Source organism: Williamsia sp. 1138 (genome assembly GCF_002095435.2).
Classification (GTDB): Bacteria; Actinomycetota; Actinomycetes; order Mycobacteriales; family Mycobacteriaceae; genus Williamsia.
In genome coordinates, this window is sequence record NZ_MJEJ02000052.1 from 115,344 (window position 1) to 172,683 (window position 57,340).

A 57,340-nucleotide genomic window follows, 5' to 3' on the forward strand; every position below is an offset into this window, starting at 1 on the left:
TCGATCGCGTCGAGGCCGCAATCGTGGCGGCTTCATCGAACCAAAACGACGGTCGTCCGGCGCCGATGACGCTGACCACGAACGCCACGACACCGATGATCGCGGGGTCGGTGCCGCGCGGCAGGGTGCGACGTCGGGCGGTGGCCTCCGGCGCGATCGTCGTCGTCAGTGGATCGTCCTTGGTTCGGTCGAATGGCTGTAGAGAACCTATCGGACCACAACTTGCTCCAGTTGTATGAAAATGCTCCGCCTCCAGTGCGCTGGAAGCGGAGCATGTCACTGCAGGTGGAGCAGATTCAAAAGTTGCCCTTGGCGGCCCAGCCGCCGTCGACCGGGTAGATCTCACCGGTGAGGAAGTCGCCTTCCCGCATCAGGTAGGCCACCATCGATGCGATCTCGGACGGCAGCCCGAGACGCTTGACGATGTGCGCGTTGGCGTTGGCCTGCCGCATCTCCTCGGTGATGTCGGCGAGGATCGGGGTGTCGATGGTGCCGGGCGCGATCGCGTTGATCAGGACGTTGTGCGGTCCGTACTCGTAGGCGGCCTGTTTGGTGAGTCCGACGACCCCGCCCTTGGCTGCCGAGTACGACGCGAGGTTGGGTAGTCCGCGCAACGCGGCCATCGACGAGATGTTGACGATGCGGCCGCCACCATCTTCGATCATCCCGGGAATGACGGCCTGCATGCCGAGCCAGACGCCTTTGAGGTCGGTGTTGATCACCACGTCCCAAGCGTCCTCGGTGAGCCCGACGACGGAGTCCTCGCTGATCATGTTGACCACACCGGCGACGTTGGCGAGTCGCTGGACAGGCTTGCCGTGTTCGGCTTTGAGGTCGGCGACCACGGCCGCCCAGTTCTCGGCCTCGCGGACGTCGAGGTGCACCGCCTGGATCGAGCCACCGGCACCGGAGACCTCTTTGACTGTGACGTCGCAGTCCTGAATATCGGCGGCGACGACGTGGGCGCCATCGGAGGCGAGTTTTTTCGCGGTGGCCTGGCCGATGCCCTGTGCGGCCCCGGTGACGATGGCGAGTGTTCCGTCGAGCGACATGATTGAACTCCTTTGTTCGAAACGTGTTGTCGGATGGATCAGGCGATCTCGGCGAGCAGATCGGCGAACTTTTCGTGGGCTGCGGCGCGGCGGGTGGGGATGTGCTGGCTCGGTACGTTGCCGGCGGGCGGTGAGTAGGCCTTCAGGTAGGCCTTGGCGACGCTGTCGCGGTGCACTTCGTCAGGTCCGTCGTAGAGTCGTGCAGCCCGGGCAGCCCGGTACATCGACTCCAACGGGAGATCGGAGCTGAAGCCGAGAGACCCGTGGATCTGGATGGCACGATCGATGACGTCGTGCAACACCTTGCCGCCATAGAACTTGATCAGCGCGATGTCTTTGCGAGCCTTGGCGGTTCCTTCTTCGTCGATGACCCACGCCGCATGCAGGGTCATGAGTTTGAGTGCCTGGATCTCGGCGGCGGAGTCTGCGATCCAGTTGCGAATGGTCTGCTTCTCACCCAGCACCGAGCCCTGCGCGTACCGGTAGGTCGCCCGCTCGCAGAGCATGTCGAAGGCGCGTTGTGACTGGCCGATCCATCGCATGCAGTGGTGAATACGGCCGGGACCCAAGCGCTTTTGTGCGATGAGAAATCCGTCGCCGATGTTGCCCAGGAGAGCGTCGGCGTCTACACGGACGTTCTCGAGCGTGACCTCGCAATGCGATCCGTAGGTGTTGGGCCTCGGTGCGGTGTTCTCCATGGACGCGATGTCGCGGACCACCACGAGGCCCGGGGCGTCGATGGGCACGATGAATTGCGAGGTCCGGCGGTGCCGCTCGGCATCGGGGTCGGTGACGGCGACGACGATGATGAAGTCAGACGTCGAGGCATTGCTGATGAACCACTTGTGGCCGTTGAGGATCCAGCCGTCGCCGTCGGCCACTGCACTGGTCGCGAGGTTGGTCGGATCGGCGCCGGCATTGTCGAGTTCGGTCAGCGCGAATGCCGAGTAGAACTCGCCCGACAGCAGCGGTTCGAGCCACTTCTTCTTCTGGACGTCGGTACCTACCGCGGCGAGGATCTCGCAATTGCCGGAATCGGGCGCCTGGCACCCGAATACCAGCGGACCCAGCGTCGACGACCCGAGAATCTCGTGCATCAGTCCCAATTTGACCTGGCCATAGCCCTGGCCGCCGAGCTCTGGATCGAGATGTGCGGCCCACAGATCCTGATCTTTGACCTCCTGCTGCAGCGGCGCGATGGCCTTGCGCAGTTGATCCCAGTCGAGGCCCAGTGTTTCGAGTGGCCAGATCTCTTCGCGGACGAACTCGCCCATCCAGTCGAGTTTCTTCTGGAACTCCGGCTCAGTTGAAAAATCCCATGACATAGGGTTGTTCACTCCATTCGGTGATCGAGGGTCGTGGTGATCACGCCCGGGCGATGAACGCTCCGGCGCGATCGAACAGCTTGATGGCATAGCCGTGCAGGCGATCACCTACATCGTGTGGTGCTTTGCCTGCGCAGGCCCGGGCGTAAGTGCCTTCGAGGATGAGGCCGAGTTTGAAGCAGGCGATCACCGAGTACCAGGTGATCGCAGAGAGATCGCGGGACGACGTCTGCGCGTAGCGGGCGATCAGCTCCTCTCGTGAGGGCAACCCGCCCGCGGCACCTAGGGCACTGTCGAGGAGGTCCGGCTCGCCGGGCCCATCGGTCCACACCGCCAGCAATGCGCCGAGGTCGAGGAGAGGGTCGCCGATGGTGGCCATCTCCCAGTCGACGATGGCCGCGATGCGCGGTGCATCCGGCGCGTACATGACGTTGGCGATGTGGTAATCACCGTGCAGGACACCGGGTGTGAAGTCGGCGGGGCAGTGGCGTTGCAGCCAGCCGGCGACGGTGTCAAGGTTGGTGAACGGTGGCCCGGGGTAGCCGGGGGTGCTCGCGTAGCGCTCCAGTTCTCCGAGCCACCGAGGTACCTGGCGTTCGAGGAAGCCGTCCGGGCGCCCGAAGTCGGACAGGCCTGCGGCCTGGTGGTCGACCTCGCCGAGCGTTGCAAGTGCGTCGACGAGCGCCAGTCCCATCGCATGTCTGCCGGCGGGCTCCGCTGTATAGGCCGCCGGCAGCGACACTGCGGCGTTGTATCCGTCGACCGGCTCCATCAGGTAGAAGACCGCGCCGAGGACATCGGTGTCGGTGCATCCTGCCACCAGACGCGGGTGGGGAACAGCAGTCGACGAGAGCGCGCCGAGGAGTTCGATCTCGCGGGTGATGACTTTGTTCGACTGTGGGCGCAGATGCTGCGGGCCTCGCCGAAGCACGTACGAGCGGTCGCCGCGGCTGAAGGCGATCATGATGTTCTGAGTGCCGCCGCCCAACGCCTGCGCATCCAGGATGTCGCCGCCGGGAAGGCCGTGGGTATCCATCCAGTCGCTGACGGCGCCGAGGTCCACGGCCATATCGGTGGTCGGCGTCGACGGTGTACCCATGTGTGCCACGTTATTGCGGGTCGTTGCCGGTCAACAGGCCTCCGCCGCGAGCCATTGTGGTTTTCCCCAAAGCGCCCCTGCGATCGTCCGGTTCAGGGGTGGCCGAGGGCAATATGCCCTTGGGCCCACCTCAGACGGACGATCTCAGGGGCGATAGAGCTGACGGGAGCTACTCACCGGCCAGATCCAGCACCTGAAAGGCCATCCGTGCCGACAGCAGACTGTCCAGACTCGTCGGATCCTTCTGGGTGATCTCTTTGATCTTCCCGAGCCGGTATCGGATGGTGTTCTCGTGGACGCCCAGCGCAACGGCCGTGGCTTGCGCTTTGCCCTCCGCGGCGACGAAGGCCCGCCACGTCTCGAGCAGGGCGCCGTCGTCGTGGTCCCGGACCGCACGGACGAAGGTGTGCGCGAAGTGGACCGCCTCCTTCACGTGACCGCTGCTGATGACCACTCGGAACAGTCCTAGTTCGTCGAGAGTCAGGATGCGGCCATGCCAATCGAACGACCGCGCAATGGAACCGATCTCGCGTAGTTCGCGGTGCGCGTGCGGATAGTCGACGGACGTGTGGCAGGCGCTGGAGATGATGGTGGCGCCCAGGGCGAGCTGTCCACTCAACCGGTCGCGGACGGCGGTGACCTGTTGGCGGAGCGCCTCGATCTCGGCGTTGTCCCCAGTGGCCAGGGGAATGAGGACGATGACGGCGCCGGGAAGGCGTACCGCAGGCGGCGCGGGGATCTCCAGCACCTCCCGGAACGTACGGGTCACCAGGTTCTGAGTGGCCGACGCGGACAGCGTCCCGGGTGCGTCGTCGACCGAGAAGCGAACCAGCACGTGGGGGATGGACAGGTCGATGCCGAATTGGGGTCCGCGCCGGACCAGGTGTTCCTTGTCGCGGCTGTTGCGCAGCAGGTCGGAGAGGTAGTCGTCGCGGGCCTGCCCCTCCGTTTCGATCTGCCGCCGTTCCGAGAGCATCTGCAGCGCCAGCACCATGGCGCCGCGCTCGGCGATGTTCGCGTCGATGGGTTCGAGACTGCGTCCCACCTCGACGATCCCGAGGAATCCGCTGGGTTTTCCTTCGATCACCATGCGGCACAGCAGATGCCGACGACCCAAGCCCACGGCCAGACTTGCCGGGACCACCGCTGATGGCGTCGACACGCTCAACTCGCTCAAGGTCTGGCGCACGGACGCCATTGACCGCACCTTCTCCGTCAGCACCGGGGGCGCGTCGAACGCCAGGGCCGGCGGTGCGGCCCAGGTCAAGACTTCGAAGCTGTTGTTGTACAACACGACCGGCTTCGCCGACAGCTCGCTGAGGAGCCGGACGACGGTGGTGATGTCGGCGCCTTCGAGCACGGCGCTCGTCAGTTTGTGGTGGACGTCGCCGAGGTAGGCCAGCGTCGCATTGTTGCGGGCGATCTCGGCGGCCTGACCGCGGAGCCGCGCGTTGAGCATCGCCTGGCTGATGAACAGTGCACTCAACTTCGCGAAGAGTCGTGCGACCTCGATATCCTCGTCGGTGTAGCGATGTTCGCGTCCGCGGGTGTCGACGAAGATCAGGCCGATGACCTCGTCGTCGAAGATCAGCGGGACCCCGAGCATCGCGCGGACGTCCCAGTGGGCCATCGTCCGGTGATGGGGTCGGGGATCGTTCAGCGCGTCGTGGATCACGACGGGTTGCTTGGTGGAGATGACTTCCTGGCTGAAGAGGTCGTCGGCGAAACCCGATTCCTGCCGTTTGACGGCCTCACTGATGTTGCCGGTCTCTTCGCAGTACCCGGCAGCGCCGCGGTACTTGCCGCCGGCGTGGCGCAGGTACAGCGAGCACCGGGTCACGCCCATCAGCTGGCACAACTTTTGGCCGACCAGGCAGAGCAGATCCTCGAGTTTGGCGTCGGTGATGGCCTCGGTGGTGATCTCGCTGAACGCCGCGATGACCTCGCGCTCCCGCGTCGACGTCGAGTCGGCAAGCGTCGCCGCGGCCTGTGGAGACAGGCCGTCGCGACGGTCCTCGTCGTCGAGGGTCGCCGTACTCGCGGTTCGCTCTACGGTCATCTCCGCCATTCGCATCGGCCGGCTATGCTCCAGATCACACTACCGGCTATCTGTTGAGGCTCTCAAGTTTCCCGGGTTCGGCTTCCGGTGTTTCGATACCGAATAACTCATGGCCCATCCGGTCGCGCTTGGTGCGCAGGTAGCGGAGGTTCTGCTCGGTGGGCTGCGCGGGGAGACCGACGCGATCGACGATCTCCAACGGGTACCCATCGAGGCCGCCGTACTTGGCCGGATTGTTGGTGATCAGGCGCAGGCGCCGGATGCCGAGGTCGGCGAGGATGTGAGCGCCGACGCCGTAGTTGCGGGAGTCGACCGGCAGGCCCTGCGCGAGGTTCGCCTCGATGGTGTCCAGACCATCTTCTTGCAGCGCGTACGCCCGGATCTTGTGGGCGAGTCCGATGCCGCGGCCCTCGTGTCCACGCAGGTAGACCACGGCTCCGACGCCTTCGGCGGCGATGGCGGCCATGGCCTGCTCGAACTGTTCGCCGCAGTCGCAGCGCAGCGACCCGATGATGTCGCCGGTGAGACATTCGCTGTGCACCCGGACCAGCGCACCGGCCTCGGTCGCGCCCGCCTCGGCGACGTCGCCCATGACGAGGGCGAGGTGTTCTGTCCCGTCCACCACCGAGCGATACGCCACCGCTCGGAACTCTCCGAACAGTGTCGGCATGGCGGAGGTGGCGATGCGCTCGACCATCGATTCGGTGGCGTTGCGATGGCGGACGAGGTCGGCGATCTCGAGCACCGGAAGATCATGCTCGGCGGCGAAACGCATCAGCGCCTCGCCGCGCATCATGCTGCCGTCGTCGGCGACCAGTTCGCTGATCACCCCCACATCACCGGCACCGGCCAGACTGACCAGGTCGACTGCGGCCTCGGTGTGGCCGGCGCGGGTCAACACTCCGCCGGCACGAGCTTGCAAGGGAAAGAGGTGTCCCGGTCTGCGCAGCTCCTCGGGGGAGGTCGCGTCGTCGGCGAGAGCCCGGACCGTGCGGGTCCGGTCGTGAGCCGAGACGCCGGTGCTGACACCCATGTGGTCGACGCTGACAGTGAACGCGGTGCCGTGGGAATCGGTGTTGTGCTGCACCATCTGGGGCAGCTGCAACCGCGCGGCGCGCTCGGCGGACATCGGCACGCAGACGATGCCGGTGGTGTGGCGCACCATGAACGCCATCTGCTCGGCGGTGATCGTTGAGGCGCAAGCGATCAGGTCGCCTTCGTTCTCACGGTCGGCGTCGTCGATGACGACGATCATCCGGCCCTCGGCCAGGGCGGCAACCGCGTGCGCGACAGCTTCGCTCGGCGTCCTCATCGCGCGCACACCTCCAGGGCGCGGTGGGTGCCGAAGGCCCGATCGTGGTAGGTCAGTGGGGGAGCGGTGTTCGACTCGGACGCGAGCACCGAACCAAGGACCACGATGTGGTCACCGCCTTCGACGAGAGTCGAGACCGAGCAGGCCAAGAATCCTGAGACGTCGGGCAGCCGTGGCACGTCCGACGAGACCTGCCAGTCGACACCCGAGAACTTGTCGGAACCTTTGCGGGCGAACGTCATCGCCAGCTCGGATTGGTTGTGGGCCAGGATGTTCATCCCGAATCGCCCGCTGTCTCGGACGATGGCCAGCAGGTCGGAGCCGCGGTCCAGCGATACGAGCACCATCGGCGGATCCATCGAAAGGGACGCGAACGCACTCACGGTGGTTCCGTGGGGCCGGGTGCCGTCGAGTGAGGTGATCACCGACACCGGCGTACACACCCGGGACATCACGTCGCGGAACTGGGCGGCTACGGATTCGTGGCTGGTATTCACTGGCGACCTCTTCGCGGGTGGGGACGAACAGTTGGTGAACGGTGACGCCAGGGGATGGCTCGCTCCCTGGCGTCACCGCAGTCTCTAGACTCCGGCGGTCGCAGGAGCTTTCATCTTGTGGAGTTCGGGAACAACTTTCTCGCCGAACAGCTTCAGGCTCGATTCGGCCGTCTCGAACGGAATGCCACCGAAGGAGAAGGCGGCGTTCGGCAGGAAGTCGCCGATCAGTTCGTGGCGATGCGCGTACTTCTCGACGCACTGCTCCGGTGTGCCGTAGATGTTGGCCTCGACGTACGCGTTGGCGGCGTTCTCCATGCCGGCTTCGCGGATCATGTCGGCGCCGGCCTGATAGGTCTCGTAACCGGGGGTCTCGCGCCAGTGCTTGCCCGCGAAGTCGTAGTGCTTGATGACCGACAGGAAGTAACGGTTGATGTGCTCGTAGGCCAGGCGACGGGCCTCTTCTTCGTCCTCGTGGCAGATCACGAAGTCCTGGATCACGGCGGGGCCGGGCTCGCGGCCCTGGGCCGCTCGGAACAGATCCTTCCAGCCGTTGATCGCTTCAGCATGCTTCTCGAAGGGGAACTGCATGAAGGTCATCATCTGTACGCCTAGATCGGCGACGATGGGCACCGAGTCCGGCGACATGGCCGCGGCGAAAAGCCTGCCGTCCCAGTTGTTGTCGGGTCCGGGCGCGGGGCGCACGGCGGTGGGGATCTGCGGATACATCGGGCCGTCGCTTTCGACGATGCCGGTGCGCAGGCCTCGCATGACCACTTCGGCGGACTCGTTGAAGCGTGCACGGGCCTCTTCCATCGGAATGCCGAAGGCCTCGTATTCCATCTTGGCCAGGCCGCGACCCATGCCGAGAAGCACACGCCCACCGGACATCTGGTCGAGCATGATGACCTTCTCGACCACGCGCAGCGGGTTGTTCCAGGGCAGGATCACCGCACCCAGGCCGAGCTTGATGCGAGAGGTCTGGCCCGCGAGGTAGGACATGATCTGCATGTTGTCCGGGCACATCGAGTAATCGTCGAAGTGGTGCTCGGCCGACCAGACCGAGTCGAATCCATGCTTTTCGGCAAGGAGACCGAGACCCAGATCGTGGGTGAACACCTCCTGGTCGGTGGCGTTGGCGTGGTAATTCTGGAAGACGAGAAGGACTCCACATTCCATGGTGAAAACTCCTGAATCAGTTGTGAGTTGGTTGTTGTGGTCGGGGTCAGCCGAGAAAGACTGCGCGGGTGTGTTCGGTGTCGAGGAACTCCTTGATGGATTCGATCTCACCGTTCTTGATGACGAAGACGAAGTGGTAGAGGTTGTTGTAGGTGCGGCCGTTCTCCAGTTCGGCGTACGACTCGGTCTCGACGGCAACCCGCTCGCCTTCTGCGGTCCACGCCAACGGCTTGAGCGCAATCGCACCGTTCTTGGACGTCGACGACAAGCTGCTGAGCATCTCGCCGAACTCCTGCTTGTTCTTCGATCCGGAGATGCCGTCGATGGTGCCTGCCACCCACCAGGTGGCGGTCGGCGAGAGGAAGCTCAGAATCTTGTCGACGTCACCGGCGGAGAAGACCTTCATGAACTCGGCGACGAGCTCCTTGTTCTTCTCCTCGATGCTGACGGTGGTGGCGGTGGTGCTCACTGGCAGACTCCTCGAATCTAGACTCGGCTACCGAATACGTTGTGTCCGGTGCGATTTGGGATAACTGTTCGTTGCACCCTCACGTTAACGGCCCTGTGGTCCCGGTCACTATCGGTGATTTCCGTGCCATTGTGGGTTGCCACAACGCCCGGTTACTGGCCTCCGCTGAACGAGTTCATCAGTCCGCCGTCCGCGGGCACGATCGCGCCATACATGTAGGTTGCGGCGGCCACATCGACGATCACCTGGGCCACTTCCTGCGCTGTTCCGGTGCGCCCGGCCGGGATCGACCGGACGATCTTGGCGCGGGCCCGTTCGCTCAACCCCGACGTCATGTCGGTATCCACAAAACCGGGAATGACCAGGTTGACCCGGATGTTTTTCGGGGCGAGTTCAGCGGCGAGGACCTGGGTCAGTCCGCTGAGGCCTGCCTTGGCCGATCCGTACGCAACGTCACCCGGAAACCCGCGAAAACCGACGACGGCTCCGACGTTCACGATCGACCCGCCGCCGCCGAGAAGGGGCAGGGTGGCCCGGCACATCTCGAACGCTGCGGTGAGGTTGGTGCCCAGCACCAAGTCCCAGGAGTCGCGGCTCAGATCTTCGACGCGACCCCCGCGGTGGACGCCGGCCCCGTTGACGAGAACGTCGCAGGTGCCGAACTCCTCGGTGATGGTTGCCATCGCGCGATCGATCGAATCCCGGTCGGTGATATCGGTCTTCAACTCGAGGACCTGGTCAGGGAAGGAATAGGGGTTGGACGACACGCCGCGGGCCAGCGACGCCACCCGATCGCCGTTTGCGGTGGCCCGTTCGACCACCGCCCGGCCGATGCCGCGCGATCCGCCCGTGACGATCCACGTTTTCGGGGAGGTGCTCATGCGGACAGGAATCCTGTCAGCTCGGCGAGGTACTTGTCTCTGTGCTCGAGGAACGGCGCGTGGCCGCAGTCGGCGAACTCGACGACTCTGGCATTCGCGTTCAGTGACGGGATCGCCTCGGCATTGGAGAAGGGCACAAATCCGTCTTCGCGACCGTGCAGCACCAGGATCGGGATATCGAGGGAGGTCAGGGGCTTGCGCAGGTCGATGGTGGCGAGGTCACGAAGCGAATCGTCGCCGCGGGGTCCCATCTCCATGAACATGCCCCAGATCCAGTTCAGGGTGTCGTCACTCGGTGCGGTGGCACACACGGCGCCGGCAACGGCCCGAAAGGTGTCGGCGCGGTTGCCTGCGGCACCGGCCAGGACGCCTTCGACGTCCTCGACTGTGCTGCCGTGCGGCCAGTCGTCTGTTCGGGTGTATCGGGGCGAAGCGCCGCCGGTGAGGACGAGTCCGCCTGCCTTCTCGCCCAACGCGGCCACTGCCTCGGTGGCAACACCGCCACCGAGCGACCAGCCGTTGATGACCGGGTTGTCCAGGTTCAGATGTTCCGCGAGCTTGGCCACATCCGCGCCGAGGGTGGCGATGGAGACGTCGTCGAAGTCCTTGTCCGAGCGGCCACAAGCGCGCAGATCCACGAGCACGACCTCGTGGCCCGCGGCGCGGAGCGCGGGCGCGGTGGTGTCCCAGCACCGGGTGTTCGCGCCCCACCCGTGTACCAGCATGATGGGCCTGCCCTCACCGGCGTGGTGTTCGAAGTAGATCCGCTTGTCATTCTCTACCGCGAGATAACCCATGAGACTTCTCCTTCTTCTTGATGTTCCGACTCGGCGTCCGTGATGTCGAGATGTAGATGTGTGCTGGTCCAGTCGGCGTCGTCCTCGTCGCGCAGGGCGCGTGGGACCAGCGGGGGCAGGTCGCGAAAATGTGGGATCACCTTGTCGGCGAAGATCTTCATCGACTCGACGACGTGGTCGTGGTTCATGTCGCCGAACCGCATCCAGCAGATCAAGTGCTGCAACCCTGTTTCCTCGCGCAGGATCTCGATCTCGCGGATCAGTCCGTCGGCGTCGCCGACATAGACCACGCCGCCTTCGCGCAAACCGCTGACCGTCATCCCGCCCGCCTCGCCCGCGGCCGCAGCCAGGTCCGCGTACCGCTCGTAGGTCTCCGGTGTCTCCGGGCCGTGCGGTGCATTGCTCATTGCGGAGTGGAAGTACCACTCGAGCGACTCCCGAGCGTTGTCGATGGCTTGCTCGACGGTGTCCGCCAGGTGGATCTGCCAGTTCATCGGGAAATCCATCGACAGCGGGCTGACGCCACGCTGCATCAGCGAGCGTTTGGCCTTGATGACAAAGCTGTTGAGCTCCGGCAACGTCATCAGCGTCGGGGTGATCAGCATGTTGTGCTCGTAGTCGGCGACCAAGTCAAACGATTCGGGGCTGATCGACGCCACATAGATCGGCGGTGTCGGGCGCTGCACCGGGGTGGGGCGGCAATCGGCGTCGAACACCTGAAAGTGCTTGCCGACGAACGTGTACGGCTCGCCGACGGGTTTCGTCCACAGGCCGGTGATGATCTGCAGAGCCTCGGCGAACACCTCACGGCTCACGGGCTGTTTGTCGGCGGCGCCCATCGACGCGAACTCATGAGGCTGATAGCCGCGGCCGACCCCGAAGTCGAGGCGGCCGTCGGAGAGCACGTCTACCATCGCGTAGTCTTCGGCCACCCGAACCGGCCAGTTGAAGGTCAGGTTGCTGACCGCGATGCCGATCCGCATGCGCTCGGTGCGAGCGGCAATGGCGGCCGCGGCGACTTGCGGCGACGGCATGGAGCCGTAGTCGCTGCCGTGGTGCTCGGCGAGCCAGACCTCGTCGAATCCGAGGTCTTCGGCAATGGTGACCTGCGTGAGCATCTCGTCGTAGGCACGGCGGAAGTCCTGGTCAGGACATTCCAACACGTAGAACACGCCGAACTTCACGTCTGATCTCCAATCACCGGGACGGATGGCGTCACGCCGTGAGCCCTGTGTGAGAAACGTTACGAACTACCACCGCCGGACGGAACAGCGTCGGCGGTAGCGGTTGTGGGATCCCACAAATCGACCTGCTCCGACGCCGAGCTTCGCAACGACTTTTTGTCGACCTTCCCGACGCTGGTGCGTGGCAGCGCGTCGGTGGGCACGATCTGCTCGGGCAGCCACCATCTGGGAACGCGTTCGGCGAGTTCGTCGAGCACGCTGTGCGCCGACGGGTTCTTGCCGTGGTGGAAGACCACGAAGGCAACGGGCCGTTCCTGCCACCGCGGGTGCTTCACCGCGATGACGGCGGCGTCGGCGACGGCCGGGTTCTGCAGCAGTGCCTGCTCGAGCGCCACCGAGCTGATCCACTCTCCACCGCTCTTGATGAGATCCTTCGCGCGGTCCACGATCTCGAGGAAGCCCTGTTCGTCGATGATGCCGATGTCGCCGGTGCGCAGCCAGCCGTCGACGAACTTGTCTGGGTGTGATTCGTTGTAATACGTCGTCGCGACCCACGGGCCACGCATCAGCACCTCGCCCTGGTACTTACCGTCCCGCGGCACCTCGGTACCGTCGGCGTCGACGAGCTTCCAGTGCAACCCCGGTAGCAACCGGCCCTGCTTGCGGACGTAGTCGTGCCGGAGTGAGGGATCGGTGTCCGCGGCGGCCGGAGGTCGGGAAAAGGTTGCCATGGGGGAGATCTCGGTCATGCCCCACCCTTGGAACACCCGAACGCCGAGCTTGTCCTCGAGGTCGGCGATCAACCTGACCGATGGCGTCGACCCACCGAGGACGAGAGCGCGGAGGCTGCTGAGATCGGTGCCCGTGGCGACCGAGTGATCGAGGAGGTCCACGGCGACCGTCGGGACCATGCCGGTGTAGGTCACGGATTCATCCGCGATGATCGTGGCGATCTGGGACGGAGTCGGGTGGGGTCCGGGCAGGATCTGTTCTGCCCCGGACATCAACGCCGCGAACGGGATTCCCCAGGCGTTGGCGTGGAACATCGGTACCACGTGGCACACCCGATCGCGTTCGCTGATCGCGTGACCGTCGGCAAGGCACGCGGCGAACGTGTGCAGGTACAGCGCGCGATGGGTGTACCCGACGCCTTTGGGGTCGCCGGTGGTCCCGGAGGTGTAGCAGAGCGCCGCGAGGTCGTTTTCGTCACGTGGTGGGATCTCGATCAGCGGAGTCGCGTTCTGGAGCAGCGCCTCGTAGTCCAGAAGCCCTGAATCCGAATCGGTTTCGTCGGTGAGCACGACGGTCATATCCGGTCGACGCGACCGGGCGACGTCCAGCAGCGGCAGCAGGGAGGCGTCGGCCACGATCATCGTGTCCTCGGCGTGGTCGACGATGTAGGCGATCTCGTCGGGTTCCAGGCGCAGGTTCACGGTGTGCAGTACGGCGCCCGCCAGCGGTATCGCCATGTACAACTCGAGGTGGCGATGGTGATTCCACGCAAGCGTCGCGACCCGGTCGCCGGGTTTGATGCCGAGTTCGACGAGCGCTCCCGCCAGCCGGATCACGCGGTCGACGTACGTCGCGTAGTCGTAACGGTGCACCTCGACGCCCTCGTCGTAGGAGATGATCTCCTTGTGACCGAACATGTCCCGGGCGCGAAACAGGAAGTCGGTGATCAGCAGTTGACCGCCGCTCGGAGAGAGCTGGTTCACGCAGGCACCTCTGCTTTCGCGGCCAGGCGGGCACGGACCGCGGGCACGACGCGCGATGCCAGCAACTCGATGCGGGCGCTGCCGCTGTCCACAGACTCTCCTGGTAGTTGCGCCCAGAAATGCACGTCTTTGATCTGCGGCGTCGCGCGCAGCATCGTCGTGAGGGAGTCGATCGCGGTGCCGGGGTCGTACAAGGTGAACGAACCGGCCTCCAGGAGTTGCGCGGGGTCGGTGAACTGGGGGATCGATCCGACCGGACCGAACGCGCCCATGCCGATGTACATGTTGATCTGGTACATCGCGTACTCGCCGATCCGCGCCCACTCGCGCTCCGGGTCGTCGGCGACGATGGCCCACTGCCCGGCGTAGATCTTTCCGTCCGCACGCGATTTCCCGACCTTCTCGAGGGCGTCCAGGTACACCGCGTGGTGGTGGTTCTGAGTGCTCAGGAATCCGTCGCCGATGCGGGCGGCGCGTTCGATGGCGACGTCCGCCATGGCTCCGACAAGGAGGTCCGGCGTCGACTCGGGGACGGGCGTCACCGGCAGGCCCGGCTTGCTGAAGCGTTTGCCGGTGAACTCCTCGGGCGACCCCGACCACGATCGACGGATGATCTCGGCGCCTTCCTCGAGCAGGCTGGGGCGGTTGATCAGGTTGCGGTCGAAGGCCTCGAACTCTGGAGCCCAGTAGCCCTGGCCGATGCCGAGCGAGAACCGGCCGCCGGTGAGCAGCGACAGCGTCGCGGCGTCCTCGGCCAGGCGGATCGGGTTGTGCAATGGCGAGACGACGAGGTTGGTGCCGATCCGCAGGGTGTTGGTGCGTTCACCGATCGCGCCGGCGAGAACGAACGGCGACGGGGTGTATCCGTCGTCCATGAAGTGGTGTTCGGTGAGCCAGACCGAATCGATGCCCATCGATTCCGCCCAGCTGATCTGGTCCATCGTCTGCTGATAGAAGCTCGCAAATCCTCGATCCGCCCCGGCGGGATTGCGGAAGTCGTACCAGAGTCCGAAACTGCAGTCGCTCACGTCGTCGTCTCCTCAGCAGCGGTGAATGTGTCCGCTTCCAGGAGACCTGCTGTGGTGCCGATCACAAAGGGGTCCTCGGCGGGGGAGTTGTCGGGTTCCACAAGCACGGCTCTGCGCTCAGCGACGTGAGCGATCAATCCTCTCGCGGCCGCCGGTGATGTCGGCGCCGTCCGCGGCCTCCCGGCCCGCGGCCCAGCCGTGTGGGTTGGAGACCGACTGCGATGTCGAGGACATCGTCGGGAACTGTTCGGCGAAGGCTGCGTTCACGGCCTCATCCCGTTCGGTCATGATCGGCACCAGCGCGGAGCCGTAGGTGACCGTCGCCTCTGCTGCCGCGCGTTCGCGGGCCTCGGTGAGGCGTTCGCCGATCCGGGATGCATACGCCAGCAGGAATGATCGGCGGAAGCTCGGCGAGCGGCTGGCGCGGTCGCGGCCCGCTTCGGCCAGTGCGTGCGCGCTCTGCACCAGCAGCGACGTGAAGAGTAGTTCGACGAGATCCAGGTCCACGGGCATCCCCACCACACTGACCAGGCCGTAGTGCTTGAACCAGATCACCTTGGCGGCGTTGGCGTCCGACACCGCCTGCACGAGTGACACCTTGGCCTCGGGATACGGGTTGTCGATGAGGAATCGTCGGGTCTCCACCTCGTCGGACAGTGAGATGTGGCGCTTGGCTTCGAGCACCGCGCTGTCTATGGCATACCGCGTCATCAGGTCTTGAGCCTTGGCGGACAACGCCTCTGCTTCGGCGGCGTACGTGGTGGCCTCGGCTTTGGCCAGCAGGTTGCGGATGGTGTTGAGGACCTTGGTGTCTTTTCGGGGCGCCGATGTGCGCACGATGGGGACGTCCCACTCGGAGGGGATGGCCATCAGCGGGGTCATCGACTGGAGGTACCGGATGCCCCCGATCACTGTGAGAAGAAGAGTCCAGAACGCGGTCGGGTCGGTGGTCGGTCGAGTCCGCAAGGTGTCCACCACCGACGAGATCGATCGTTCGCCATCGTCGACTCCGAGCTCATCGAGCTGTCGAAGCCAGTCGCCGGGAGCTTTCGCTCGGGCTGATGTTCGCCTCGAGTGGGATCGCAGCGTTTCGAACGCCAGATACATCCCGAGCTTGTCCAGGTCGCGCGCTAGGGCGTGGAGGAACTCGCTCGGTTGCCAGCCGTTCAGGAACGCTTCGTCGACGGCCCAGTCGAGAACGCGAGCTGCATCGCGTCGGACCAGGACTGCGTGGCCTTTCTGCTCCAGGATCAGCACTTCGCGGATGACGTCGGTCAGCGCGTCCTGATCGTGGCTCGGCCCGACGGCGTACACCGAGCCGTCTCTGATCAGCTCGGAGATGTTGACGTTTTCGTCCTGCGCGCCTCGGTGGGCCTGATGCGTTTCCTGACCCTCGGGGCGGTGCCCGCCGGATGTTCGCTTCTGTTGCTTCTTCTTTTTCGCTGCGCGGCGCTGCTGGCTGCTACGGCTCACTGGTACCTCGATGCCCGTGGAACCTGATGTGCTTCGGTCACGATGCCACCGATACCCAGCGATGCCTGATATCCATCACTTGCGAGATCAATTCGAAGTCATGGTCGTGGTGAACGACAACCAGGCCGTGTTGGCGAGCCAGGACCGCAGTCAGGAGGTCGATCACGCCTACCGCGCGGTGTCGTCCCTGGCCGGCAAGAACTCGCTGTACGTCGAAGGCGGATTTCCAGTGCTCGTCGTCTGCGGCGAGATACTCGTAGGAGAGACGACGGTTGTCCCGAACCCGTTCGTATTCGTCGGGTGTCCTGGCTGAGTACAACGCCTCGGCGTCAAGACCCGCCCACGTCGCCGCCTGGCCGCTCTCGATCAACGGGGCCACTTGTGATGCGACCTGTGGACTCCGCATGCGCGCGGCTGCGCTGGTGTCGATCATGTACCTGGCGACTACCGCCATACCTGATCCCGGATGTCCTTGTTTGCCATCGGTTCCATCCCGCCATCTGACAGCCATTCGATCTCCCGCGCACGCGCAGACGTTGCGGCCGCATGACGCAATGCGGCGCGGACCGTATCGGAGACGCCGTTGGTCCCCAACTCGAGTTGGGCAGCCGCCAGCAGGTCGTCATCGAGCTCGATCAGACGTTTGGTCATGGGACTCCATGCGTATATGGGACGAGTCAATGCAGTATATATCGGGTTCGCCGGACCTCGATGAACATGAGCATCGGACGGATTCGACGTCGGCTGGGTTTCCGGACGTTCGAACCACGATGCTTCAGACTGATCCCCATGACTAAGCAAGAACCGCAGGCTCGAACGTCCTTTTTTGGCTGGCAACTGGCCGGCGACACGGACGTCATCGCCCCGCACGAGCGACTGAGTTGGCCGAAGACCGTAGGCATCGGTCTGCAGCACGTGGTCGCCATGTTCGGTGCCACCTTCCTGGTACCCGTGCTCACCGGCTTCCCGCCCGCGACGACGCTGCTGTTCTCCGGCATCGGCACCATCCTGTTCCTGCTCATCACCCGCAATCAGCTCCCCAGCTACCTCGGTTCGAGTTTCGCGATCATCGCGCCGGTGCTGGCCGCAACCGCATCGCACGGTCAGGGGTCGGCGCTGGGCGGCATCGTCCTCGTTGGTGCGCTGCTGGTGGTGATCGGTGTTGTGGTCCACTTCGCGGGCACCGGCTGGATTCACGCGCTCATGCCCCCGATCGTCACCGGCACGATCGTGGCGCTGATCGGTCTGAACCTGGCGCCGACTGCGAAGACGAACTACGAGCAGGATGCGCTCACCGCGACGGTGGTGCTGGTGCTGCTGATCGCGTCGCTGGTCCTGTTCAAGGGGCTGATCGGCCGACTCGCCATCTTCGTCAGTGTGGTGCTCGGATACTTCTTCGCGTTGGTGCGCGACAAGGTCGACACCGACCCCATCGGTGCCGCCGACTGGATCGGCTTCCCGGAGTTCCAGTCACCGACCTTCCATCTGTCGGTGCTGCCGATGTTCCTGCCCGTGGTGCTCGTGCTCGTGGTCGAGAACATCGGTCACGTCAAGTCCATCAACACCATGACCGGACTGAACTACGACAAGAAGATCGGCCGCGCGCTCGCCGCCGACGGCCTGGCCACCGTGCTCGCCGGTAGCGGCGGCGGCTCCGCCACAACCACATACGCCGAGAACATCGGTGTCATGGCCGCCACCAAGGTCTATTCCACGGCAGCGTACTGGGTCGCCGGTGTCGCGGCGATCCTGCTGGGCCTCTCACCCAAAGTCGGTGCCGTGATCGCGTCGGTGCCGCCGGGTGTGCTCGGCGGTGTGACGACCGCCCTCTACGGATTGGTCGGCATCCTGGGTGTGCACATCTGGGTGACCAACAAGGTCGACTTCTCCAAACCGGTCAACCAGTTCACCGCCGCGATCGCACTGGTGATCGGCATCGCCGACTTCTCCTGGACCGTCGGCGATCTGAGCTTCGGCGGTATCGCGCTCGGCGCCATTGCAGCGTTGCTGATCTACCACGTCATGCGAGTGGTGGGTGGCTGGCGGGGGACGGTGGTGGTCGACAAGGCAGACGTGGACTCACCGCACTGATTTGGTGACCTGACTGATGTTGAACTGCCAACGCTCCACGATGTGGAAGCCCAGTCTGGCCGGCACCCGGTAGGCGTACGTCTTGCCGAAAGGTATGCCCGGGGCGATTTCTGGCCCGACGTCGTGGGCGCCGAGTGCGGGGTCGCGCTCGGCGATCGTCCAGATGACGGAACACGCGTTGATCTTGTCGCTGATCAGGTGCGGGGCGATGTTGTCGTCCCACAGCCGACCCTGGTCGCGACCGGTTCTGCCGAGGCCGACATCGACCAGTTCGTCGTAAGCATCCGGACGGGCCGACAGCAGTGGTCGAATAGGCCCGGGTTCCCAGGAAACGTTGTCGTCGAGGAGCAAACAGTCGCCGGGAGAGGACTGTGCGGCAATGGTGTCGGCGACCTGGCTGTAGTCCATCTTGAACTTCGCGTAGTCGCCGCGCTGGGTGATCCAGTTGGGAATGGCGGCGAGGGCAAAGACCAGCAGCAGGGCGGCAATCGGCGCCGGCTTCCGGGCGACCGTCACCACGCTGACGCCGAGGAACAGCGCCGCGGCGGGAGCGGTGAACGAGAGATACCGGTCGACGTAAATCGGCTGGGAGATGATCGAGTACACCAGCAGCCCGACGGTGGGCACCACCATCCAGACCATCGAGATCGCAGCGGTCTCGGCCTGACCATCGAAAGACACCACCGCCCGTCGCCGAAAATACAGCCAGGCGGCGATGGCGACGACCACGTACGCGAGAACTCCGAACAGGATCGAGAAGTCGAAGTACTGCGTGAGCAGCACGTGTCCGAACGTTGTGCGGTCGAGAGGGTCGATCCAACTGAGTTGCCCGGACTGGGCTCGCATGAAGATCAGGTACGGGATGAGCACGACGATCGCGGCGGTGGTGGAGATCGTCCATGACCGCAGGACGAGGCGGGGTGCGCCGAGCATGACCAGTGCGCACAGGTGCACGGCAATCAGCATCAGCAGGTGAATGTTGATCAAGACGGCGAACACCACGCCGATCGCGTACAGCAGCCACAGCCACCGGGAGGCCCGGCGGGCGGCCACCACGAGGACGACGGTCAACCACACCGACGCCAGCGTCGCGAGGGCATAGGGTCGCGCTTCGATCCCCGCCGATGTGATCCGCGGTAGCACCGCGAAGATCACGCCAGCGCTCAGCGCCACCGCTCGTGTCGACAAGAGGCGCCCCAGCGTGACCACCCCGGCGGCCGCGAAGCCGACCGCGAGGCTGCTCGGTATCCGGGACGACAGCTCGGTCTGCGGAAAGATGTCGAACCACCCGTGCATCAGCAGGTAGTAGAACGTGTGCGCGGAGTCGGTGGAGGACACGAGGTCGAACAGTTCGGGCAAAGGCCTGGCCGACGCCGAGATGGTCGCCGCCTCGTCGTACCAGAACGACGGGTTCGCCGATCCGACGACGCTGACCACCAGCGCCACCACAGCGACCGAGATCGCGTCGATCACTGGCGGGCGTCGGAGCGCAGAGCCCCGCGCAGCGGGCGACTCGGTGTCGGTCGTCAGGTCGCTTCTCCGTCCGAAAAATGGTTGCGAGTGCTCGTAATCGTCTCACGGCCGCCGACGGACGAACGCAGATGGCGGACGCTCGATACCTCATCTCGGCCCGTCCGACGGCGGACGCCTGGGCCAATGTCTGCCCTCGGGGGCTGGATACCGATCGAAGTCGTCCCCGAAGATGATCACGGCGCCGTTCTCATCGATCAACGCTGAACCGTAGATGTCGTCCCGGCCCCAGATCTGAAACCTGTACTCGACCATGTGGCTTCTACCGGCGATCGATCTTCTCGCGGCCACCGGTCAGGTCGGCAGTCTCGGCCGCCACCCGTCCCGCCACCCACCCCCGGGTGTTCGTGATCGAGTGTTTCACCGGGGTGGTGGCCGGGAACAGCTCGTCGAACACCGTACTGACGGCCTCGGTGCGCTCTGTCATGATCGGAACCAACGCAGTGCCGTAGTCGCCCGATGCTGCTCGGGCGGCGTGTTCGCGTGCCTGCGCCAGGCGTTCGCCGATTCGGGAGGCATAAGCGAGCAGGAAGGAGCGGCGGAAGCTCGGTATCCGACTGTCGGCATCTGAGCCGGCCTCCGTCAGCGCGCGGGCGCTCTGCACCAGCAGTGACGTGAACAGCAGGTCGCAGAGGTCGAGGTCGACGGGCATACCGACGATCGTGATCAGGCCGTAGTCCTTCAACCAGATCGACCGGACGCCGTTCACCCGTGAAACAGCCTGGAGAAGAGACGATTTCGCCTCGGGGTAGGGATTCTCGATCAGCAGGCGCCGAGAACTCACTTGGTCGGTCAGCGACATGTGCTCGCGTGCATCGATGACTGCATTGTCGATGGCGTACCGGGTCATCAGGTCCTGAGCCTTGGCGGACAATGCCTCCGCCTCGGCGGCGTACGAGGTGGACTCGGCTTTCGCGAGAAGACCACGGATCGTGTTGAGCACCTTGGAGTCTGGCTTGTTCGAGGGTGCTGTGACCGTCGCACCCCATTCCGTGGGGACGGGCATCAACGGTGTCAGCGGACCCAGGCGGTTGATGAAACCGATCATGGTCAGGACGGCTGCCCAGCCGTCGGATGCGGAATGGTCTTCTGTCAGGCGCCACTGCGTGAACGCGTCGGCTCCGGACGCCGACGTGGTGCACCCCGACTCATCCAACTGACCGACCCATGCGCTCGGAGCGGAGGTTCGGGCGGACGTCCGGTGGGCGTGCGCGTGAACCAGGTCGATGGTCAGCCTGGTGGGCGACGCCCCGAGTTCGCGCCGCACCACGTGGACCAGTTCTGCGGGTTGCCAGCCGAGGCTGAACACCTGGTCGATCGAGTCGTCGACGAACAGGCCGATGTCGCCGGCAACCGCTGCTGCACTGACGGTTTCGCGACGGATCAGTTGGGTGATCACCCGACTCAGGACAAGGGACTCTGCGCCTCGACCGGTGCGGCATGCGATGCCGGTCCGGATCAGGTCATAGGTGGACTGTCGTGGGTCTTCGCGGGTGTGCGCGGCGTGGTTGTGAAGCTGGTTGCGTTGACGTGACGCGCGGCGGCGTCGATTGTTGCGGCTCAAAATGTCCCCCCGGATGCCTGAGCAGGCGACGTGGTGTCGCACTGGGTCAGACGTTAGAACAGGGGTCTGACACGACCCGGAAACCGTCGAGCAGGGGGGATGGGCTCAAAACGTATAGACCCGCTCGGCGTTCGCTGCGTAGAACCGCTCCTGTTCGTGCTCCGCGGCGGTACCGATGATCGATCCGAGCGTTTCCCGCAGCTGCGTGTAATCACCTGCCATATGTTCGATGGGAATGTTGCTCCCGAAAGCGACACGGTCCCAGCCGAACACATCGATCGCCTTCTCGATCCAGGGGCGCAGCGCCGTCTCGGACAGCTCGCGCGTGGTCATGCCGAGTCCGGAGATCTTGCACAGCGCACTCGTCTCGGCGGCATAGGAGCTGATTGCAGATTCCCACGCCGACCGCGAGAACGGGTCTGTTCCGGCCGGCCACCCGGTGTGTTCGATGACCACATCGAGCTCGGGGTACCGTCGCAGGATCTCGACCCAGTCCGCAGCCGTGTCGGGTTGCGAGGACACCTCGAACATGAAGTTGTGGGCCTGCAGCCACGACAGCACGGTCTTGGCGGCCTCTGAGCCGGGTTCGAGGCCGTACAGGACTCGGACACCGCGAAAACGCGATGAGGCCGCCTGGCGCTCGAGATCGGTCATGAGTTTGCCTGCATCCAGAGTGGGGTCCACCGATCCGATGATGACCAGGTCGAGGTCGTTCTCACGGGCGTAGGCGTCGATCCATTCGGTTTCGTCGAGGTAGCTTCCGGTTTTGGTGACCGCGGAGACATGGACGAACTTGTTGACATCGAAATCACCTGCTGCCGTGCGGTAGTCGCCGATGAGGAAGTCCCGGTACAGGTCGGTGTCGACGCTGGTCGCGAAGTCCTCCAAGCCCGGGTACCAGTCACGTCTGGAGACTTCCCACAGGTGGACGTGTGCGTCGACGATGTGTGTGGGCATGGGGTGCCTCCTCGACTACAGACGGCTCGCGGACGTGGCGAGATTGACTTCGAGCACGGTGCCGCTGGTGTAGCCGGGGTCGTTCACCAGATACATCACGGCGCGGGTGACGTCTTCGGGTTCGAGCCACGGAATGCCGAGTGGACTCAACGCGGCAAATCGCGGTGTGGCGTCGTCGATCGTGGGGGAGTCGATGTCGGGGCAGAAGACGCCGAACGTGTTGGGATTCATCACCATCGGAGTGTTGACAGTGGTGGGGCAGACGACGTTGGCCGTGATCCCGAACGGACCGTTCTCGATGGCGACGGTCTTGATGAGGCCGATGATGCCCCATTTGCTCGCACCGTAGTGTCCGAGGTTCGCCATGCCGCTGCGTCCGGCTCCGGATGAGATGGCGATGATGCGGCCGTATCCCGCCGACGACATCGTGGGTAGAACCGCGCGGACGCAGTTGAAGGTGCCGGTCAGGTTCGTGTCGATCATGTCTCGCCAGACCTCGTCGCTGATCTCGGCGACCGTGGAGAATCCGCAGATACCTGCGTTGGCGATCAGGATCTCGACGCCGCCGAGATCGACGATCGTGCGCTGTACGAGGTCGTCGACGGCCTCGCTGTCGCGGACATCGACCACGGTCGCGGTGGCGACGCCGCCCTCGCTGCGGATCAAATCGACAGTGGCATCGAGGTCTTCTTCGGTCGGCATCTCGTAGGGGACGGTTCGGATCTGGTCTGCGATGTCGGCGACCACGACGTGTGCACCCGCTGCGGCGAGAGCGCGAGCATGCGCGCGTCCTTGACCTCGGGCGCCGCCGGTGACGATGGCGACCCGTCCGTCCAGTTCACGTGCCACTGTCGGTCCTCTCCATGCACTGATCAGCCCAGCTCTCGTCAACGTAACAAGACTCCGGGGGCAGGTTGCCCGAATCTGCAATCTGCGCGCCGCAGCCTCAGGGTGGCTAAGTTGTGTCCAGGACTAACCGGCTAACCGGCTCGGGGGGAGCGACCGTATGGCCAAGGTGATCGCGACCGGTGTTGGTCCGAGCTGAATAAGGCGGGCTCCACCGTGGCGGCGCTGTTCAATGACGCCGTCGACGGCACCTCGAACTTCGACATCGAGCGCACGATCCAGCGGTCGGTCTCATCAGTGGAGAAGGTGACCACTGTCGATCTGTTGCCGTCTTCGCTCGACCTCATCGAAGTGCAGGAGGAGCTGAGCGCCCTGCGCGTGGGAGCCGACGACACCCTGGCCGCGGTGAACATCCTCGGTACCGCGATCACACCCGTCGCTGACTCTTACGACTTCATACTCATCGACTGCCCGCCCAATGTCGGCCCGATCACCTTGAACGGCTTGGCCATGGCCGATGGCTACATCATCCCGACCATCCCGGATGTGTTGTCCACCTACGCGATCCCGCAGATCCAGCGTCGGGTCTCGGAGTTCAGCGACGAGATCGGCAGGCACATCGTCGAATTGGGGGTGGTGATCACGAAGTTTCGGCTGAACTCGACCGTGCACCAGACCACGGTCCTGAAGCTCCGGCGCGATCGGACCATCCAGAATGTGCTGCCGGACTACCTGCCGGAGTCGAACTCGATTGCGGGAGCTGCGGAGTTTCAACCGCACGCGACCTTGAAGGCGAAATACGGCACGCATGGGCAGTTCGACCGGTTCCGTGGGTTGGCGAGAACAGTGATGATCGAGGCCGAAGACAAATTGCGGTGACCTGCGGAAACGTTTCGCTCGTCGACTAGTCCATAAGGATGGAACCCGCTGGGGCCGTTCGAGGACGAGTGGCTGTCTGAAACCCCGACACCCTGAGGTCTGCACAGGCTGAAGGCGACGACCAACGGCCAGATCAAATTCGCTGTCACGCAGATTCGTTCGGAAATACCCAACAGGTCGCCGCCCTGGGTCTCGTACAGCACCCAGCCGAGCAGGATGAGCAACACACCTGCCGCAGTGAGCGAGGCCGTGGGGCGAAGCGCGCGCGGTGCGGCCTCAGACCGGGACAGTGCGGTCAACGGCCACAACGCATGCAGTCCCAGGTTGCCTGCGGCCACGACTAGGTGTGCGCCTTCATTCTGGTCGACGGGTAACAGCGCAACCAGCACACCGCACATCCCGGCGGCAACGAGGGTCACCCGTGCCGCCGCGCGTACACCCGTCAGGCCGAGACCTGTGACCATCGACAACGCACCGCTCAACCCGATACCCAGCGTCATCACCCACCCGCCGGGCTCGATCGTCGCGAGGTCGCTGATGGTCTGCCGAACTGCGTCGTAGCTGCCGGGCGCCATGACGCCCGCGATGATGGTGGTGGCCACCAGGACAATCGGTGCCGCCGCGCCAGAAAACAACGCGGACGTCCGCACTGACGCGGTCCTTGCCATGGCGGCTCCTCAGTCGTTGTACACGCGTCCGACGCTGATCACCAACGTACGGAAGGTTGTCACCAGCGCACGGGACCACCCGCGTCGACGAAGGTTCCCGAGGTAGCGGTGTCCGGCAACAGTGCGGCCCGCACCACCACCTCGGCGGCTTCGGCGGCGGTCAGCGGTGCCTGCGTTTTGTTGCCCGGAGTGAGATCGGTCTGGACGTACCCCGGGCACACCGACGTCACCTTGATCGGGGAGTCGACAAGCAGCTTCGACAGACCGATCGTGATGCTGTTGAGCGCAGCTTTCGACGCCTGATACGCAGGTACGATCATTGAGAAGTACTGCGACTGAGGGTCTTCCTGTTCGCGCAGCGAACCGACCGTACTGGAGACGTTCACGATGCGTCCCGCGTCGCTGCGCCGGAGCAGCGGCAGCATCGCCTCGATGACGTAGAGCGCACCCAAGGTGTTGGTCGCGAACGTCTGCGCAGCAGCTGAGGGGTGGATGAACTCGACGTCGCCGGCAGCGGTGGCCTCCGGCAGGATGCCCGCGTTGTTCACCAGCACGTCGAGATGGCCGTACCGGGCTCGGAGGCCATCGGCGGCGCACCGGGCGCTCTCGAACGAGCTGACGTCCAGAACCCGTCCGTCCGCGTCGATCCCACTGGCCTGCAGCTCGGCGACGGCCGACGCCACTCTGCCCGGAGTCCGCCCGCTGACGATGACCGTGTGGCCGGATCGCCCGAGCGCGGAGGCGACTGCAAGTCCAAGGCCACCTGTGGACCCGGTGATCAACACTGTTCTCGACATGATTCTCTCCAAAGTTCTGCGCCAACTCTTTTGGCACTTCGACGACTGTCTTTCTCATCCTCTGTCCGCAGGGCGTTGCGTCGCTGGCGGGAATCGGACGTGGCGTTGACGGTGAGAGTCGGGAACACTGGTGGCATGGCATCCGGAGGCGAGAAGGCACCGAGCAGCGCCGCTCTGACGGACAAGATCCGTGAGCTGCTCAGCGCACGGTCGGCGGACTCGAGTATCTGCCCGTCCGACGTCGCCCGCGCGCTGAGTCCCGACGACTGGCGGCCGTTGATGGACCCGGTGCGCGAGGCGGCTGGTGCGATGGTCGAGGCCGGTGAGGTCGAGATCACCCAGAAGGGCGAGGTCGTCGACCTGGGGACCGTGCGAGGACCGATCAGGATTCGCTGGCCACGCTGACCGCGGAATCTGCTCCACTTCCAGCAATCTGCTCCGGTTTCAGGGCGCTGGAAGTGGAGCGGATTGCTAGAAGTGGAGCAGATTGGCGGTCATGACGGGCGAGGACCGAATTTGCGGTCGATCTCCTCGAGCGTTTCTTTCATCCGGGCCTCTACCTCCAGGAAACGCGGAGGGTGCAGTCCGGTCTGGGTTTTGGCCAATCGAATGTTGTGGTCGTAGACGTGCGTACGCCACAAGGAGCACGTGTCCGAGACCATTCCGACTATCTCGCACATGTTCCCGAGGATCCAAACCGCGATCTGATCGGGATTGCGGTCGTCGTACCAGCCCGATGCCTCGTCCAGGTATTTCATGATCCAGCTCGACAATTGTTCGAGATGTTCCATGCAGAGGTCAGACCGTCGTCGGAGGGCTGCGATGCGCGATGCCTTGCGGGCTGTGGGGGACGGCATGGCAGGCCACGACCGAGGGGTCAGTCGTTCGGGCGCGTCACCGGCCCATCCGTGCCCGCCGACGTCGAGATCGCCGTGTTCGCGGTGTATCTCGACCAGCGTGCGGTAGTCGGACAGTACCTCGCACATGTTCTCGCCGAGCGCTACGCGTAGGTCTTCGAGTGTGCGATCCACGAGATGCGGGTCGAAGTCCCACATCGCTTCTCCGATGTTGCTGATTGCGCATCCGAGTAGTTCGCCGGCATGTGTCATCTGCCGGGCGGCATGGTCGGCTTCCTCCCAGCGTTCGAACTCCGGATCTTCTGGCCACAGGTGTTCTGTCATGGCGGGAGGTTAACGACGTCGTCTGACGCCCGAGACAGATGCTCCACTTCTAGCAATGTGCTCCGGTTTCAGGGCCCTGGAAGTGGAGCATCTCGCTAGAAGTGGAGCAGATTGCGCTGTGGGGTCAGGGTTTTGGCTTCTGGGCGGCAAGCATGCGCTCGCGCAGACTGTCGTAGATCGGCGGTTCGCCCGCGAGCTGCGCGACCAGGACGGCGGCGGCGGTGGCCGCGATCATCGGCACGGTGACCGACGTGGTGGCGGTCATCTCTATGACGATGACGACCCCGGTGATGGGTGCCCGGACGACGGCACCGAAGAACGCCGCCATCCCGACAAGCGCCATCCCGACGGTCAGCGTCGAATCGACGCCCGGGACAAACACCTCCGCGATGCCGACGAACAACACGCCCCAGAGCGCGCCGACCGCCAGCAGTGGCGCGAACAGACCGCCGGGCGTCGCCGAGGCGTACGACAGTGGGCCGGCGATCATCCGGACGGCGAGATACCCGGCGATCACCGGCAGCGCAATGGTCCCGCCGCCGATCAGCTTCTGCGCCAGGGTGTCGCCGCCGCCGGCTGTGAGCGGATCGATCGCCAACAGCGCCCCGATGACAGCGCCGATCGCCGCGGCCTTGACGAACGCGGGGACGCGGCGCACTCGGCCGACGAGGTCGAGCAGCCCCAGGATCACGCGGTTGTAGAAGATCCCCAACAGACCGGTCAGCAAACCGAAGACGACGAACACGGGGAGCAGCACGATCGAGGGGGAGTCGACCGGCCCGACGAGGAAGTCCGGCCGATCGCCCATGATGATTCGTGAGCACCCGACCCCCACTGCGACCGCGAGCAGCGTCGGGATGACGGTCCGCAACCGGAAGGTCTTGGTGACCTCCTCGAAGACGAACAGGGCACCACCGACAGGCGCGTTGAAGGCCACGGCCAACCCGGCACCGGCCACGGAGGTCTGCATCAGGCGCATGTCGTCGTCATCGAGGTGAGCGCGGCGGCCGGCCTCGGCGCCGATGGTGGCTCCCATGTGGACCGTCGGTCCCTCGCGGCCCAGGATCATTCCGGAGCCGATCGACAGCAATCCACCGATGAACTTCGCGGGAAGCACCCGCAGTGGCGGCGGACCCGCTTCACCTCGGGAGACGGCCTCGACGTGCTGGATGCCGCTACCCGCGGCGAGTGGGATCTGCCGGACGATGAGAGCGGCCAGTGCTGCACCGGTCGCGGTGATGGCTATGGGGATGAGCCAACCGGGTCCGGGCAGTTCGTGGGCCCACCGGAGCATCTCGACGCGCCATTCGTCGGCTTCGCGAAGACACCATCGAAAAGCGCCGCCGATGAAGCCGATGGCGATGCCGGCAACGATGGCCAAGCCACACAGGGTCATGAGTCCGCGCGTCGATTCGCCGGCCTGACCTGACCCTTCTGAGGGCTCCGCCATCTTTTCTCCCCAAGTGGCCGACGAACACCCGCATCACCCGATGCGCGGTACCTGTAGTTGTATCAAGTGGTGCACCTGAGTTTTCGATGAGCAGAAGGGTGAATCCATGACGTCGCCGTACCCGGTGCCGCAACCGGAACCGCCGCCCAGGGGTCCGTCGCGTGTGGTGATAGGCCTGTTGATCGCGCTCGCCGTGCTCGTGACCGTTGGCCTGGCGGTCGTGGCCATCGGGATCGTCATGGAAAACGACGGAACCGCGAACCGCGGTAGGTCCACGGTCACGGTGGTCGAGACCCCGGCATCGGCTCAGCAGAGCCCAGCGACCTCCACGCCGAGCGGGTCTTCCAGCACCCCGTCGACCACGACGACGAAGCCCACGCGATCGCCGGCCGGTCTGTTCGACAACGCGCCGCTCTCACCGGGCCTCTGCCAGACAAACGGACTGTGCCGGTTGTCGAGCCCGACGGGCAACTTCATGTGTTACATCGACGCCGCGCGCGCCACGTGCACGTCGCCGCGGGGCGAGAAGCTCGTCAACGGACAAACCGTGAACGCGATCTCGGTTGACGAAGCGGGGAACACCGAGCTCGCGACCCTGTCTGCGGGATCGGAGAAACTCCTCGACAGACCCGAGATCGGCAAGCACGTCTTTCCGTACGGAAATCAGGTGTCTGCGTTCGGATTCACCTGTGCCGTGGGCGAATCGACCGGCGTCAGTTGCCGGCAGGACAGCAGTGGTAAGGGATTCAGTGTGACGAGGCAAGACTATTTCTTTTTCTGACCCGCACGTACTGGATGATCCGGTAGCGGCCTCCCTCAACGGCTTTCACGCGCATCTCGCCGAGAAGTCGGGCCGGGTGCTGCGTTACCCGGCTGATGTCTCGCCCTTCATGGCTGTCCCGGCGGATCCGACACCGCAGGATTGGGCGAACGCGCTGTCGCTGATCGGGGCGGGGCACGCGATCGTCTTCGCGCCGTCGCCACTGACCCCGTCGATCCCCGCGGTGTCGCAGGGTCTGGGGTTGGTCCAGATGGTCGCGCGTGACGTCGCAGGTGCCCTCGATCCCGAGGTGGAGCAACTGACGTACGCGGACGTCCCCGAGATCCTCGCGCTCACGGCGCTGACGAAACCCGGCCCGTTCCTCGACCGCACGATCGAACTCGGCAACTATTACGGCCTGCGCTCCGACGGACACCTGGTCGCGATGGCGGGGGAACGGATGCGGGCGCCGGGCTGGACCGAGATCAGTGCCATCTGCACCGCGCCCGAACATCGCGGCAAAGGGTTGTCGGTGCGGCTGATTCGGACGCTCGTGCATCACATCAACGACAGAGGCGAGCAGGTTTTCCTGCACGCTGTCGAGTCGAATCCGGCCATCGGTCTCTACGAGTCACTGGGGTTCGAGGTGAGACGTCGCCTCGTCGGGACATCCCTCTCCGCGTCCACCTGACCCAGGCGACGGGTTGGCCTGCACGAACGCCGGCCACTGCTCATGATCGACCGGCGGATGGCACAGTCGTGGGGTGACGACTTTCGACCAATCAGGTACGTACGTGGTGATCGGCGCGACCGGCGCGCAGGGCGGCGCTGTCGCAGCGGCTTTGTTGAGCCGGGGTCTGCCTGTTCGGGCTGTGGTGCGGCGACCGGATTCAGCAGGTGCGCTGCGCCTGGCCGACCGTGGCGCCGATCTCGCCGTGGCCGATCTCGATGATGCGCAGTCACTGGCCGCCGCGTTCGCGGGCGCCGCCGGCGTGTTCGCCCTGACGACCCCGTTCGAGCGCGGTCCGGAGGAAGAGGTGACGCAGGGGCGGTCGATCCTCGATGCCGCGTCGAGCGCGGGCGTCGGGCACCTGGTGTTCTCATCTGTCGCCAGTGCCGACCAGCACACCGGGGTTCCGCACTTCGAGAGCAAGGTGGTCGTAGAGGCCGCATTGGCTGAGTCCGGGATTGCGCACACGATCGTCGGACCGACGTACTTCTACGACAACCTGCTGGGCGGTATCGACCAGGTCCAGCAGGGTGTGCTCGACTTGCCGCTGCCTCCGGACGTCCCTCTGCAGCAGTTGTCGCGTCGCGATCTGGGTGAGTTCGTCGCGACCGTGTTCGCCGATCCGCAGCGCTTCCTCGGGGTGCGCATCGACATCGCCTCCGACAATCCGACGCCGACGCAGATGGCCGCGTCCCTGAGTCGGCGGCTCGGGCGAGAGGTGCGGCTGCACAGCGGTGATCCGGCTCAGATCGAGTCTCCGGACATGCGGGCGATGTTCGGGTTTCTCGCGGCCACCGGGTACTCCGCCGACCTGTCGGGTCTGCGGCAGAACTTTCCCGAAGTGGGCTGGCAGTCCTTCGACGCCTGGGTCGATCAAGCCCTGTGAGCTCTGGGTGAATGCGTATCGGGGCACTTGGACGAAGGCCGCGCGTGGCTCGATCTAGAGTCGTGGGATGACGTTGCGTAGTTCCTGGGCCGAAGACAGTCGGCTACCCGGGAATCAGGTGGCGCCGGTCCTGCGGTCGCTCGTGGCCGACCCGTCGTCGCTGGAGGATGGGCAGTGGGCCATTCTATTGGGTGCTCAGGGCCCTGAGCTGGACGAACTCTGCGCCATCGCAGATTCTGCCCGTCGCGACGTGGTGGGTGACGAGCTGACGTTCGTGGCCAACCGCAACCTGGAGACCGGTGCGGTGATCGGGTCGGGCGCAGAGGCGTCGCTCGAGGACCTCGTCGCCGAGGCCTGGACGCTCGGTGCGACCGAGATCTGTTTGCAGGGCCCGGTACCGCAGTCCGAGTCGGCAGACGCCTACCTCGGTGTGGTCAGGAGCATCCGAGCCGCTGCCCCCGATCTGCACCTGCATGCCTACCGGGTGCCCGAGGTCCGAGACGCGGCGAGCAGGCTGAGCCTCACGCCTCGCCAATTCCTGGAGGCGGCACGCGACGCCGGTGTCGGGACGGTGCCGGGTACCGCCGCCCAGGTGCTCGACGACGAGGTGCGAGAAGTCCTGAGCCCGGGCGGCCTGTCGGTGGCGGAATGGGTCGAGACCATCACCACCGCGCACGACGTCGGTCTCCGATCGACCGCGACGATGCTCTACGGCCATGTCGAACGACCGGAGCAGCAGATCGCGCACCTGCGACTGCTCGTCGACATCCAACGGCAGACCGGTGGGTTCACCGAATTGATCCTGATGCCGCTGCTCCCCGAGAACGCGCCGCCGCATCTGCGGGCCGGGGCGGTGCGGGGACCTTCGCCGTACGAGACGCGGGCCCTGCATGCGGTAGCTCGGTTGCTGACCGTCGGTGCCATCGATCACCTGCAGGCCGCGTGGACCAAACTCGATGACGTCTCGCTGGACGCCGTGCTCCGCGGCGGCGCCGACGACGTCGGAGGCGTCCTGATCGACGGCAGCCTGAGGCCGGACGCCGGCCCCGAGAGTGGGCGGCAACTGGTGCCCGCCCGCGTTGGTGAGCTCGCCGCGGCGCTGGGTCGGACAACACGTCAGCGCACCACTCTGTACGAGACCGCCCCCGACGAGCGGCAAACCGTGCTCCAGAAGGTGTTCGCGTGAGCGGGCCGTTGCCCGAGTACGTCGACGTCGCGATCGTCGGCGCGGGGTTCGCCGGACTGGGTATGGCCATCCGTACCGCCAGGCGCGGAAGCGAGAGCTTCGTGGTTCTCGAACGTGGCGACTCTGTCGGCGGCACCTGGCGTGACAACAGGTATCCGGGCGTCTCCTGCGACGTGCCGGCGCATGTGTACTCGTACTCGTTCCGGCCACCAGGGGATTGGGATTCGCTGTTCGCCGAAGGCGCCGCGATCCACGACTATCTCGAGCAGGCGGCCACTGACGAGGGAATTCGTCCCCATCTGCACCTGAACGTCGACGTCACCGAGACCCGTTGGTTGCCCGACGAACTCTGCTGGTCGGTCTCGAGCACCGCAGGCGAGTTGCGCGCGCGGGTCCTGGTCGTCGCCGTCGGGCGCCTGGCGAACCCCATGGTGCCGGAGTTCGACGGCGCCCAGTCGTTCCCGGGCAAGGTCTTCCACACCGCTCAATGGGACAGCGAGGCGCCGATCGACGGCGCCCGCGTCGGAGTGGTGGGGACCGGTGCCTCGGCGGTCCAGCTGGTCCCCGAACTCGCCCGGCGGGCAGGGGAGTTGGTGGTCTTCTCGCGTTCGGCGCCCTACGTCGTCCCGCGCGGCGATCGGGAATACAGCCCGGCAGAGCGAGAACATCTGCGCGTCAAGGCGAACGCGGATCGGTTGCGGGCGGAGTTGTTCGAAGAAGCCGACAAGGCGTTTGCTCAGAGGCGGGGTCTGCACCCTGCCATCGACGAGATCCGTGACCGCGCGCTCGGTCATCTCCACGCGCAGGTGAGCGACCCCCGTCTGCGCGCCGACCTCACCCCGCACTACGAGATCGGTTGCAAGCGAATACTGCTCAGCGACGAGTTCTTTCCCACCATGACCAGATCGCACGTCACGCTCGAGCCGTCGGCGCTGGCGAAGTTCGATGGATCGCGGGCCGTCGCCGCCAGCGGGAACTCGTATGAGCTGGACACGGTCGTGTTGGCAACGGGATTCGAGGCCGCGCGCCCGGAGTTCGCCACCCGGATCGTGGGTGTCGGCGGTGAGCGTCTCTCGGAGCACTGGCAGGCGGGCATGGTGTCGTACGCGTCGACCGCAGTCAGCGGCTATCCGAACATGTTCGTACTGGACGGGCCCAACGCCGCGCTCGGCCACAACTCGGCGATCTTCATGATCGAGACGCAGATCGACTACGTCCTCGGTGCGATGGATCACCTGACCGCGGGTGGTCCGATCGCCCTCGAGGTGATGGCCGCGGCCGAACAGGCCTACACCCGGGAGATCGACGAGCGTAGTGCCTCGACGGTCTGGCTCAGCGGTTGCAGCAGTTGGTATCTCGATCCACTCAGCCGCCGGCTCACGCTGCTGTGGCCGGGTACGGGTCAGTCGTTCCGAGACCGCAACGGGACGTTCGACCCCTACCACTACGAGCGCGTCTGGGCTCCGGACTGGGTGGACCTTCCGGTCAGCTGAGCCCACGGCGGTATCGGCTGTCACGTTTCGGCGAGCTGTCTCGTCTCCCTGGTAGCGGCGCACCGGGCGCCGGCACAGGGAGGAGTCCACAGTGACACGGATACCGGCAGTAACTCCAGCGCAGGCCGGCTTCATGGTCAGAGGAACCTATCGATACGCCGCGCGCAGATTCGGTTCGGTGCCCGAACCGATGGCGGTATACGCGCATCACCCCGGCTTGTTGATGGCATTCGGGGTCAGCGAGACCGCGGTCGAGAAGGCGTCGACGGCCTTGCCCGCGAACATCCGGGAAATCGCGGTGTACCGGGTGGCGTGGACCGTCGGTTGTTCGTGGTGCGTCGACTTCGGGGCCATGTTGCAGCGTCTCGATGATCTTGATGTCGATCGACTCGAGCACATCGCCGACTACGAGACCTCACCGCTTTACACCGACGACGAACGCGCCGTGATCGCCTACGCGGATGCGATGACCGCGACGCCGATGACGGTGACGGACGAGCAGGTCGCTGACCTGCAGCGGCGGTTCGGGAACAAGGGCGTCATCGAGCTCACCTATCAGATAGGACTGGAGAACCAGCGCGCCCGCGTCAACGCGGCACTCGGCATCACCGATCAGGGCTTTTCGACCGACTCTTGCCGGGTGCCGTGGGCTGATGAGGCGGACGCGACGAGCTGATCAGGCTGTATCGCAGCGAGTTTGGCCGGGTCGGCGATGTCGTAGATGGCTGCCACACGACCATCTTTGACGACGTAGCTGATGGCGCGGGGTGGTGAGGCCCGGCGGTCACCGAGGGCCTCCCACCCATTGCTGTACGACCCGAGTTCGCCGTTGATCCGGACCGGGATCTGATCGGTCAGGGTGTCGGCACCGTCGTAGCGCCGCGCCAGTCCGAAGAGGAAGCGGGCGACACCGACAGCACCGTGAATCGGTTTCACGGCGGTCGGTGCAGTACGGTTCGCATCGCCGACGATCATCGCCTCCGGATCAAGCGCTGAGACAACGGCATCCATATCGCCGGACAGCAGCGCCGCGACGAGGCGACCGATGGCTTCGGCTTGTTCGGAGTCCGGTACCGGCGCCGGTGCTGCCGCGACGATCCGCCGCGCGCGAGAGGCGAGCTGTCGAGCGGCGGGCACTTCGATGCCCAGGACCGCCGCGACCTCGGCGAACGGAACCGCGAACCCGTCGTGCATGACAAAGGCCACTCGCATTGCAGGGCTGAGGGTTTCCAGGACAACCATGGCCGCATACCGGCTGTCTTCGCTGGTGATCACGGACTGCAGAGGGTCTCCGGACTCGAGGGTGAACGGCGTCACAATCGGCTCCGGAAGCCACTGGCCCACAGAGCGCTCTCGGCGTGCGGCCGCAGACTTGAGCCGGTCCAGACAGATCCGTCCGACGACCGTCGACAGCCATGCGCCCAGATCATTTATTGTTTCGGTATCACTGTCGGACAATCGAATCCAGGACTCCTGCACCGCGTCCTCGGCGTCGGCGAGGCTGCCTGTGATGCGATAGGCCACCGACAGCAGCCGTCCGCGTTGATCTTCGAATCGATCCGCGAGCGAAACCATGCTGTCGATGGTAGTTCCGTACGCCCGTGGGGGCGAGGCCCTGTGAACCTCGCCCCCACGCGCGAGGGGCTACTTGTTGCCGAAGTAGCTCACGTCATCGTTGTTGATGAGGTCGGGAACGGTCCAGCCGTCCAGGTCGTATTCGGCGAGACACTGTTCGGCCAGACCCTTCATCTGATCCACGCCACCACGATTCTGGGCGGCGAACAGCAGTTCGGCCTTGACGTTCTCGTGGTTGCCCGAATAGTTCCGTTCGTACAGCTCGTGGCGTCCTCCGAACTCCGAGCCGATCGAATCCCACAGCGCCTTCATCACTTTGACGCGATCAACTGCGGTGATACCGTCCGAGCCGCGGACGTACTTGTCGAGGTAGGGCCGAACGTCGGGGCTGTTGAAGTCGGCGGAACTCGAGGGCAGGTAGATCAAACCCGAGGCGACGTCTTGTTCGATGATCTCCTTGATACGTGGGTAACCCTGCATCATGAACATCCGGTAGGTCAGACCGTATTCGAGCCTGGGGATGACGGTGTCCCCGATCCAGGGTTCGGGGTTGTGGGCCATCGCGTCGGTGAGGGTCCAGAACAGGTTGCGCCAACCGATGACCTCACCGACTCGGGTCTGCACGCCGCGGAAGCCGCCGGATCCGGTGGCGTCGAGGGCCTTCATGAGCAGTCCGGCGATGAAGTCGAGTTTGACGGCCAGGCGGGTGCAGCCCTGGAAGGTGAAGCGTGGCAGGAATCCTGACTGCGGGAAGAATGCGTTGATCTTCTCGACGTCGCCGTACATGAAGACGTTCTCCCAGGGCACCAGCACCTTGTCGAAGATGAAGATGGTGTCGTTCTCGTCCATCCGACTCGACAGCGGGTAGTCGAAGGGCGTGCCCATCACCGCGGCGTTCTGGGTGTAGGACGACCGGCAGATGAGTTTCACGCCTGGCGCGTCCATCGGCACCGTGCAGATGAGCGCGAACTGCTTCTTCTTGATGGGCAGGCCGTAGTGCGCGATGAAGTTGTAGTTGGTGATCGCGGACCCGGTGGCGACGACTTTGGCGCCGGACACGATGAGGCCGGCGTCTGTTTCCTTCTCCACCTTCATGAACACGTCGCCGACCTCGTCGGGCGGCAACTGGCGGTCGACCGGGGGGTTGATGATCGCGTGGTTCCAGTACAGGACCTTCTCCTGCGATTCGCGATACCACCGTTCGGCGTTGGCCTGGAAGGGCGAATACAGCTCTTTGTTCGCGTGCAGCGTGCCGAGGAAGCTGGCCTTGTAGTCGGGTGAACGTCCCATCCAGCCATAAGTCTTTCGGGCCCAGGTCGCAATGGCGTCGCGCTCTTTGATGAGGTCTGCGGAACTGGTCGAGGCCTTGAAGAAGGGCATGGTCACTCCGCCGTTGCCGGTGTCGGTGGGAACCGTCACCTTGTCGACGTCGGGGCCGGTGTGCATGGAGTCGTACAGACGCGCGGTCATCCGGATGGGGTTACGGAATGCCGCATGGGTGGTGACGTCTTTGACGCGTTCGCCGTGGAGCCAGATCTCCCGGTCGTCACGTAGTGACTCGATGTACTCGTCGCCGGTCATCGGGCGCGACGCGAAGTTCTTGGTGTTGTTCGCCGGATGGTCGGCGGCTGGGTTGACCTGCGTGGGGTCGACGTTGAGGGGCGCGCTTTCGCGGTCTTCGACGGTGGTCATGATGTCTCCTTTTATCGAGGGGTTGGGCTCAGGTGAGCTGAATTGAGATGAAGGGGAACGAAGCTGGTGTCGGCGTCGAACCAGCCGCGATGGGGGTCGTCCATGGATCCCAGCCACGCCGAGCTGGCCGATGTCGGGCCGAGGTCGTGAAAAGCGCTGCGGTAGTAAAGCAGTGGCTGTTTGTCAGTGGTTTCGGCGTCGACGATCTCGCCGATGAAGATGAGGTGATCGCCGCCGTCGTATTCCGCCCACGATGTGCAGGACAGCGTGGCGGCCGCCCCGCACAGGACGGGGGCGGTGAGCCCGTCCGCCCAGACCGGACCGGGCTCGGTGGGCCGGCCCGCGAAGTGCATCGCAATGTCCACCTGGTCGGCCGCGAGGATGTTCACGGCAAACGGGGCGCCGCTGAGAAACCCGCATGCCTTCGACTTGCGAGTCATGGTGACCTGGCACAGACGTGGTTCCATCGAGATCGCGGTGAATGCGGTGACCGTGGCCCCGTGAGGTTCACCGTCGGCATTTGTGCAGGTGATGACCGTGACGCCGCTGGCAAACTGGCCGAAAATGTTTCGCACTCTGCCTTTGTCCATCGTCAACGCCTCCTTTCGGATCGCCGGAATGTGGTGTAGAACACTATTGCGACCCGGCGGCCACACCGCGATCCGCCAAACGCGGAGTCCATCCGGCAAACGCGGCGAGAATCGAAGGGCCGGGGTCACGGAGCTCGAGGAGGTGTGCCGACAATGCAGACTCACGCCGCCGCGGGCCGCTCACCTGACTGGGAGGAAGCGTCAGAGGAGGTGTCGGACGCCTACTTCCCCCACGTGCTGACGCCCCTGAGCAGGGGCAGCAACGCCGAAGACGTGGTGGTGAACACCGTCGATCTCGGCCCCGTGAGAATCGCTCGAATCGGCTGGGGCGCAGAGGTGTCAGTCGAGACCGACCATCCTGGTGCCTACGCCGTGAACATCCCCCTGCGGGGCAGGCTGGAGTCGCGCACTGCCCGCGACAGTGTGGTGTCCACGCCGGGGCTCGCAACGGTGAATCCGCCGGACACCCCGACGCTCATCACCCGGTGGAGTAGCGCCTGCACCATCGTCGGGGTCCGCATCGACCGAGACCACCTGCACCGCGAGCTCAGCCGGATGATGGCGCGCCCTGACATCCGGTTGCCCGCTCAGATCGACCTCCGCGGATCCGCGGGTGCTGGTTGGCTGCGGATGGTGCACGCCATCCACTCAGAAGCCGGCGACGACGAGTTGTGGCAGAACCCGGTTGTCGCGCAGCAGCTCTCCGGAGCCCTGACCACCGCGCTCGTCCTCGCTGCCGTCGGGGAATCGGAGGCGGATCAGCAGCAGATCCGCCCGAGGATCGTCACGAGGGTCGTCGATGCGATCCACGTCGACCCGAGTCGGGCATGGACCGCAACGGACATGGCGGACGCCGCCGGCGTGAGCGTGCGCCGGTTGCAAGAGGGGTTTCGGGAATACGTAGGGATGAGTCCTCGCGAGTACCTCAACGATGTGCGCCTCGCCCGGGTCAACCGCGAGCTGAGTGATCCGGGTGCCGGAATGTCGGTGACCGACGTCGCGATGAAGTGGGGTTTCACCCATACCGGCCGGTTCGCCGCCACGTATCGCCGCAAATATGGCGAGAGTCCGTCGGACACGTTGCGCCACGCCTGACCCCCCGTCATCCAAGGGTCAAAGACTTGACATCCCGTGTGACTGGGCGCACAGTAGCTGTACGCAATGCGATAGTTGAGTACGCAATGCGTACATCGACCCACTGGCAGCCCAGCCACTCCCGCTCACCAGGAGATGAACATGACCACCACCGAAATCCAGAATCCCACCGCAGCGGGTTCCGGCTCCGCGGCCACCGACAAGTTCAAGAACGAACGAGTCAGCGCGGACACCTCGCCCGAGCGGGTCGCAGCCATCGCCAAGGACGCACTCGCGGCGCTCAACCAGGTGATCCTGGATCACGGCGTCACCTACCCCGAGTACCGCGTGCTCAAGCAGTGGCTGATCGACGTCGGCGAGGGCGGCGAATGGCCGCTGTTCCTGGACGTGTTCATCGAGCATTCCGTCGAAGAGGTGCTCGCCAGGAGTCGTAAGGGCACGAAGGGCAGCATCGAAGGGCCGTACTACGTCGCCGACGCGCCCGAGCTGCCGTCTGTCTGCGAGCTGCCGATGCGCGATGTGGATCGTAAGGAGACCGCGCTGGTCTTCAGTGGTCAGGTCGCCGACCTCGACGGCAACGGACTCGACAGCGCCATCGTCGAACTGTGGCACGCCGACGCCGATGGTTACTACTCGCAGTTCGCCGACCACCTCCCCGAGTGGAACCTACGCGGCAAGATCATCACCGACTCCGAGGGTCGCTACGAGATCACCACGATTCAGCCTGCGCCGTACCAGATCCCGACCGATGGGCCGACCGGTGCCTTCATCGAGGCGCAGAACGGCCACCCGTGGCGTCCGGCCCACCTGCACCTGATCGTGTCGGCTCCCGGCAAAGAATCCGTGACCACGCAGCTGTACTTCGATGGCGGCGAATGGCTCGACAGCGACGTCGCGATGGCCACCAAGCCGGAGCTGATCCTGTCGCCGACCGCAGGTGACGACGGCAAGAACCACGTCACCTACAACTTCACGCTCGACCCGGCAGGAGAGTAGACGGTCGTGCCCGATCTCAAGATCGTCGATGTCGAGACCCGCATCATCGACGTGCCCCTGGTCCGCGCTCACAAGTTCGCGACCACATCGATGGATGCCCAACCGATCCTGTTGGTGTCCATCCGAACCGATGGCGGAGTGATCGGGCGCGGCGAAGGTGTGGTCCCCGGCGGGCCGTGGTGGGGTGGCGAGTCGGTCGAGACGATGAAGTCGATCGTCGACCGCTACATCACTCCGGTTCTGCTGGGCCGCACGGTCGATGACGTCACCGGCATCATGCTCGACATCGAAAGGGTGGTCGCACAGGCGCGGTTCGCCAAGGCCGCCGTCGAGATCGCGCTGCACGACGCGTGGGCGCGTTGCCTCGATCTGCCGGTGCACGCCCTCATCGGCGGTGCGTTCCGGAACAGCGTCGATGTCACCTGGGCGCTCGGTGCTGCGCCGGTCGCCGAGATACTCGCCGAAGCCGCCGAGAAGCTCGATGCGCGCCTGCATTTCAGCTTCAAACTGAAGATGGGCGCACTGGACCCCGCGGTCGATACGCAGCGGATCCTCGACATCGTGGCGGGATTGGACGGTCGCGCAGGCGTCCGTGTGGATGTCAACGCGCGCTGGGATCGCTTCACCGCGCTGAAGTACCTGCCACGGTTGGCCGATGGTGGCGTCGAACTCATCGAGCAACCCACCCCGGGCGAACAGATCGATGTGCTCGCCGAGTTGAATCACCTGCTCCCGATCCCCGTGATGGCCGACGAGAGTGTGTCGACGCCTCATGACACGCTCGAGGTCGTTCGCCAAGGAGCGGCGGACGTGATCGCGATCAAGACCACCAAATGTGGTGGGCTGGCGAAGAGCCGGGAGATCGCGGCCATCGCCAAGTCCGCGGGTATCGCATGCCACGGGGCGACGTCGATCGAGGGCCCCATCGGCACCGCCGCGTCGATCCACTTCGCGTGCAGTGAGCCGGCCATCAACTTCGGGACCGAACTCTTTGGCCCGCTGCTGTTTTCCGTCGAACTGCTGCAAGAACCGTTGCGTTACGCTGACGGAAAGGTTCATCTCCCGGAAGGGCCGGGACTCGGTGTCGAGCTCGACATGGACATGGTGGACAAGCTCACCCGGGACTGATTTGACCCGATTCTCTCGAAAGGCATGACCGCAGTGGCACTCTTTCATGTACGCATGGACGTCGACATCCCGCGCGACCTCGACCCCGACGAGCGGGCAGAGACACTGGCCCGGGAGAAGAAGTACTCCCAGGATCTCCAGCACTCAGGCAAGTGGGTGCACATCTGGCGCATCACGGGAAAGTTCAGCAACATCAGCATCTTTGACGTCGAGACACCGGATGAGCTGCACGAGATCCTCTGGAATCTGCCGCTGTTCCCGTACATGACGATCGACGTCACGCCGCTGAACAAACACGCGTCGTCGATCAAGTAGGTCCCCCGCACGCACCCACAAACCCACCCGGTTCGGTCAAACCCACGAGTCTCAAACCCGTGGGTTTGACCGGAACGGGTGGGTTTGTCGTTATCCACAGTGTGACGATCGATCCACAGGTTGGTCGATGGGGACCTGATTGCAGGTGGTCGAGAGTGCCGACGCCCCGATGATTGATCCATGGACCTCACACCCGACCAGGACGGCTTGATCCGTCGGACCAATCATCGAGGCAACGGCGGAGAAGACTCCCAACTGCGCCGAGCAGGCAGACACGGAAAGGTCGTTCGGATAACCCGCGGGGTCTACCGAACGGTCGAACCCGACGAGAGTAGTCGCGACCCAGACTTCGACGAGACCTATCGCGAACTTGTCATCGCGGTTGCCGGACGGACCGAACAGCGGGTGGTGAGCCACTCATCGGCAGCAGCGTTGCACGGTCTGAATCAGCTGGCCCCGGACCAGCGTCGCGTCCACTTCTATGTGAAGGACGGAGGCCGCCGCGGGCGTGAGGTACACCTGCACGAAGGCACCATCTCCACGTCAGACGTCACGGTGGTCGACGGCGTGCTCCTGACCAAGCTCGCTCTGACCGCCTGCGACGTCGCGCGTGGGGGATCGTTCCGGCAAGCTGTCGTGGTACTGGATCATGCTCTTCGCCTAGGTGTCAGCCGCCCTGAACTGAGATCCATTGCCGAGCGCTTCGCGTCGACGAAAGGTATCGCGACACTCCGCCAGGCCCTCGAAGTCGCTGACGCCAACTCGGAATCGGTGGGAGAGTCCCTCAGCCGCGCATTGATGATCGAATGGTGCGAAATACCGACTCCGGACCTCCAGACCGAATACCGCAACGAGCACGGGGATCTCATCGCGCGGGTCGACTTCGACTGGAGCGGAAAGGTGGTCGGCGAGTTCGACGGAAAGGTCAAGTACCAGAAGCATCGGCGCGCAGGCGAATCTGCCACCGATGTGGTCATCCGCGAAAAGGTCCGGGAAGACCGTCTCCGGGAGGAGGGCGTCACGGTGATTCGGTGGGTGTGGGACGACTTCAAGAAGCCGCAGGCGTTGCGGTCCCGAATCCGGAAGGCGCTCGCCCACGCCGGCGTGATTTAACCGCAGACCCACCCGTTCCGGTCAACCCACGAGTCTCAGACCCGTGGGTTTGACCAGAACGGGTGGTTTTGCGGTCAGGCGGGGGCTTCGACGAGGATGGTGGCGGCGGTGGCGGACTGGACTTCTTCGAGGGTGACGCCGGGTGCCAATTCGACGAGCTTCAGGCCGTCGGGGGTCACGTCGAGTACCGCGAGATCAGTGATGATCCTTTGCACACAGGCTTTCCCGGTGAGCGGGAGAGCGCAGACGTCGAGAATCTTGGGAGCGCCCTTGCGGGTGACGTGTTCCATCATCACGATGACCTTGCGGGCACCGTGGACGAGGTCCATCGCGCCGCCCATGCCCTTGACCATCTGGCCGGGGACCATCCAGTTGGCGAGGTCGCCGGTGGCGCTGACCTGCATCGCACCGAGTACGGCGACGTCGACGTGGCCGCCCCGGATCATCGCGAACGAATCGGCCGAATCGAAGTAGGAAGCACCGGGATTGACGGTGATGGTCTCTTTGCCCGCGTTGATCAACTCCGGGTCGAGTTCCTCTTCGGTCGGATAGGGTCCGACGCCCAGGACACCGTTCTCCGAATGTAGTTCGACGGAGATGGTGGCGGGCAAGTAGTTGGGGACCAGGGTCGGCATGCCGATGCCGAGGTTGACGTACTGGCCGTCCTCGAGCTCGAGTGCGACCCTGGCCGCCATCTCTTCACGTGTCAAACTCATGCGCGCACAGTCCTTTTCTCGATGCCCACATCCACCTTGCCCACGTGGACCACTCGCTGGACGTGGATGCCGGGGGTATGGACCTGATCTGGATCGATTTCACCGGGCTCGACCAGTTCTTCGACCTGGGCGATGGTGATCCGGCCTGCCGTTGCGGCCGGAGGATTGAAGTTGCGGGCACTGCGCCGGTAGATGAGGTTGCCGTGGCGGTCACCCTTCCAGGCGTGTACGAGTGCGAAGTCGGTGACGATTCCCTGTTCCAGAACGTATGCGGTGCCATCGAACTCGCGGGTCTCCTTCGGGGGACTCGCTACGAGGACGCCGCCCGAGCCGTCATATCGCAGCGGTAGGCCACCATCGGCCACAGGAGTGCCGACACCCGCGGGGGTGAAGAACGCCGGGATGCCTGCGCCGCCGGCGCGCATTCGCTCGGCGAGGGTGCCCTGCGGGGTGAGTTCGACCTCGAGTTCGCCTGACAGGTACTGCCTCGCGAACTCTTCGTTCGATCCGACGTAGGAAGAGATGGTGCGCCGGATGCGGTGCTCCGCCAGCAGCAGTCCGAGTCCGAACCCATTGGTGCCGCAGTTGTTGCTGACGGTCTCCAGGTCGGTCGCACCCTGGTCGAGGACGGCGCGGATCAAGATTTCCGGCACGCCGACCAGGCCGAACCCGCCGACGGCGAGTGAGGCGCCGTCCGGGATGTCGGCGACCGCTGCCGCTGCTGAGGTGATCACTTTGTCGAGCATGTAGACACAGTACCCAGGTGTACGCGTATAGTACAAGTGTACGGATAGCGTACGACAACGAGTGGCGGAGGCAGAGATGACGTACGAACTGGCCGGCAGTGTCGGCGGCGACGACACTGCGCAGCAGACGATCGTGTTCCTGGGATCCTTGGGCTCTGACCGGTCCATGTGGCAGCCACAGATGGCCGACCTCGGAGCGGACCACCGCGTCATTGCGCTGGACGTGCGGGGGCACGGTGAGTCGCCCACACCGGCGGGCCCGTACACGGTCCCCGACCTGGCTGACGACGTCCTGACAACTCTTGTCGCCCTCGGTGCGGGAACCGTCCACCTCGTCGGATTGTCGCTCGGGGGAGCGATTGCGCAGCAGATCGCCCTCGTCGCGCCGGAGCGGGTGTCCACCATGACCCTGCTGTGCACCTCGGCCCGATTCGGTGAGCCACAGCCCTGGCTCGACCGTGCTGCCACCGTGCGGGCCTCAGGTACCTCCGCCATCGCGGACGCGGTTGTCGAGAGGTGGTTCACCCTCGGGTTGGCTGATGAGGACCGAGACCTGGTCGACCGTGCGCGGGCGATGGTGAAGGCCACCGACGATGAAGGCTACGCCGCGTGCTGTGAGGCCCTGGCCGAGTGGGACTCCCGTCCGCAGCTACCGTCTGTCACCACCGCGACACTGGCGATCGCGGGTGCCCAGGATCCGGCGACGCCGCCGGAACACCTGCAACTGATCGCTGATCTGATACCCGGTGCGAGGATCGAGATCCTCGACCCCGGTGCACATCTGGTCAATCTCGAACAGGCGGCGGTGGTTTCGTCGCTGATCCGCGAGCATGTGGCGACGCGATGACCGGTGCGTCCGGCGATCACGTCCAATCGCTGGCCCGGGGACTGGCGGTCATCCGGGCCTTCGACGTCGACCGTCCTCGCCAGACCGTCAGTGAGGTGGCTCTGCGAACCGAACTCTCGCGTCCGGCCGCGCGGAGGTTTCTGCTGACCCTTCACGATCTCGGTTATGTCGGCACGGACGGCACCGCCTTCTGGCTGACCCCACGCGTACTCGATCTCGGATACAGCTACCTGTCGTCGCTCTCCCTGCCCGAGGTCGCGGGCCCACATCTCGAGGCGCTGGCGGCGCGCGTCCACGAGTCCGCATCGGTGTCGATCCTCGACGGTGACGACGTGGTCTACGTGGCCCGGGTTCCGGTGAGCCGGATCATGACGGTCTCGATCACGATCGGCACCCGGTTCCCCGCCTACGCCACCTCGATGGGCCGGGTACTCCTTGCCGCACTGGGCGATTCCGATCTGAGCGAGCACCTGGACCGGGTCACCCCGCAACCGCTCACTGCCCACACCAAGACCGCGACCGCTGACCTACGTGAATCCATCCGCGCTGCGGGAGAGCAGGGCTTCTGCATCGTCGACGGCGAATTGGAGGCCGGTCTGCGCTCACTCGCTGCCCCGATCCACGGTAGAGACGGGTCAGTGATCGCGGCCGTGAACATCTCGACCCAATCCGTGCGTTACAGCCTGGACGGGATTCGCGACGACCTGCTCCCCGAACTACTGCGCACCGCCACCGCCATCACCGCTGACATCGCCCGCACCACCCACTGAAAAATCTGAAGGAGAACACCCATGCCCGAAGCCGTGATCTGCGAACCGCTGCGTACCCCGGTAGGCCGTTTCGGCGGAGTCTTCAAAGATATTGCGCCACAGACACTGGCGGCCGCCGTGATTCGCGAGATCGTGGCCCGCACGGGTGTCTCCGGCGACCAGATCGACGACGTGATCCTCGGTCAGGCGACACCGAACGGCGAAGCGCCCGCCATCGGCCGGGTCGCTGCACTCGACGCCGGATTGGGTATCGGGGTGCCGGGCCTGCAGGTCGATAGACGCTGCGGATCCGGACTCCAGGCGGTGCTGCAAGCCTGCATGCAGGTGGCCACCGGGGCCGGCGATCTCATCATTGCCGGTGGCGCGGAATCGATGAGTCAGGCCGAGTTCTACACCGACGCGATCCGATGGGGTGTCAAGGGATCTGGCGTCGACTTGCAGGATCGACTGGCTCGTGGCCGGGTGACCGCCGGCGGGATCAACTTCCCGGTGCCCGGCGGCATGATCGAGACCGCCGAGAACCTGCGTGCCGAGTTCGGCATCAGTCGAGCCGACCAGGACGCCCTCGCTGTGCAGTCCCATCAGCGGGCCGTGGCCGCGCAGGACAACGGGATCTTCGACCAAGAGATCGTGGGCATCGAGGTTCCGCAGCGAAAAGGCGACCCCCAGGTGGTGACCGTCGACGAGCATCCGCGTCGCGACACGAACGTGGAGTCGCTGGCGAAACTGAAGCCGATCCGGCTCAAGATCGACCCGGACTCCACCGTCACCGCAGGCAACGCAAGCGGACAGAACGATGGTGCCGCACTGTGCATCGTCACCACGCCCGAGAAAGCGGCCGAACTGGGACTTCGCCCGCTGGCCCGGCTGTCGTCGTGGGCGGTCAGCGGTGTCGAACCGGCACGGATGGGTATCGGTCCGGTGCCCGCCGTCAACAAGGTGTTGGGCCGTCTCGGCCTGACCCTCGACGACATGGACGTCATCGAACTCAACGAAGCCTTTGCGGCACAGGCACTCGCGGTGCTTCAGAGCCTGCAGATCGAGGCCAACGATGAGCGGCTCAACCCCAACGGGTCGGGAATCTCGTTGGGGCACCCGGTCGGGGCGACCGGCGCACGCATCCTGGCGACCCTGCTCCGTGAATTGGACCGTCGCGACGCCCGCTGGGGCCTGGAGACGATGTGCATCGGCGGCGGCCAGGGCCTGGCCGCAGTGTTCGAACGCATCGCCTGACAACAAACCCACCCGTTCTGGTCAAACCCACGAGGCTCGAACCCCTGGGTTTGACCAGAACGGGTGGGTTTGTTCTGGTGAGGTCAGCTCGCGATCGACGCGTGCATCTCCCACACGATGATCTCGGCGGCGCTGTCGGTCGTCACGAGCTGACCGCCGCCGCCCCGGACGCGCACGGCATCGCCTTCGCCCAGCGGTCCGACGCCTTCCATCGACGCTTCTCCTCGTGCGACGAACACGTGTAGCAGCGGCGCGTCGGGCAGGGCCACGGGGGTCTGACCGGCTTGCATTCGGGCGACGTGCATGGCCGCGTACTTGTTCTTGATCCGGATCGCCGAATGGTCGACGTATTCGGGCATGCCCGTCGCGACGGGGATCAGACCGCCGGACAACAGTTCTCCGTCGATCTCGAGTTGCTCATAGCCGGGCGTGATTCCCGATTCATCCGGGATCACCCACATCTGGATGAAGTGCACCGGCTCGTCGTGTTTGTCGGCAGCCGTTCCCGACATGCTGTCGAGGCGCCAGGAGTCGTTCTTCTCCGAGTGCATGATTCCGGTGCCCGCGCTCATCCGCTGAGCGAGTCCGGGATAGATGACCCCGGTGTGTCCGATCGAGTCCTGGTGGACCAGCGATCCCTGCAGCACCCAGGTGACGATCTCCATGTCGCGGTGGGGGTGGGTGTCGAAGCCCTGTCCGGGGACGACGATGTCGTCGTTGTTCACCATCAGCAGGCCATGGTGGGTGTTCTTCTGGTCGTAATGGTGGCCGAAGGAGAAGGAGTGCTTGGAGTCGAGCCAGCCGGCGTTCGTCTTGAATCTGTCGTCGGCGCGGCGGACGTCGAAGTATGCGGAGGTGGTCGGAGCGGTCATGTCAGAGGGCCTTTCGTGCAGGAACGCAGAGTCAGAGGACGTGATTGCCGTACATTTCGCCGAGGGGGTCGGCGATGAGTTCGAGGCGTGCGCCGTCGGGGTCGCGGAAGTACAGCGAGACCTCGCTGTGCTCGATCAGTTCCACTCCGGCGTCGATCAGCTTGGTGCGCAGCGCTTCCCACCGGGTAGGCTCGACGCTGATGGCCACGTGATGCAGCCCGCCGAGGACTTCCTGGTACGGGCCGACGTCGAGGCCGGGGAAGTCGAAAAAGGCCAGCAGGTTGTTGTTACCGATGTCGAAGAAGAAGTGCGACGACCCCGGGTAGTCACGGTTCTCGATGAGTTCGGTGAGGGGGAACTCCAGCAGGTCCTGGTAGAACCGCACGGTCTGTTCGACGTCGCTGCTCACCAGGGCCGTGTGGTGCAGCCCGCGAGCCGATGACGCCGGGCGCGTCGACGGGTCTTTGAGGTATTGGTCTCGGATCCGATCGCGCTGGGCGGCGAACTCTTGCTCACGCTGTTCTTCGGCTGCGCTGGTCATGGCTTCCCCTCTGTCTCTCTGGTCGAAAACTAGTTGCTTTGTCAACGACATCGACATTACTCCATCTAGTTGCTTTGTCAACTACTTTCGATATGCTGGTGCTCGTGGAAGAAACCCGCTGGCTCGACGACGATGAACACCAGGCCTGGCGCGCCTATCTCGACGCCACCCGGCTGTTGCTGCGGACGCTGGACCAGCAGCTCACCCGGGACTCCGGCATCTCGTTCACCGACTTCGAGTTGCTCGTCATCCTGTCGGAGGCGCCGGACCGCAGGCTGCGGATGCGCGAGTTGGCGGACGCGATGACGACCACCCGTGGCGGCGCCACCCGTGCGATCGGTCGTCTGGTCGACGCCGGGTGGGTCCGGCGTGTCGAGTGCGAGGACGACAAACGGGGCATGATGGCCGAGCTGACCGATGCGGGCGTCGACAAACTCGCCGCCGCCAGTCCCGGACATGTGGACCAGGTGCGCCGCAGCATGTTCGACCTGTTCTCCGATGGCGATGTGGCGGTGCTCGGGCGGGCCTTCGGCGACATGCGCACGCAGTTCCTCGGTGGCGGCGACCAGTCCGATCGCTGAAGCCGGGGCGAGGTCGCGACACCGGGGCTGAGGATGCCCGACGAAGCTGTCCGCAGTGCGTACGGTGTAACCGCAGAGAGTAAGGGGACTGGCGGTGACCGACAGCGCTGAGCCGGCCGCGGGCATCGACCGCGATCGTGACTACATCCAGAGCATCGAGCGTGGATTCGCGGTGCTCTTGGCGTTCGACGCGTCCCGTCCCAATCCCACCCTCGCCGAACTCGCCACGGTCACCGAGCTCTCGCGGCCCGCGGTTCGGCGCATCCTGCTGACGCTGCAACGACTCGGGTACGTCGCCGGCGCCGGCGGCCGGTGGTCCCTGACCCCGCGGGTGCTCAGTATCGGCCAGCATTACACCGCGTCCCACTCCCTTGCGGACACAGCGATGCCCCACCTGCTGCGCATCGTCGAGACCGTCCACGAATCCGCGTCACTGGGGGTCCTCGACGGCGCCGACGTCGTCTACGCGGCGCGCGTGCCGGTCCGCCGGATCATGAGCATCAACGTGTCTGTGGGAACCCGCATTCCGGCCTACGCGACCTCCATGGGACGGGTTCTGCTGGCCTGGTCGGGCCCGGACGTCGTCCGGTCGGTGGTGGCGCAGTCGAATTTCGACGACCAGCTCACCCCGAGCACGGTGTCGTCGGGCGCCGAACTCGAACGCGAGTTGGACGTCGTTCGGCGGCAGGGTTATGCGCTCACCGCCCAGGAGCTCGAGGTGGGTCTGATCTCGGTGGCCGCACCCGTCCGGGATGCGAACGGGGTGGTGGTCGGGGCGCTGGCGTGTTCGACTTCTTCGGCCCGCGCGACACCGGAGGCCTTCGAGTCGGAGGTGGCGGGGTTCCTCGTGTCTGTTGCTGCGGACTTCAGTGGCGACCTCGGCGGACGGCGCTGAGCGGGCGACCCCCTGCCCGAACCCGCGCATTTAAGTTCGCGGTGATCCAAACCCACCTCACCTACGCCGACCACGGTGTCCTTGGCTTCGGCCGTTGCGCGGGCGTAACCACCGTTTGATTGTCTTCACGGCCGCGCCTACCGTCGAACCGAATCATCAAGAGCGGCCGAGAGACCCGGATTGTCGACGTCGCAGCAACCCATTCGCCGCAGGGCGAGCGTGGGTGCTACCGCCGGGACCGATGAAGGGCGTGTTGTGTCATTTGTGCAGGAGTCCGCGTGAAGTTTCTGTTGATCACGCTGATCACCCATACCCCCGACCCCATCACCGGACTCACGCCGACGCCGGCGGAGCGCTTCCGGGAGGTCGTCGACAACGCCGTACTGGCCGAGGAACTCGGATTCGACGGGTACGGGGTGGGGGAGCGGCACGAGCGGCCGTTCATCTCGTCATCGCCCCCGGTGGTGTTGAGCAACATCGCTGCCAGGACATCGACGATCGAACTGTTCACCGCGGTGACCACTTTGAGTCTGCTCGACCCTGTGCGGGCGTTCGAGGACTACTCGACTCTGGACAATCTCTCCGGCGGGCGTCTGCAACTCATGATCGGCAAGGGCAACGGCGCAGCGCAAGCGAAGCTGTTCCACGTCACCGAAGCCGATCAGTGGGAGCGCAACCGCGAGGGCTACGAGCTGTTCCGGCAGCTGTGGGAGAACGACACGGTCACGTGGGAGGGCACCTACCGACCATCGTTGACCGAGGCAGAGGCGCTTCCTCGGCCGCTACAGAAGCAGATCCGCATCTGGCACGGCAGCGCCACCAGTCGGGAATCGGTGGATCTGGCAGCAGCTTTCGGTGATCCGCTGTTCTCTGCGAATGTCACCAATCCGATCGAGCCCTACGCCGAGCTGATCGACTATTACCGCGAGCGGTGGGTGCACTACGGCCACGACCCGGCGGCTGCGCTGGTCGGTGCAGGTTCTGCAGGGTATTACGCCACGAAGAACTCGCAGGACGCGGTCAACACCTACCGCCCGATCTACGACGCCACCCTGGCCAGGATCGAGTCCTTCGGCCTTCCCAAGGTGTTCCCGACCCTCGAGGACGCGATCGAGCGGAGTTCGCTGCTGCTCGGGAGTCCGCAGCAGGTGATCGACAAAGTGTTGCGCTACCACGAGAAGTTCGGCCACGAGGTCATGCACCTGCACGCCGACGCGAGCGGGCTGACCGACGCCCAGCACCGTGATTCTCTGGAGCTGTTCCAGAGCGAGATAGCTCCGGCGCTCCGAAAGGAGATCCCGAGCCGGCCGATCTCCGCGCGCGTTTCGGCGGGGGTGCCGGCATGAGCAGGGTGCCGCTGTCGATCCTGGATCTGTCGCCCATCAGCGAGGGTTCGGACGCGGCGACAGCCTTAAAGAACTCGGTGGATCTTGCGCAGCACGCGGAGCTGTGGGGCTATCGCCGGTTCTGGCTGGCCGAACACCACTTCGTGGCGGTCGCGAGCTCGTCTCCGACCGTCGTCGTCGGGCAGATCGCCGCTGCGACATCCACGATCCGTGTCGGCTCCGCAGCGGTGCAGGTGGGTCAACGAACCGCGGTCTCCGTCGTCGAGGAGTGGGGCATCCTCGACGCGTTCCATCCAGGACGCCTCGACCTCGGCCTCGGGCGGTCTGGGCAACGTCGCTCGGAAGCCCAGAACGCCCAGGCGACGCCTCTGGCGCCCGATAGGGTGCGCGAGGTCGTCGACGGTGTGATCATCCCGGCGCCGGTCGATCTGACCACTGCGCTGAAAACATCCCGACTGGCCGCGACCTTTGAGGTCCTGACCCAGCCCGGTTCGACACCGCCCGACTTCGGGGACCAGGTCGCCGACATCGAGGCGCTGCTCGGAGGTACCTACAGCACCACCGGTGGTGTGGAACTGCACGCACATCCGGGCGAGAACGCCGACCTGCAACTGTGGATCTTCGGCAGCAGCAAAGGACAGAGTGCACAGGTCGCGGGTGCGCGCGGCTTGCCGTTCGTGGCCAACTATCACGTCAGTCCTGCAACGACATTCGAAGCGGTCGAGGCCTACCGAGAAGCGTTCACACCGTCGAAGACACTCACCGAGCCGTATGTGGTGGTCTCGGCGGATGTGGTCGTCGCCGACGACGACGCGACCGCGACGCGGCTGGCGTCGTCATTTCCGCAGTGGGTGCACAGCATCCGGAGCGGCCACGGCGCCATCGCCTACCCCGACCCCGCGACGGTCGCGCCGTTGTCCGCCGAGCAGTTCGACCTCGTCGCCGACCGCGTCGAAACGCAGTTCGTCGGCAGCGCCGACACCGTGGTCGGACGGCTCGAAGCTCTGCAGAAGCTCAGCGGAGCAGACGAACTCGTGATCACCTCCGTCACCCATCAGCACGACGACCGGCTCCGGTCACATGAACTGCTCGCCAAGGCGTGGGGTGTGTGACCAACTCTCCGGCGGGCGTCCCCGCCACCGCGAACTGTTCAGATAGGACGAAAACATGCCAGTAGAGTTCCTCGGGATCGCCGCCACCAACGACGGCACCGAGATCCATCCGCGTACGAGCGCCAGTGCGTTCGACAAGGAATACACCCTCAAACTCGCTCGCGCACACGAAGATTTCGGCTGGGATCGTATCTTGTTCGCCTACGGCGCAGGTGCACCGGAGCCTGCGGCCGCCGCGTCGTACATCGTCAGCAACCTCGAGCGCATCCAGATCCTGCTGGCGCACCGGCCCAATGTCTCGTACCCCACATTCGCGGCCAAGACCTTCGCCACGCTCGACCAGATCTCGGGTGGACGGGTCACCGTGCACGTCATCACCGGTGGCAACGACACCGAGCAGCAGCGCGAGGGTGACTTCCTGTCCAAGGACGAGCGGTACGACCGCACCCGGGAGTACATCCAGATCGTCAAGAAGGTCTGGACCTCCCACGAGCCGTTCGATCACCACGGCACGCATTATCAGTTCAACGACTTCGTCTCCGACATCTTCCCGGTAGCTCAGCCCCGGCCCAACATCTCGTTCGGTGGGTCGTCGGCAGCGGCTTACGCGGTCGGCGGCGCCGAAGCGGACATCTATGCGTTGTGGGGTGAGCCTCTCGAGAACACCGCCGAGCAGATCGCCTCGATTACCGATTCGGCCGCTGCTGCAGGTCGAGAGAAGCGACCGCGCCTGCAGGTCGCCTTCCGGCCGATCATTGCCCCCACCGACGAATTGGCCTGGCAAAAAGCCGAATCCATTGTCGAGCAGCTGCATGCCCGGGCCGCGGGAGGAGCTGCCATCTCCCGTAGGCATTCCCTGACGGCGCCGCAGAACGCGGGATCGCAGCGGTTGCTCGGTATCGCCGATTCGGTTGATCGTTTCGGGGCTGCGGGCTGGACGGCCACGGCGAAGGCCACCGGCGGCGCCGGCAACTCGAATGCGCTGGTCGGTTCACCGGAGACGGTGGCAGCCGCTCTGCTCGAGTACTACGACCTCGGGATCGAGATCCTCTCGGCCCGCGGTTACGACCTCCTCGACGACGCCATCGATTTCGGACGATACGTCATACCCATCGTACGCGAAGAGGTCGCCAAACGGGACAAGCGGATCCAGGGCGCGGCGTGACGAGCAGCAGTTAGAACTGCACTGATTCTATCGAAGATATTGGTGCACAACCATTTAGCGTAGTTGTTCTGCCCGGATCCATGGAGGAAATCGATGATCGCACGTATGTCCCGCCCGCTGATGGCCGTTGCCGGCGCGGCGCTGATGTCGGCAACGCTGCTCAGTGCCTGCGGCTCCGACGGCTCCTCGGGCGGAGGTGACGCCGGCCCGGCGCAATCGGGAGGCACGTTGCGCTACGGACTCTCGCAGGCTCCGACGTGCTCGGACCCCGCGCAGGGTGCCAGCAACCAGACGATCTATGTGACGCGCCAGGTGGTCGATTCGTTGACCGACCAGGATCCGAAGACCGGCGACATCACACCATGGCTCGCGGAGAGCTGGGAGATCAGTCCGGACGCGACGTCGTTCACGTTCAAGCTCAAGGATGGTGTCACGTTCAGTGACGGCACGCCGGTCACAGCCGATTCGGTCAAGAAGAACTTCGATGCCATCGGAACACTCGGTGCAGCGAAGGCTCCGCTGGCCGGTAGCTACCTGTCGGGTTACACGGGTACGACGGTCGTCAACCCGCTGACCGCGCAGGTGAACTTCGCCCAGCCGAACGCGCAGTTCCTCCAGGCCACCTCGACCTCCCAGCTCGGCCTGCAGGCCGACGCCACCGTCAGCCAGACTGCGGAGCAGCGGTGCCTCGGCGCCAACATCGGCAGTGGCCCGTTCACCTACTCCGACTGGCAGCAGGACCGTTCGGTGTCTCTCGCCAAGCGTGTCGGCTACAACTGGTCGTCGCCGGTCTTCGCGCACACCGGCGAGGCATACCTCGACACGATCGACTTCACGGTGATCCCCGAATCGGGTGTGCGCACCGGATCGTTGTCGTCTGATCAGCTCGATGCGGTCAGTGACGCACTGCCCCAGGACGCGCCGCAGATCGAGGCCACCGGCGGCGAGGTTCTCACCACCCCGAACCCGGGCGTGCCGTTCGGCTTTCAACCCAACGTCTCCCGTGGTGTCCTCGCTGATCCCGCAGTGCGACAGGCCCTCATCCCGGCGATCAATCGCCAAGAACTGATCGAGACCGTCCTCAACGACGACTTCAAGGTCGCGACGGGTTCACTGGCCGCCAACACCCCCGGATACAAAGATCTGTCGTCGGAGGTGACGTTCGATCAAGACAAGGCGAAGTCCATCCTCGACAAGGCCGGATGGATCGAAGGCAGCGACGGCATCCGCGAGAAGGACGGACAGAAGCTCTCGTTCACGCTCTCGTTCAGCGCGGTGTTCGCCGGCAACCAGGCGATTCTCGAACTGGTGCAGCAGCAGCTCAAGCAGGTCGGGGTCGACCTGAAGCTGGGCCTGGTCTCCAACGCCGAGTTCACGGCACTGCAGAGCAGCGGCGACTACGACGCGGTGTACTACAACACCACCCGCGCCGACGGTGACATCCTGCGCACCACCTTCGGTCTGGAGAGCCGTAACCTGAACAAGCGCGGCCCGATCCCGGCCCTGGACGACGCCCTCACCGCTCAGCTGGCGGCGACGGACAAGGCCCAGCGCGACGGCTACCTCGCCACCGCGCAGGAACAGATCATCTCGAACGGGCTGTGGGTACCGACCACCGAACTCTCTCAGATCATCGGAAAGTCCCCGAAGGCACAGGATCTGAAGTTCGACGCCTCTGCGCGGCTGGTGTTCTTCGACACCTGGATCTCCGGGAGCTGATCATGGGCCGGTACGTCGGATTGAGGGCATTGCAGGCGATCGTCGTCCTGTGGGCATCCTTCACGGTTGCTTTCGTGATCCTGTTCATCTTGCCGTCCGATCCGGTCAGCATTGCGGTGCAGGGTAATTCGGCAACTCCGGTCGATCAGCAGGCGGTCGAAGACCTGCAGGCGCGGTATGGGCTCGACCAGTCGCTGCTCTCGCAGTACTGGACCTCTCTGTCGCACGCGGTCCGGGGTGACTTCGGCACATCGATCTCGACGGGGCAGCCGGTGACCACCGCGATCGGCGACGCGTTGCCGAACACCCTGGCGCTGGCAGTCTCTGCGGTGGTCCTCGCCGTCCTGTTCGGTGGTCTGATCGCCTTCGCGACCACCTACACCAAGGCCCAGTGGTTGCGCACCGCCTTGCAGGCGCTGCCCCCGCTGGGTGTCGCGGTGCCGACCTTCTGGGTGGGATTGATGCTGTTGCAGTTCTTCTCGTTCGACCTGAAGATCTTTCCGGCATTCGGCGACAAGGGGTTCTCGTCGCTGGTGCTGCCGGCGATCACCCTGGCCCTACCGACGGGCGCCGTGATCGCGCAGGTCCTGGCCTCGAGCATGGGCACCACCTGGCGACAGCCGTTCGTCGAGACCGCGCAGGCCAAAGGGGCGAGCCGGATTCGGGTCGTGCTGCACCATGTGGTCCGGCTGGCGAGCATTCCGGCGCTGACCATCGCCGGCGTGCTGTTCGGCAACCTGCTGGCCAGCGCGGTCGTCGTGGAGACGGTGTTCTCCCGCGCCGGCGTCGGCCGGCTGATGCAGACCTCGGTCATGGCCCAGGACATCCCCGTGGTGCTGGGGATCGTCGTGTTCTCGACGGTAGCGTTCGTCGTCATCAACCTGGTCGTCGACCTGCTGTATCCGCTGATCGATCCGAGGATCGTCGAGTCCTTCCGGAAAAAGCCGGCTGCGCCCGACAAGGCCACACCGGCGGTCGACGACGCGGAGGTCGCTCATGTCTGATCTCATCCTGGCCGACAACGAGATCCGCGAGGTCGAGGCCGCAGCATCGGAACCCGTTGGTGTGGAGACCCGGCGCAGGCCTGCACGCAGGTTCGGCGTACGTGGTCTGTCGCAGTACGCCGTGCTCGCGATCTCGGTGATCGTGGTACTCGTCGTCATCGGATTCGCCCTCTTCCCGTCGGTGTTCGCGAGCGGAGACCCACTGACCGGTGTCCCTGCCGACAAGTTCCAAGCCCCCAGCGCCCAGCACTGGTTCGGCACCGACAACATCGGCCGGGATGTCTACACCCGGGTCGTGCACGGGTCCGGATTGTCGCTGACCGCGACGTTGCTGGCGGTGGGCATCGCGCTCGTCGCCGGTACCCTGATCGGGTTGCTCGCAGGGTCCATCGGCGGCATCGTGGACGCGTTCTTCATGCGTGTCGTCGATGTGCTGCTGTCGATCCCGGCACTGCTGCTGTCGCTGGCGCTGGTCACCGCGCTCGGATTCGGCACGGTCAACGTCGCGATCGCGGTCGGTGTCGCCATGGTGGCCAGCTTCGCTCGCGTCACGCGATCCGAGGTCCTGCGCGTGCGGCGGGCGACGTACGTCGAAGCGGCCTTCGCGTCCGGGGTCCGCTGGCCCACGGTCCTGTTCCGGCACATCCTCCGCAACTCCTACGCTCCGGTGATCTCCCTCGCCGCCGTGGAATTCGGTATGGCGATCCTGGCCGTCTCGGCATTGAGCTTCTTGGGTTTCGGCGCCGTGCCGCCGACACCGGAGTGGGGGTCCCTGATCGCTGAAGGACGTAACTACCTCGCCGTGGCCTGGTGGATGACCACGCTGCCCGGACTCGTCATCATCGCGGTGGTGCTCTCCGCCCATCGCATCGGACATCAATTCGACCGGGGTGGACACCGATGAGCAACGCGACTCCGGTCCTGCAGATCAAGGGACTACACGTTCAGTACGGTTCCGGTGCCGACGTTGCCAACGCGGTCGACGGCATCGACCTGGAGGTCGCCCATGGGGAGGTCGTCGCGGTCGTCGGCGAATCCGGGTCGGGTAAGTCGACCACCGCGCAAGCCATCATCGGGTTGCTGTCCGGAACCGGGAAGATCGTCGCGGGATCGGTGAGTTTTAGAGGTAACCGGATCGACAACATCCCCGATCGGGCACTGGAGAAGATCCGGGGCGCACACATCGGATTGGTACCGCAGGACCCGACGACCTCGCTGAATCCGGTGACGCGAATCGGCGAGCAGGTGGGTGAAGTCCTCCGGATCCACGGACGGGCCAATCGCCGCACCGCCACGGTGGAGGCGCTCCGCATTCTCACCGAAGCCGGCCTGGACAACCCGGAACTCCGGATCCGGCAGTACCCGCAGGACCTTTCGGGTGGGCAGCGGCAACGGGTGCTGATTGGCATCGCCCTGGCGTGCGAGCCGGAACTGATCATCGCGGACGAACCGACGAGTGCACTCGACGTCACTGTGCAACGCCGGATCCTCGATCACCTCGACGAGCGGATCGCCGCCACCGGCGCTGCCGTTCTGCTCATCACCCATGACCTCGGGGTCGCGGCCGACCGCGCCGATCGGATCGTGGTCATGAGCGAGGGCACGATCGTGGAGACCGGTACCGCGCAGCAGGTGCTGACGAATCCGCAGCACGAGTACACCCAGAAGCTCCTCGCTGCGGCACCGAGCATGACCGCGGTGTCCGGGGTCTCCGTTCGCACACCGCGCGCGGCAGCAGATGGTCCGCCGGTGTTGTCGGTACGACATCTGACCAAGACCTTCCGGGTCGGCCGGGGCAGCTCTCTCACCGCGGTCGACGATGTCTCGTTCGACTTGCCGCGGGGACAGACGTTCTCGCTGGTCGGGGAGTCGGGTTCCGGTAAATCGACGACCGCCCGGATCGTCGCACGGCTGGAGACCGCGTCCTCGGGCTCCGTCGACTTCGAGGGCGCCCCGATCACCGATCTGCGCGGAAAGGCGCTGCGGGAGTTGCGGCGCCGCGTACAGCTCGTCCACCAGAACCCGTATGCATCTCTGGATCCCAAGCTCACGATCGACAAGATCGTGGCCGAACCGTTGCAGGCCTTCGGTATCGGCTCCGCGCAGGAACGGCGCGACAAGGTGCGCGAGCTGCTCGACCAGGTGGCACTGGGGGACAAGTACCTGTCCCGCCACCCGGCGCAGCTCTCCGGTGGTCAGCGGCA

General features: G+C 65.0%; 58 protein-coding genes and 1 pseudogene (2 of these 59 only partly in view). 26 read left to right on the forward strand and 33 right to left on the reverse strand.

What is annotated here, in order from left to right:
* From BH683_RS24040 to BH683_RS24120, 17 genes are all read right to left on the reverse strand, one after another.
* Positions 1-88, reverse strand: the 5' end (the start) of a protein-coding gene (locus tag BH683_RS24040; RefSeq protein ID WP_143696123.1) for a glycosyltransferase family 39 protein. The gene continues 1,367 nt to the left of window position 1, outside the view; the window shows 88 of its 1,455 coding nt (coding positions 1-88); it begins with the start codon at positions 86-88; its stop codon lies off the left edge, out of view.
* Between the two features lie 208 nt (positions 89-296).
* Positions 297-1,052, reverse strand: a complete 756-nt coding sequence (locus BH683_RS24045) for an SDR family NAD(P)-dependent oxidoreductase (protein WP_084838816.1) — start codon at positions 1,050-1,052, stop codon at positions 297-299.
* Between the two features lie 38 nt (positions 1,053-1,090).
* Positions 1,091-2,377 (reverse strand): acyl-CoA dehydrogenase family protein, encoded by a 1,287-nt coding sequence (locus BH683_RS24050; RefSeq protein WP_084838817.1) that lies wholly within the window; start codon positions 2,375-2,377, stop codon positions 1,091-1,093.
* A 40-nt stretch (positions 2,378-2,417) separates the two neighbouring features.
* Entirely contained in the window at positions 2,418-3,476 is a 1,059-nt protein-coding gene (locus BH683_RS24055) for a phosphotransferase family protein (protein WP_084838818.1), read from the reverse strand.
* A 169-nt stretch (positions 3,477-3,645) separates the two neighbouring features.
* Complete coding sequence (locus BH683_RS24060) at positions 3,646-5,535, reverse strand: GAF domain-containing protein (protein WP_084838978.1); 1,890 nt, start codon at positions 5,533-5,535, stop codon at positions 3,646-3,648.
* Between the two features lie 46 nt (positions 5,536-5,581).
* Positions 5,582-6,847, reverse strand: a complete 1,266-nt coding sequence (locus BH683_RS24065) for a bifunctional 3,4-dihydroxy-2-butanone-4-phosphate synthase/GTP cyclohydrolase II (RefSeq protein ID WP_084838979.1) — start codon at positions 6,845-6,847, stop codon at positions 5,582-5,584.
* A complete protein-coding gene (locus BH683_RS24070; RefSeq protein WP_084838980.1) occupies positions 6,844-7,299 on the reverse strand; it encodes a flavin reductase family protein in 456 nt (151 codons plus the stop codon). The genes BH683_RS24065 and BH683_RS24070 overlap by 4 nt, the downstream gene beginning before the upstream one ends.
* 129 nt (positions 7,300-7,428) lie before the next feature.
* Entirely contained in the window at positions 7,429-8,520 is a 1,092-nt protein-coding gene (locus BH683_RS24075; protein ID WP_084838819.1) for an LLM class flavin-dependent oxidoreductase, read from the reverse strand.
* Positions 8,521-8,566: 46 nt separating this feature from the next.
* Positions 8,567-8,989 (reverse strand): nuclear transport factor 2 family protein, encoded by a 423-nt coding sequence (locus tag BH683_RS24080; protein WP_084838820.1) that lies wholly within the window; start codon positions 8,987-8,989, stop codon positions 8,567-8,569.
* Between the two features lie 152 nt (positions 8,990-9,141).
* Positions 9,142-9,870: an SDR family oxidoreductase gene (locus tag BH683_RS24085; protein ID WP_084838821.1), complete on the reverse strand. Its 729-nt coding sequence runs from the start codon at positions 9,868-9,870 to the stop codon at positions 9,142-9,144.
* Positions 9,867-10,667 carry an alpha/beta fold hydrolase gene (locus tag BH683_RS24090; protein WP_084838822.1) on the reverse strand — a complete coding sequence of 267 codons (801 nt, stop codon included), beginning with the start codon at positions 10,665-10,667 and terminating at the stop codon, positions 9,867-9,869. The genes BH683_RS24085 and BH683_RS24090 overlap by 4 nt, the downstream gene beginning before the upstream one ends.
* Complete coding sequence (locus BH683_RS24095) at positions 10,649-11,851, reverse strand: LLM class flavin-dependent oxidoreductase (RefSeq protein ID WP_094647720.1); 1,203 nt, start codon at positions 11,849-11,851, stop codon at positions 10,649-10,651. The genes BH683_RS24090 and BH683_RS24095 overlap by 19 nt, the downstream gene beginning before the upstream one ends.
* A gap of 59 nt (positions 11,852-11,910) precedes the next feature.
* The gene (locus BH683_RS24100; RefSeq protein WP_084838823.1) at positions 11,911-13,566 is read right to left on the reverse strand and encodes a long-chain-fatty-acid--CoA ligase; all 1,656 of its coding nucleotides are present in this window, start codon (positions 13,564-13,566) and stop codon (positions 11,911-11,913) included.
* Entirely contained in the window at positions 13,563-14,594 is a 1,032-nt protein-coding gene (locus tag BH683_RS24105) for an LLM class flavin-dependent oxidoreductase (RefSeq protein ID WP_084838824.1), read from the reverse strand. The genes BH683_RS24100 and BH683_RS24105 overlap by 4 nt, the downstream gene beginning before the upstream one ends.
* Positions 14,595-14,711: 117 nt before the next feature.
* A complete protein-coding gene (locus BH683_RS24110; protein ID WP_084838825.1) occupies positions 14,712-16,067 on the reverse strand; it encodes a DUF2786 domain-containing protein in 1,356 nt (451 codons plus the stop codon).
* A 37-nt stretch (positions 16,068-16,104) separates the two neighbouring features.
* Positions 16,105-16,521 (reverse strand): PIN domain-containing protein, encoded by a 417-nt coding sequence (locus tag BH683_RS24115; protein ID WP_084838826.1) that lies wholly within the window; start codon positions 16,519-16,521, stop codon positions 16,105-16,107.
* On the reverse strand, positions 16,512-16,718 hold the full coding sequence (locus BH683_RS24120; RefSeq protein WP_084838827.1) for a DUF2191 domain-containing protein: 207 nt from the start codon (positions 16,716-16,718) through the stop codon (positions 16,512-16,514). The genes BH683_RS24115 and BH683_RS24120 overlap by 10 nt, the downstream gene beginning before the upstream one ends.
* A 138-nt stretch (positions 16,719-16,856) precedes the next feature.
* Here BH683_RS24120 and BH683_RS24125 point away from each other — a divergent pair, with 138 nt between their 5' ends.
* On the forward strand, positions 16,857-18,158 hold the full coding sequence (locus BH683_RS24125) for a solute carrier family 23 protein (protein ID WP_084838981.1): 1,302 nt from the start codon (positions 16,857-16,859) through the stop codon (positions 18,156-18,158).
* On the opposite strand, the gene BH683_RS24130 is transcribed toward BH683_RS24125, so the two are convergent.
* From BH683_RS24130 to BH683_RS24145, 5 genes are all read right to left on the reverse strand, one after another.
* On the reverse strand, positions 18,147-19,631 hold the full coding sequence (locus BH683_RS24130; protein WP_084838828.1) for a glycosyltransferase family 39 protein: 1,485 nt from the start codon (positions 19,629-19,631) through the stop codon (positions 18,147-18,149). The two genes, BH683_RS24125 and BH683_RS24130, sit on opposite strands and share 12 nt — an antisense overlap.
* A gap of 147 nt (positions 19,632-19,778) precedes the next feature.
* Positions 19,779-19,943, reverse strand: a complete 165-nt coding sequence (locus tag BH683_RS28770; protein WP_168187113.1) for a hypothetical protein — start codon at positions 19,941-19,943, stop codon at positions 19,779-19,781.
* A gap of 7 nt (positions 19,944-19,950) precedes the next feature.
* A complete protein-coding gene (locus tag BH683_RS24135; RefSeq protein WP_084838829.1) occupies positions 19,951-21,252 on the reverse strand; it encodes a DUF2786 domain-containing protein in 1,302 nt (433 codons plus the stop codon).
* Positions 21,253-21,357: 105 nt separating this feature from the next.
* Entirely contained in the window at positions 21,358-22,209 is an 852-nt protein-coding gene (locus BH683_RS24140; RefSeq protein ID WP_084838830.1) for an amidohydrolase family protein, read from the reverse strand.
* 15 nt (positions 22,210-22,224) lie between these two features.
* Positions 22,225-23,058, reverse strand: a complete 834-nt coding sequence (locus BH683_RS24145; RefSeq protein WP_084838831.1) for a mycofactocin-coupled SDR family oxidoreductase — start codon at positions 23,056-23,058, stop codon at positions 22,225-22,227.
* 183 nt (positions 23,059-23,241) lie between these two features.
* Here BH683_RS24145 and BH683_RS24150 point away from each other — a divergent pair.
* Positions 23,242-23,934 (forward strand): annotated as a pseudogene (locus tag BH683_RS24150) (AAA family ATPase); the annotation flags it as partial.
* Here the strand turns inward: BH683_RS24150 and BH683_RS24155 are convergent.
* Positions 23,826-24,602 carry a DUF998 domain-containing protein gene (locus tag BH683_RS24155; protein WP_084838833.1) on the reverse strand — a complete coding sequence of 259 codons (777 nt, stop codon included), beginning with the start codon at positions 24,600-24,602 and terminating at the stop codon, positions 23,826-23,828. The pseudogene BH683_RS24150 and the gene BH683_RS24155 overlap by 109 nt on opposite strands.
* A 59-nt stretch (positions 24,603-24,661) precedes the next feature.
* Positions 24,662-25,399 (reverse strand): SDR family NAD(P)-dependent oxidoreductase, encoded by a 738-nt coding sequence (locus BH683_RS24160; protein WP_084838834.1) that lies wholly within the window; start codon positions 25,397-25,399, stop codon positions 24,662-24,664.
* Between the two features lie 135 nt (positions 25,400-25,534).
* Between BH683_RS24160 and BH683_RS24165 the strand changes: the two genes are divergently transcribed.
* Entirely contained in the window at positions 25,535-25,804 is a 270-nt protein-coding gene (locus BH683_RS24165) for a DUF3253 domain-containing protein (protein ID WP_084838835.1), read from the forward strand.
* Between the two features lie 89 nt (positions 25,805-25,893).
* Here the strand turns inward: BH683_RS24165 and BH683_RS24170 are convergent, their stop codons facing one another.
* The gene (locus tag BH683_RS24170) at positions 25,894-26,580 is read right to left on the reverse strand and encodes a hypothetical protein (protein ID WP_084838836.1); all 687 of its coding nucleotides are present in this window, start codon (positions 26,578-26,580) and stop codon (positions 25,894-25,896) included.
* Between the two features lie 124 nt (positions 26,581-26,704).
* Positions 26,705-28,030 (reverse strand): ClC family H(+)/Cl(-) exchange transporter, encoded by a 1,326-nt coding sequence (locus BH683_RS24175; RefSeq protein WP_084838837.1) that lies wholly within the window; start codon positions 28,028-28,030, stop codon positions 26,705-26,707.
* 106 nt (positions 28,031-28,136) lie between these two features.
* Between BH683_RS24175 and BH683_RS24180 the strand changes: the two genes are divergently transcribed.
* The 6 genes from BH683_RS24180 to BH683_RS24205 all read left to right on the forward strand — a co-directional run bounded on the left by BH683_RS24180 (position 28,137) and on the right by BH683_RS24205 (position 33,761).
* Positions 28,137-28,811: a hypothetical protein gene (locus BH683_RS24180; RefSeq protein WP_084838838.1), complete on the forward strand. Its 675-nt coding sequence runs from the start codon at positions 28,137-28,139 to the stop codon at positions 28,809-28,811.
* A gap of 76 nt (positions 28,812-28,887) precedes the next feature.
* Entirely contained in the window at positions 28,888-29,481 is a 594-nt protein-coding gene (locus tag BH683_RS24185; protein ID WP_246833564.1) for a GNAT family N-acetyltransferase, read from the forward strand.
* A 73-nt stretch (positions 29,482-29,554) separates the two neighbouring features.
* Complete coding sequence (locus BH683_RS24190) at positions 29,555-30,406, forward strand: NmrA family NAD(P)-binding protein (RefSeq protein WP_084838840.1); 852 nt, start codon at positions 29,555-29,557, stop codon at positions 30,404-30,406.
* A 67-nt stretch (positions 30,407-30,473) separates the two neighbouring features.
* Entirely contained in the window at positions 30,474-31,592 is a 1,119-nt protein-coding gene (locus tag BH683_RS24195) for an FO synthase (protein WP_084838841.1), read from the forward strand.
* Positions 31,589-33,085: an NAD(P)/FAD-dependent oxidoreductase gene (locus BH683_RS24200; protein WP_084838842.1), complete on the forward strand. Its 1,497-nt coding sequence runs from the start codon at positions 31,589-31,591 to the stop codon at positions 33,083-33,085. Before BH683_RS24195 ends, BH683_RS24200 begins: the two co-directional genes overlap by 4 nt.
* A gap of 91 nt (positions 33,086-33,176) precedes the next feature.
* Positions 33,177-33,761: a carboxymuconolactone decarboxylase family protein gene (locus BH683_RS24205; protein WP_084838843.1), complete on the forward strand. Its 585-nt coding sequence runs from the start codon at positions 33,177-33,179 to the stop codon at positions 33,759-33,761.
* On the opposite strand, the gene sigJ is transcribed toward BH683_RS24205, so the two are convergent.
* The 3 genes from sigJ to BH683_RS24220 form a co-directional block, all read right to left on the reverse strand.
* Entirely contained in the window at positions 33,698-34,660 is a 963-nt protein-coding gene (gene sigJ / locus BH683_RS24210; protein WP_084838844.1) for an RNA polymerase sigma factor SigJ, read from the reverse strand. The two genes, BH683_RS24205 and sigJ, sit on opposite strands and share 64 nt — an antisense overlap.
* A 69-nt stretch (positions 34,661-34,729) precedes the next feature.
* A complete protein-coding gene (locus BH683_RS24215; RefSeq protein ID WP_084838845.1) occupies positions 34,730-36,352 on the reverse strand; it encodes a 4-hydroxyphenylacetate 3-hydroxylase N-terminal domain-containing protein in 1,623 nt (540 codons plus the stop codon).
* A gap of 11 nt (positions 36,353-36,363) precedes the next feature.
* Complete coding sequence (locus BH683_RS24220; protein WP_084838846.1) at positions 36,364-36,942, reverse strand: flavin reductase family protein; 579 nt, start codon at positions 36,940-36,942, stop codon at positions 36,364-36,366.
* Between the two features lie 153 nt (positions 36,943-37,095).
* Here BH683_RS24220 and BH683_RS24225 point away from each other — a divergent pair, with 153 nt between their 5' ends.
* The 5 genes from BH683_RS24225 (at position 37,096) to BH683_RS24245 (ending at position 41,589) form a co-directional block, all read left to right on the forward strand.
* Entirely contained in the window at positions 37,096-38,037 is a 942-nt protein-coding gene (locus tag BH683_RS24225; RefSeq protein WP_084838982.1) for an AraC family transcriptional regulator, read from the forward strand.
* A 141-nt stretch (positions 38,038-38,178) separates the two neighbouring features.
* A complete protein-coding gene (gene catA, locus BH683_RS24230) occupies positions 38,179-39,033 on the forward strand; it encodes a catechol 1,2-dioxygenase (RefSeq protein WP_084838983.1) in 855 nt (284 codons plus the stop codon).
* Positions 39,034-39,039: 6 nt separating this feature from the next.
* Positions 39,040-40,161: a muconate/chloromuconate family cycloisomerase gene (locus BH683_RS24235; RefSeq protein ID WP_084838847.1), complete on the forward strand. Its 1,122-nt coding sequence runs from the start codon at positions 39,040-39,042 to the stop codon at positions 40,159-40,161.
* A 33-nt stretch (positions 40,162-40,194) separates the two neighbouring features.
* Complete coding sequence (catC, locus tag BH683_RS24240; protein ID WP_084838984.1) at positions 40,195-40,476, forward strand: muconolactone Delta-isomerase; 282 nt, start codon at positions 40,195-40,197, stop codon at positions 40,474-40,476.
* Between the two features lie 180 nt (positions 40,477-40,656).
* Positions 40,657-41,589 carry a hypothetical protein gene (locus BH683_RS24245; protein WP_084838848.1) on the forward strand — a complete coding sequence of 311 codons (933 nt, stop codon included), beginning with the start codon at positions 40,657-40,659 and terminating at the stop codon, positions 41,587-41,589.
* Between the two features lie 74 nt (positions 41,590-41,663).
* On the opposite strand, the gene BH683_RS24250 is transcribed toward BH683_RS24245, so the two are convergent.
* On the reverse strand, positions 41,664-42,305 hold the full coding sequence (locus tag BH683_RS24250; RefSeq protein ID WP_084838849.1) for a CoA transferase subunit B: 642 nt from the start codon (positions 42,303-42,305) through the stop codon (positions 41,664-41,666).
* On the reverse strand, positions 42,302-43,051 hold the full coding sequence (locus BH683_RS24255) for a CoA transferase subunit A (protein WP_084838850.1): 750 nt from the start codon (positions 43,049-43,051) through the stop codon (positions 42,302-42,304). The genes BH683_RS24250 and BH683_RS24255 overlap by 4 nt, the downstream gene beginning before the upstream one ends.
* 76 nt (positions 43,052-43,127) lie before the next feature.
* Between BH683_RS24255 and pcaD the strand changes: the two genes are divergently transcribed.
* The 3 genes from pcaD to BH683_RS24270 are packed head-to-tail and all read left to right on the forward strand — an operon-like array spanning position 43,128 to position 45,901.
* Positions 43,128-43,898 carry a 3-oxoadipate enol-lactonase gene (gene pcaD / locus BH683_RS24260; RefSeq protein ID WP_084838985.1) on the forward strand — a complete coding sequence of 257 codons (771 nt, stop codon included), beginning with the start codon at positions 43,128-43,130 and terminating at the stop codon, positions 43,896-43,898.
* Complete coding sequence (locus BH683_RS24265) at positions 43,895-44,668, forward strand: IclR family transcriptional regulator C-terminal domain-containing protein (RefSeq protein ID WP_084838851.1); 774 nt, start codon at positions 43,895-43,897, stop codon at positions 44,666-44,668. Before pcaD ends, BH683_RS24265 begins: the two co-directional genes overlap by 4 nt.
* Before the next feature lie 21 nt (positions 44,669-44,689).
* The gene (locus tag BH683_RS24270; protein WP_084838852.1) at positions 44,690-45,901 is read left to right on the forward strand and encodes an acetyl-CoA C-acetyltransferase; all 1,212 of its coding nucleotides are present in this window, start codon (positions 44,690-44,692) and stop codon (positions 45,899-45,901) included.
* Positions 45,902-45,984: 83 nt separating this feature from the next.
* On the opposite strand, the gene BH683_RS24275 is transcribed toward BH683_RS24270, so the two are convergent.
* On the reverse strand, positions 45,985-46,773 hold the full coding sequence (locus BH683_RS24275; RefSeq protein WP_084838853.1) for a pirin-like bicupin family protein: 789 nt from the start codon (positions 46,771-46,773) through the stop codon (positions 45,985-45,987).
* Between the two features lie 31 nt (positions 46,774-46,804).
* The gene (locus BH683_RS24280) at positions 46,805-47,314 is read right to left on the reverse strand and encodes a VOC family protein (RefSeq protein WP_084838854.1); all 510 of its coding nucleotides are present in this window, start codon (positions 47,312-47,314) and stop codon (positions 46,805-46,807) included.
* 104 nt (positions 47,315-47,418) lie between these two features.
* Here BH683_RS24280 and BH683_RS24285 point away from each other — a divergent pair, with 104 nt between their 5' ends.
* The 9 genes from BH683_RS24285 to BH683_RS24325 all read left to right on the forward strand — a co-directional run.
* Entirely contained in the window at positions 47,419-47,895 is a 477-nt protein-coding gene (locus BH683_RS24285; protein WP_094647738.1) for a MarR family transcriptional regulator, read from the forward strand.
* A 94-nt stretch (positions 47,896-47,989) separates the two neighbouring features.
* The gene (locus BH683_RS24290; protein ID WP_246833565.1) at positions 47,990-48,790 is read left to right on the forward strand and encodes an IclR family transcriptional regulator C-terminal domain-containing protein; all 801 of its coding nucleotides are present in this window, start codon (positions 47,990-47,992) and stop codon (positions 48,788-48,790) included.
* 278 nt (positions 48,791-49,068) lie between these two features.
* Positions 49,069-50,136, forward strand: coding sequence for an LLM class flavin-dependent oxidoreductase (locus BH683_RS24295; protein WP_084838856.1), 1,068 nt, complete (start codon positions 49,069-49,071; stop codon positions 50,134-50,136).
* Positions 50,133-51,248 carry an LLM class flavin-dependent oxidoreductase gene (locus BH683_RS24300; protein ID WP_084838857.1) on the forward strand — a complete coding sequence of 372 codons (1,116 nt, stop codon included), beginning with the start codon at positions 50,133-50,135 and terminating at the stop codon, positions 51,246-51,248. The genes BH683_RS24295 and BH683_RS24300 overlap by 4 nt, the downstream gene beginning before the upstream one ends.
* Positions 51,249-51,303: 55 nt before the next feature.
* Positions 51,304-52,413, forward strand: coding sequence for an LLM class flavin-dependent oxidoreductase (locus BH683_RS24305; protein WP_084838858.1), 1,110 nt, complete (start codon positions 51,304-51,306; stop codon positions 52,411-52,413).
* A gap of 93 nt (positions 52,414-52,506) precedes the next feature.
* Positions 52,507-54,132 (forward strand): ABC transporter substrate-binding protein, encoded by a 1,626-nt coding sequence (locus BH683_RS24310; protein ID WP_246833566.1) that lies wholly within the window; start codon positions 52,507-52,509, stop codon positions 54,130-54,132.
* A gap of 2 nt (positions 54,133-54,134) precedes the next feature.
* Positions 54,135-55,136 (forward strand): ABC transporter permease, encoded by a 1,002-nt coding sequence (locus BH683_RS24315; protein ID WP_084838860.1) that lies wholly within the window; start codon positions 54,135-54,137, stop codon positions 55,134-55,136.
* 106 nt (positions 55,137-55,242) lie between these two features.
* A complete protein-coding gene (locus tag BH683_RS24320; RefSeq protein ID WP_246833585.1) occupies positions 55,243-56,040 on the forward strand; it encodes an ABC transporter permease in 798 nt (265 codons plus the stop codon).
* Positions 56,037-57,340 carry the 5' portion of an ABC transporter ATP-binding protein gene (locus tag BH683_RS24325; RefSeq protein WP_084838862.1) on the forward strand. It continues 364 nt past the right edge of the window, so 1,304 of the gene's 1,668 nt are visible here — the first part of the coding sequence; the start codon lies at positions 56,037-56,039; the stop codon falls past the right edge of the window. The genes BH683_RS24320 and BH683_RS24325 overlap by 4 nt, the downstream gene beginning before the upstream one ends.

Coding starts and splice junctions, on each gene's coding strand:
- BH683_RS24160 (WP_084838834.1), bottom strand. CDS start 25,399: ATGTCGAGAACAGTGTTGATCACCGGGTCCACAGGTGGCCTTGGACTT.
- BH683_RS24115 (WP_084838826.1), bottom strand. CDS start 16,521: ATGGCGGTAGTCGCCAGGTACATGATCGACACCAGCGCAGCCGCGCGC.
- BH683_RS24050 (WP_084838817.1), bottom strand. CDS start 2,377: ATGTCATGGGATTTTTCAACTGAGCCGGAGTTCCAGAAGAAACTCGAC.
- BH683_RS24120 (WP_084838827.1), bottom strand. CDS start 16,718: ATGACCAAACGTCTGATCGAGCTCGATGACGACCTGCTGGCGGCTGCC.
- BH683_RS24075 (WP_084838819.1), bottom strand. CDS start 8,520: ATGGAATGTGGAGTCCTTCTCGTCTTCCAGAATTACCACGCCAACGCC.
- BH683_RS24195 (WP_084838841.1), top strand. CDS start 30,474: ATGACGTTGCGTAGTTCCTGGGCCGAAGACAGTCGGCTACCCGGGAAT.
- BH683_RS24085 (WP_084838821.1), bottom strand. CDS start 9,870: ATGAGCACCTCCCCGAAAACGTGGATCGTCACGGGCGGATCGCGCGGC.
- BH683_RS24170 (WP_084838836.1), bottom strand. CDS start 26,580: ATGACAGAACACCTGTGGCCAGAAGATCCGGAGTTCGAACGCTGGGAG.
- BH683_RS24250 (WP_084838849.1), bottom strand. CDS start 42,305: ATGAGTTTGACACGTGAAGAGATGGCGGCCAGGGTCGCACTCGAGCTC.
- pcaD (WP_084838985.1), top strand. CDS start 43,128: ATGACGTACGAACTGGCCGGCAGTGTCGGCGGCGACGACACTGCGCAG.
- BH683_RS24275 (WP_084838853.1), bottom strand. CDS start 46,773: ATGACCGCTCCGACCACCTCCGCATACTTCGACGTCCGCCGCGCCGAC.
- BH683_RS24215 (WP_084838845.1), bottom strand. CDS start 36,352: ATGACCACCGTCGAAGACCGCGAAAGCGCGCCCCTCAACGTCGACCCC.
- BH683_RS24315 (WP_084838860.1), top strand. CDS start 54,135: ATGGGCCGGTACGTCGGATTGAGGGCATTGCAGGCGATCGTCGTCCTG.
- BH683_RS24155 (WP_084838833.1), bottom strand. CDS start 24,602: ATGGCAAGGACCGCGTCAGTGCGGACGTCCGCGTTGTTTTCTGGCGCG.
- BH683_RS24165 (WP_084838835.1), top strand. CDS start 25,535: ATGGCATCCGGAGGCGAGAAGGCACCGAGCAGCGCCGCTCTGACGGAC.
- BH683_RS24310 (WP_246833566.1), top strand. CDS start 52,507: ATGATCGCACGTATGTCCCGCCCGCTGATGGCCGTTGCCGGCGCGGCG.
- BH683_RS24125 (WP_084838981.1), top strand. CDS start 16,857: ATGACTAAGCAAGAACCGCAGGCTCGAACGTCCTTTTTTGGCTGGCAA.
- catA (WP_084838983.1), top strand. CDS start 38,179: ATGACCACCACCGAAATCCAGAATCCCACCGCAGCGGGTTCCGGCTCC.
- BH683_RS24065 (WP_084838979.1), bottom strand. CDS start 6,847: ATGAGGACGCCGAGCGAAGCTGTCGCGCACGCGGTTGCCGCCCTGGCC.
- BH683_RS24305 (WP_084838858.1), top strand. CDS start 51,304: ATGCCAGTAGAGTTCCTCGGGATCGCCGCCACCAACGACGGCACCGAG.
- BH683_RS24300 (WP_084838857.1), top strand. CDS start 50,133: ATGAGCAGGGTGCCGCTGTCGATCCTGGATCTGTCGCCCATCAGCGAG.
- BH683_RS24245 (WP_084838848.1), top strand. CDS start 40,657: ATGGACCTCACACCCGACCAGGACGGCTTGATCCGTCGGACCAATCAT.
- BH683_RS24070 (WP_084838980.1), bottom strand. CDS start 7,299: ATGTCCCGGGTGTGTACGCCGGTGTCGGTGATCACCTCACTCGACGGC.
- BH683_RS24220 (WP_084838846.1), bottom strand. CDS start 36,942: ATGGACAAAGGCAGAGTGCGAAACATTTTCGGCCAGTTTGCCAGCGGC.
- BH683_RS24180 (WP_084838838.1), top strand. CDS start 28,137: ATGACGTCGCCGTACCCGGTGCCGCAACCGGAACCGCCGCCCAGGGGT.
- BH683_RS24255 (WP_084838850.1), bottom strand. CDS start 43,051: ATGCTCGACAAAGTGATCACCTCAGCAGCGGCAGCGGTCGCCGACATC.
- BH683_RS28770 (WP_168187113.1), bottom strand. CDS start 19,943: ATGGTCGAGTACAGGTTTCAGATCTGGGGCCGGGACGACATCTACGGT.
- BH683_RS24090 (WP_084838822.1), bottom strand. CDS start 10,667: ATGGGTTATCTCGCGGTAGAGAATGACAAGCGGATCTACTTCGAACAC.
- BH683_RS24045 (WP_084838816.1), bottom strand. CDS start 1,052: ATGTCGCTCGACGGAACACTCGCCATCGTCACCGGGGCCGCACAGGGC.
- BH683_RS24225 (WP_084838982.1), top strand. CDS start 37,096: ATGCAGACTCACGCCGCCGCGGGCCGCTCACCTGACTGGGAGGAAGCG.
- BH683_RS24175 (WP_084838837.1), bottom strand. CDS start 28,030: ATGGCGGAGCCCTCAGAAGGGTCAGGTCAGGCCGGCGAATCGACGCGC.
- BH683_RS24265 (WP_084838851.1), top strand. CDS start 43,895: ATGACCGGTGCGTCCGGCGATCACGTCCAATCGCTGGCCCGGGGACTG.
- sigJ (WP_084838844.1), bottom strand. CDS start 34,660: ATGGTTTCGCTCGCGGATCGATTCGAAGATCAACGCGGACGGCTGCTG.
- BH683_RS24060 (WP_084838978.1), bottom strand. CDS start 5,535: ATGACCGTAGAGCGAACCGCGAGTACGGCGACCCTCGACGACGAGGAC.
- BH683_RS24280 (WP_084838854.1), bottom strand. CDS start 47,314: ATGACCAGCGCAGCCGAAGAACAGCGTGAGCAAGAGTTCGCCGCCCAG.
- BH683_RS24055 (WP_084838818.1), bottom strand. CDS start 3,476: ATGGGTACACCGTCGACGCCGACCACCGATATGGCCGTGGACCTCGGC.
- BH683_RS24140 (WP_084838830.1), bottom strand. CDS start 22,209: ATGCCCACACACATCGTCGACGCACACGTCCACCTGTGGGAAGTCTCC.
- BH683_RS24270 (WP_084838852.1), top strand. CDS start 44,690: ATGCCCGAAGCCGTGATCTGCGAACCGCTGCGTACCCCGGTAGGCCGT.